The 54,912-nt window shown below is 62.2% G+C and carries 58 protein-coding genes (2 of these 58 only partly in view); 32 read left to right on the top strand and 26 right to left on the bottom strand.

What is annotated here, in order from left to right; all coding sequences use genetic code 11:
- Positions 1–668, top strand: the final stretch of a protein-coding gene (locus BLU37_RS07230; RefSeq protein ID WP_090203586.1) for an MFS transporter. It extends 955 nt beyond the left edge of the window; only the last 668 of its 1,623 coding nucleotides appear in the window; its start codon lies off the left edge, out of view; it ends in the stop codon at positions 666–668.
- 171 nt (positions 669–839) lie between these two features.
- On the opposite strand, the gene BLU37_RS07225 is transcribed toward BLU37_RS07230, so the two are convergent.
- The 4 genes from BLU37_RS07225 to glyQ form a co-directional block, all read right to left on the bottom strand.
- Entirely contained in the window at positions 840–1,610 is a 771-nt protein-coding gene (locus tag BLU37_RS07225) for a lysophospholipid acyltransferase family protein (protein WP_090203583.1), read from the bottom strand.
- 83 nt (positions 1,611–1,693) lie between these two features.
- Positions 1,694–2,227 carry a D-glycero-beta-D-manno-heptose 1,7-bisphosphate 7-phosphatase gene (gene gmhB, locus BLU37_RS07220; protein WP_090203580.1) on the bottom strand — a complete coding sequence of 178 codons (534 nt, stop codon included), beginning with the start codon at positions 2,225–2,227 and terminating at the stop codon, positions 1,694–1,696.
- A 9-nt stretch (positions 2,228–2,236) separates the two neighbouring features.
- Positions 2,237–4,294 (bottom strand): glycine--tRNA ligase subunit beta, encoded by a 2,058-nt coding sequence (glyS, locus tag BLU37_RS07215; protein ID WP_010447554.1) that lies wholly within the window; start codon positions 4,292–4,294, stop codon positions 2,237–2,239.
- Positions 4,291–5,244, bottom strand: a complete 954-nt coding sequence (gene glyQ, locus BLU37_RS07210) for a glycine--tRNA ligase subunit alpha (protein WP_019361116.1) — start codon at positions 5,242–5,244, stop codon at positions 4,291–4,293. The genes glyS and glyQ overlap by 4 nt, the downstream gene beginning before the upstream one ends.
- An 82-nt stretch (positions 5,245–5,326) precedes the next feature.
- Here glyQ and BLU37_RS07205 point away from each other — a divergent pair, with 82 nt between their 5' ends.
- The 3 genes from BLU37_RS07205 to BLU37_RS07195 all read left to right on the top strand — a co-directional run bounded on the left by BLU37_RS07205 (position 5,327) and on the right by BLU37_RS07195 (position 7,132).
- Positions 5,327–5,890 (top strand): DNA-3-methyladenine glycosylase I, encoded by a 564-nt coding sequence (locus BLU37_RS07205; protein WP_090203578.1) that lies wholly within the window; start codon positions 5,327–5,329, stop codon positions 5,888–5,890.
- A gap of 37 nt (positions 5,891–5,927) precedes the next feature.
- Positions 5,928–6,815, top strand: a complete 888-nt coding sequence (locus BLU37_RS07200) for a lysophospholipid acyltransferase (RefSeq protein WP_010447549.1) — start codon at positions 5,928–5,930, stop codon at positions 6,813–6,815.
- A 71-nt stretch (positions 6,816–6,886) separates the two neighbouring features.
- On the top strand, positions 6,887–7,132 hold the full coding sequence (locus tag BLU37_RS07195; protein ID WP_010447547.1) for a PilZ domain-containing protein: 246 nt from the start codon (positions 6,887–6,889) through the stop codon (positions 7,130–7,132).
- On the opposite strand, the gene BLU37_RS07190 is transcribed toward BLU37_RS07195, so the two are convergent.
- From BLU37_RS07190 to def, 5 genes are all read right to left on the bottom strand, one after another.
- The gene (locus BLU37_RS07190) at positions 7,119–7,442 is read right to left on the bottom strand and encodes a tetratricopeptide repeat protein (RefSeq protein ID WP_090203575.1); all 324 of its coding nucleotides are present in this window, start codon (positions 7,440–7,442) and stop codon (positions 7,119–7,121) included. The genes BLU37_RS07195 and BLU37_RS07190 overlap by 14 nt on opposite strands.
- Before the next feature lie 44 nt (positions 7,443–7,486).
- The gene (gene trkA / locus BLU37_RS07185; protein WP_090203572.1) at positions 7,487–8,860 is read right to left on the bottom strand and encodes a Trk system potassium transporter TrkA; all 1,374 of its coding nucleotides are present in this window, start codon (positions 8,858–8,860) and stop codon (positions 7,487–7,489) included.
- A gap of 38 nt (positions 8,861–8,898) precedes the next feature.
- Positions 8,899–10,209 carry a 16S rRNA (cytosine(967)-C(5))-methyltransferase RsmB gene (rsmB, locus tag BLU37_RS07180; RefSeq protein ID WP_090203569.1) on the bottom strand — a complete coding sequence of 437 codons (1,311 nt, stop codon included), beginning with the start codon at positions 10,207–10,209 and terminating at the stop codon, positions 8,899–8,901.
- A complete protein-coding gene (fmt, locus tag BLU37_RS07175) occupies positions 10,206–11,150 on the bottom strand; it encodes a methionyl-tRNA formyltransferase (RefSeq protein WP_090203567.1) in 945 nt (314 codons plus the stop codon). The genes rsmB and fmt overlap by 4 nt, the downstream gene beginning before the upstream one ends.
- 152 nt (positions 11,151–11,302) lie before the next feature.
- Entirely contained in the window at positions 11,303–11,809 is a 507-nt protein-coding gene (gene def, locus BLU37_RS07170; RefSeq protein WP_010447538.1) for a peptide deformylase, read from the bottom strand.
- A gap of 152 nt (positions 11,810–11,961) precedes the next feature.
- Between def and BLU37_RS07165 the strand changes: the two genes are divergently transcribed.
- The 3 genes from BLU37_RS07165 (at position 11,962) to BLU37_RS07155 (ending at position 14,780) form a co-directional block, all read left to right on the top strand.
- The gene (locus BLU37_RS07165) at positions 11,962–12,984 is read left to right on the top strand and encodes a LysM peptidoglycan-binding domain-containing protein (RefSeq protein WP_090203564.1); all 1,023 of its coding nucleotides are present in this window, start codon (positions 11,962–11,964) and stop codon (positions 12,982–12,984) included.
- 103 nt (positions 12,985–13,087) lie between these two features.
- Positions 13,088–14,188, top strand: coding sequence for a DNA-processing protein DprA (gene dprA, locus BLU37_RS07160; protein WP_010447536.1), 1,101 nt, complete (start codon positions 13,088–13,090; stop codon positions 14,186–14,188).
- A gap of 34 nt (positions 14,189–14,222) precedes the next feature.
- The gene (locus BLU37_RS07155; protein ID WP_010447535.1) at positions 14,223–14,780 is read left to right on the top strand and encodes an L-threonylcarbamoyladenylate synthase; all 558 of its coding nucleotides are present in this window, start codon (positions 14,223–14,225) and stop codon (positions 14,778–14,780) included.
- Positions 14,781–14,824: 44 nt separating this feature from the next.
- Here BLU37_RS07155 and BLU37_RS07150 read toward each other — a convergent pair whose 3' ends face one another.
- Positions 14,825–15,802 (bottom strand): NADPH:quinone reductase, encoded by a 978-nt coding sequence (locus BLU37_RS07150; RefSeq protein WP_090203561.1) that lies wholly within the window; start codon positions 15,800–15,802, stop codon positions 14,825–14,827.
- Between the two features lie 168 nt (positions 15,803–15,970).
- Here BLU37_RS07150 and hemF point away from each other — a divergent pair, with 168 nt between their 5' ends.
- Together hemF and aroE are read left to right on the top strand one after the other, a co-directional pair.
- The gene (hemF, locus tag BLU37_RS07145; RefSeq protein WP_090203558.1) at positions 15,971–16,882 is read left to right on the top strand and encodes an oxygen-dependent coproporphyrinogen oxidase; all 912 of its coding nucleotides are present in this window, start codon (positions 15,971–15,973) and stop codon (positions 16,880–16,882) included.
- Between the two features lie 76 nt (positions 16,883–16,958).
- Positions 16,959–17,780 (top strand): shikimate dehydrogenase, encoded by an 822-nt coding sequence (gene aroE, locus BLU37_RS07140; protein ID WP_090203556.1) that lies wholly within the window; start codon positions 16,959–16,961, stop codon positions 17,778–17,780.
- 197 nt (positions 17,781–17,977) lie between these two features.
- Here the strand turns inward: aroE and BLU37_RS07135 are convergent, their stop codons facing one another.
- The 3 genes from BLU37_RS07135 to betC all read right to left on the bottom strand — a co-directional run bounded on the left by BLU37_RS07135 (position 17,978) and on the right by betC (position 22,171).
- Complete coding sequence (locus BLU37_RS07135) at positions 17,978–19,546, bottom strand: SulP family inorganic anion transporter (RefSeq protein ID WP_090203554.1); 1,569 nt, start codon at positions 19,544–19,546, stop codon at positions 17,978–17,980.
- A 171-nt stretch (positions 19,547–19,717) separates the two neighbouring features.
- The gene (gene choX / locus BLU37_RS07130) at positions 19,718–20,638 is read right to left on the bottom strand and encodes a choline ABC transporter substrate-binding protein (RefSeq protein WP_090203551.1); all 921 of its coding nucleotides are present in this window, start codon (positions 20,636–20,638) and stop codon (positions 19,718–19,720) included.
- A gap of 18 nt (positions 20,639–20,656) precedes the next feature.
- Positions 20,657–22,171 (bottom strand): choline-sulfatase, encoded by a 1,515-nt coding sequence (betC, locus tag BLU37_RS07125; RefSeq protein ID WP_090203549.1) that lies wholly within the window; start codon positions 22,169–22,171, stop codon positions 20,657–20,659.
- Positions 22,172–22,286: 115 nt separating this feature from the next.
- Here betC and BLU37_RS07120 point away from each other — a divergent pair, with 115 nt between their 5' ends.
- Both BLU37_RS07120 and BLU37_RS07115 read left to right on the top strand, forming a co-directional pair.
- On the top strand, positions 22,287–23,237 hold the full coding sequence (locus BLU37_RS07120; protein WP_010447528.1) for a choline sulfate utilization transcriptional regulator: 951 nt from the start codon (positions 22,287–22,289) through the stop codon (positions 23,235–23,237).
- Between the two features lie 40 nt (positions 23,238–23,277).
- Entirely contained in the window at positions 23,278–23,637 is a 360-nt protein-coding gene (locus BLU37_RS07115) for a DOPA 4,5-dioxygenase family protein (RefSeq protein WP_090203546.1), read from the top strand.
- Positions 23,638–23,648: 11 nt separating this feature from the next.
- Here the strand turns inward: BLU37_RS07115 and BLU37_RS07110 are convergent, their stop codons facing one another.
- The 5 genes from BLU37_RS07110 to trpB form a co-directional block, all read right to left on the bottom strand.
- On the bottom strand, positions 23,649–24,095 hold the full coding sequence (locus tag BLU37_RS07110; protein ID WP_090203544.1) for an anti-virulence regulator CigR family protein: 447 nt from the start codon (positions 24,093–24,095) through the stop codon (positions 23,649–23,651).
- Positions 24,096–24,234: 139 nt separating this feature from the next.
- Positions 24,235–25,338 carry a hypothetical protein gene (locus BLU37_RS07105; RefSeq protein ID WP_090203542.1) on the bottom strand — a complete coding sequence of 368 codons (1,104 nt, stop codon included), beginning with the start codon at positions 25,336–25,338 and terminating at the stop codon, positions 24,235–24,237.
- Positions 25,339–25,442: 104 nt separating this feature from the next.
- A complete protein-coding gene (locus BLU37_RS28970; RefSeq protein WP_157696367.1) occupies positions 25,443–26,717 on the bottom strand; it encodes a DNA topoisomerase 2-like domain-containing protein in 1,275 nt (424 codons plus the stop codon).
- Between the two features lie 246 nt (positions 26,718–26,963).
- Complete coding sequence (trpA, locus tag BLU37_RS07100; protein ID WP_090203540.1) at positions 26,964–27,773, bottom strand: tryptophan synthase subunit alpha; 810 nt, start codon at positions 27,771–27,773, stop codon at positions 26,964–26,966.
- Positions 27,773–28,993, bottom strand: coding sequence for a tryptophan synthase subunit beta (gene trpB / locus BLU37_RS07095; RefSeq protein ID WP_090203537.1), 1,221 nt, complete (start codon positions 28,991–28,993; stop codon positions 27,773–27,775). Before trpB ends, trpA begins: the two co-directional genes overlap by 1 nt.
- A 111-nt stretch (positions 28,994–29,104) precedes the next feature.
- Here trpB and BLU37_RS07090 point away from each other — a divergent pair, with 111 nt between their 5' ends.
- Positions 29,105–29,998 (top strand): LysR family transcriptional regulator, encoded by an 894-nt coding sequence (locus BLU37_RS07090; protein ID WP_090203534.1) that lies wholly within the window; start codon positions 29,105–29,107, stop codon positions 29,996–29,998.
- 33 nt (positions 29,999–30,031) lie between these two features.
- Here the strand turns inward: BLU37_RS07090 and BLU37_RS07085 are convergent, their stop codons facing one another.
- The gene (locus tag BLU37_RS07085; RefSeq protein WP_010447521.1) at positions 30,032–30,358 is read right to left on the bottom strand and encodes a DUF883 family protein; all 327 of its coding nucleotides are present in this window, start codon (positions 30,356–30,358) and stop codon (positions 30,032–30,034) included.
- Between the two features lie 163 nt (positions 30,359–30,521).
- Here BLU37_RS07085 and BLU37_RS07080 point away from each other — a divergent pair, with 163 nt between their 5' ends.
- Both BLU37_RS07080 and BLU37_RS07075 read left to right on the top strand, forming a co-directional pair.
- Positions 30,522–30,737 carry a dodecin gene (locus BLU37_RS07080; RefSeq protein ID WP_010447520.1) on the top strand — a complete coding sequence of 72 codons (216 nt, stop codon included), beginning with the start codon at positions 30,522–30,524 and terminating at the stop codon, positions 30,735–30,737.
- Positions 30,738–30,867: 130 nt separating this feature from the next.
- Positions 30,868–31,101 carry a DUF1161 domain-containing protein gene (locus tag BLU37_RS07075; RefSeq protein ID WP_010447519.1) on the top strand — a complete coding sequence of 78 codons (234 nt, stop codon included), beginning with the start codon at positions 30,868–30,870 and terminating at the stop codon, positions 31,099–31,101.
- A gap of 60 nt (positions 31,102–31,161) precedes the next feature.
- On the opposite strand, the gene BLU37_RS07070 is transcribed toward BLU37_RS07075, so the two are convergent.
- Positions 31,162–32,163 (bottom strand): LLM class flavin-dependent oxidoreductase, encoded by a 1,002-nt coding sequence (locus BLU37_RS07070; RefSeq protein ID WP_090203531.1) that lies wholly within the window; start codon positions 32,161–32,163, stop codon positions 31,162–31,164.
- 217 nt (positions 32,164–32,380) lie between these two features.
- Here BLU37_RS07070 and BLU37_RS07065 point away from each other — a divergent pair, with 217 nt between their 5' ends.
- Entirely contained in the window at positions 32,381–32,812 is a 432-nt protein-coding gene (locus tag BLU37_RS07065) for an OsmC family protein (protein WP_090203529.1), read from the top strand.
- Positions 32,813–33,057: 245 nt separating this feature from the next.
- Positions 33,058–33,297 (top strand): DUF1161 domain-containing protein, encoded by a 240-nt coding sequence (locus tag BLU37_RS07060; protein WP_010447513.1) that lies wholly within the window; start codon positions 33,058–33,060, stop codon positions 33,295–33,297.
- Positions 33,298–33,312: 15 nt separating this feature from the next.
- On the opposite strand, the gene BLU37_RS07055 is transcribed toward BLU37_RS07060, so the two are convergent.
- Positions 33,313–33,726, bottom strand: coding sequence for a PA0061/PA0062 family lipoprotein (locus BLU37_RS07055; protein WP_090203527.1), 414 nt, complete (start codon positions 33,724–33,726; stop codon positions 33,313–33,315).
- Between the two features lie 135 nt (positions 33,727–33,861).
- On the opposite strand from BLU37_RS07055, the gene BLU37_RS07050 reads away from it, so the two are divergent.
- Positions 33,862–34,923, top strand: coding sequence for an aminopeptidase (locus tag BLU37_RS07050; protein WP_090203524.1), 1,062 nt, complete (start codon positions 33,862–33,864; stop codon positions 34,921–34,923).
- Positions 34,924–35,049: 126 nt separating this feature from the next.
- Here the strand turns inward: BLU37_RS07050 and BLU37_RS07045 are convergent, their stop codons facing one another.
- Positions 35,050–35,694 (bottom strand): HAD family hydrolase, encoded by a 645-nt coding sequence (locus tag BLU37_RS07045; RefSeq protein ID WP_090203522.1) that lies wholly within the window; start codon positions 35,692–35,694, stop codon positions 35,050–35,052.
- A 28-nt stretch (positions 35,695–35,722) separates the two neighbouring features.
- Positions 35,723–36,271, bottom strand: a complete 549-nt coding sequence (locus BLU37_RS07040) for a gamma carbonic anhydrase family protein (RefSeq protein ID WP_029533927.1) — start codon at positions 36,269–36,271, stop codon at positions 35,723–35,725.
- Positions 36,272–36,373: 102 nt separating this feature from the next.
- On the opposite strand from BLU37_RS07040, the gene prlC reads away from it, so the two are divergent.
- The 3 genes from prlC to BLU37_RS07025 all read left to right on the top strand — a co-directional run bounded on the left by prlC (position 36,374) and on the right by BLU37_RS07025 (position 40,899).
- On the top strand, positions 36,374–38,425 hold the full coding sequence (prlC, locus tag BLU37_RS07035; RefSeq protein WP_090203519.1) for an oligopeptidase A: 2,052 nt from the start codon (positions 36,374–36,376) through the stop codon (positions 38,423–38,425).
- A complete protein-coding gene (locus BLU37_RS07030) occupies positions 38,422–38,703 on the top strand; it encodes a YheV family putative zinc ribbon protein (RefSeq protein ID WP_029533925.1) in 282 nt (93 codons plus the stop codon). The genes prlC and BLU37_RS07030 overlap by 4 nt, the downstream gene beginning before the upstream one ends.
- A 114-nt stretch (positions 38,704–38,817) precedes the next feature.
- Positions 38,818–40,899: a M3 family metallopeptidase gene (locus BLU37_RS07025; protein ID WP_090203516.1), complete on the top strand. Its 2,082-nt coding sequence runs from the start codon at positions 38,818–38,820 to the stop codon at positions 40,897–40,899.
- Here the strand turns inward: BLU37_RS07025 and BLU37_RS07020 are convergent.
- Complete coding sequence (locus BLU37_RS07020; RefSeq protein WP_090203514.1) at positions 40,876–41,523, bottom strand: phosphatase domain-containing protein; 648 nt, start codon at positions 41,521–41,523, stop codon at positions 40,876–40,878. The genes BLU37_RS07025 and BLU37_RS07020 overlap by 24 nt on opposite strands.
- 179 nt (positions 41,524–41,702) lie before the next feature.
- Between BLU37_RS07020 and BLU37_RS07015 the strand changes: the two genes are divergently transcribed.
- The 3 genes from BLU37_RS07015 to BLU37_RS07005 all read left to right on the top strand — a co-directional run bounded on the left by BLU37_RS07015 (position 41,703) and on the right by BLU37_RS07005 (position 45,454).
- On the top strand, positions 41,703–42,761 hold the full coding sequence (locus tag BLU37_RS07015) for a PA0069 family radical SAM protein (RefSeq protein WP_090203511.1): 1,059 nt from the start codon (positions 41,703–41,705) through the stop codon (positions 42,759–42,761).
- 255 nt (positions 42,762–43,016) lie between these two features.
- Entirely contained in the window at positions 43,017–43,748 is a 732-nt protein-coding gene (locus tag BLU37_RS07010) for a carbonic anhydrase (protein ID WP_010447496.1), read from the top strand.
- A gap of 167 nt (positions 43,749–43,915) precedes the next feature.
- On the top strand, positions 43,916–45,454 hold the full coding sequence (locus tag BLU37_RS07005; protein ID WP_090203509.1) for a SulP family inorganic anion transporter: 1,539 nt from the start codon (positions 43,916–43,918) through the stop codon (positions 45,452–45,454).
- Between the two features lie 15 nt (positions 45,455–45,469).
- On the opposite strand, the gene BLU37_RS07000 is transcribed toward BLU37_RS07005, so the two are convergent.
- On the bottom strand, positions 45,470–46,120 hold the full coding sequence (locus BLU37_RS07000) for a hypothetical protein (protein WP_090203504.1): 651 nt from the start codon (positions 46,118–46,120) through the stop codon (positions 45,470–45,472).
- Positions 46,121–46,479: 359 nt separating this feature from the next.
- Between BLU37_RS07000 and coxB the strand changes: the two genes are divergently transcribed.
- From coxB to BLU37_RS06980, 4 genes are read left to right on the top strand one after another with little or no spacing between them, the layout of a single operon-like run.
- Complete coding sequence (gene coxB / locus BLU37_RS06995) at positions 46,480–47,607, top strand: cytochrome c oxidase subunit II (protein ID WP_090203501.1); 1,128 nt, start codon at positions 46,480–46,482, stop codon at positions 47,605–47,607.
- A 55-nt stretch (positions 47,608–47,662) separates the two neighbouring features.
- Positions 47,663–49,252 (top strand): cytochrome c oxidase subunit I, encoded by a 1,590-nt coding sequence (ctaD, locus tag BLU37_RS06990; protein WP_019362637.1) that lies wholly within the window; start codon positions 47,663–47,665, stop codon positions 49,250–49,252.
- A 16-nt stretch (positions 49,253–49,268) separates the two neighbouring features.
- Positions 49,269–49,817, top strand: a complete 549-nt coding sequence (locus BLU37_RS06985; protein ID WP_090203498.1) for a cytochrome c oxidase assembly protein — start codon at positions 49,269–49,271, stop codon at positions 49,815–49,817.
- Positions 49,818–49,851: 34 nt separating this feature from the next.
- Positions 49,852–50,748, top strand: a complete 897-nt coding sequence (locus BLU37_RS06980; RefSeq protein ID WP_090203496.1) for a cytochrome c oxidase subunit 3 — start codon at positions 49,852–49,854, stop codon at positions 50,746–50,748.
- A 13-nt stretch (positions 50,749–50,761) separates the two neighbouring features.
- On the opposite strand, the gene BLU37_RS06975 is transcribed toward BLU37_RS06980, so the two are convergent.
- Positions 50,762–50,965 carry a twin transmembrane helix small protein gene (locus tag BLU37_RS06975; RefSeq protein ID WP_010447483.1) on the bottom strand — a complete coding sequence of 68 codons (204 nt, stop codon included), beginning with the start codon at positions 50,963–50,965 and terminating at the stop codon, positions 50,762–50,764.
- A gap of 71 nt (positions 50,966–51,036) precedes the next feature.
- Here BLU37_RS06975 and BLU37_RS06970 point away from each other — a divergent pair, with 71 nt between their 5' ends.
- The 5 genes in view from BLU37_RS06970 to BLU37_RS06950 are tightly spaced (at most 10 nt apart) and all read left to right on the top strand, a layout consistent with a single transcriptional unit that may run on beyond the window.
- Positions 51,037–51,783, top strand: coding sequence for an SURF1 family protein (locus BLU37_RS06970; protein ID WP_090203493.1), 747 nt, complete (start codon positions 51,037–51,039; stop codon positions 51,781–51,783).
- The gene (locus tag BLU37_RS06965) at positions 51,749–52,336 is read left to right on the top strand and encodes a hypothetical protein (protein WP_090203490.1); all 588 of its coding nucleotides are present in this window, start codon (positions 51,749–51,751) and stop codon (positions 52,334–52,336) included. Before BLU37_RS06970 ends, BLU37_RS06965 begins: the two co-directional genes overlap by 35 nt.
- A gap of 10 nt (positions 52,337–52,346) precedes the next feature.
- On the top strand, positions 52,347–53,426 hold the full coding sequence (locus tag BLU37_RS06960; protein ID WP_090203487.1) for a COX15/CtaA family protein: 1,080 nt from the start codon (positions 52,347–52,349) through the stop codon (positions 53,424–53,426).
- Positions 53,414–54,313 carry a heme o synthase gene (gene cyoE, locus BLU37_RS06955; RefSeq protein WP_090203484.1) on the top strand — a complete coding sequence of 300 codons (900 nt, stop codon included), beginning with the start codon at positions 53,414–53,416 and terminating at the stop codon, positions 54,311–54,313. The genes BLU37_RS06960 and cyoE overlap by 13 nt, the downstream gene beginning before the upstream one ends.
- On the top strand, positions 54,310–54,912 hold the 5' portion of the coding sequence (locus tag BLU37_RS06950; RefSeq protein WP_090203482.1) for an SCO family protein. The gene runs 33 nt beyond the window's last position; the window shows 603 of its 636 coding nt (coding positions 1–603); the start codon lies at positions 54,310–54,312; the stop codon falls past the right edge of the window. The genes cyoE and BLU37_RS06950 overlap by 4 nt, the downstream gene beginning before the upstream one ends.

Below are 54,912 nucleotides of genomic sequence, written 5' to 3'. Positions count from 1 at the left end.
TGATCGGCCTGCTGCTGGCGACGGTCTGCTACTTTCCGTTGTTCAAGGCCCTGAGCCACTACGCCAACCCGCAGATCGATGCGGCCAGCCGCCAGGCACCGATCGTGGTAACGGCCGATCCGGCCGGCTGCACCTTCCAGTTCGACCCGGTGGGCAAGGCACGTTTCGACAGCCCTTGCGACAAGGTCAAGACCTTCCTGGTCAAGCAGGGCCTGCCCTATAGTTCCCAATCCGCTGCGCCTGGTACTGAAGTGGTGGTCACGGTGGGCGCGCAAAAGATCAGCGGTTTTGACGAAGCGGCCATGCGCTCGGCGATCACCCAGGCCGGTTATCCTGCCAAGGCTGACGCCGGTTCGGTGAACGAACCGATGGTGGTATTGCTGATCGTATTGATGATCCTGATCGCCACCATGACCTATGGTCCGCTGGCGGCGGTGATGGTCGAACTGTTCCCGACCCGCATTCGCTACACTTCCATGTCGCTGCCCTATCACATCGGCAACGGCTGGTTCGGTGGCTTCCTGCCGACCGTGTCTTTCGCGCTGGTGGTCTATACCGGGGATATCTTCTACGGCCTCTGGTACCCAGTGCTTATCACCGGGGTGAGTCTGGTCGTCGGGCTGTTCTGCCTGAAAGAAACCCGGGATGTGGATATCGACAAGGTCTGAGATATTCGTAGGCATGAAAAACCGGCATTAACGCCGGTTTTTTATCACTCGAAAAACTTATGCACGATCTTCATAAGAAAGTCATACAAGAAAATAAGTATTTAAATCATCTACTTACATGACTTTTTTGAGAAAAAATAAAATCTTGTGCACAAGTTATCCACAGATTGGTCAGGCGGTGCTGGGAGCCTCGGCAGCCGCAGCCGGCGGCAGTGAGCCCATCTCCCGCTGGGTATTCTCGTTCCAGGCCTGGGCCCTTTCGTTCAGGTCGGCAATTGCCCGGGGGCCAGTGCCTTCGGCGAACATCGGGGCACCGATCACGACGGTGATAGTGCCAGGGTTCTTCGCCCAGCCGGACTTGGGCCAGAACCTGCCTGCGTTGTGGGCAATCGGCAAAACCGGTAGCCCGGCGTTCACCGCCAGGGCCGTACCACCACGGGAAAACTTGCCGACCGTGCCGTAGGGCACACGGGTACCTTCCGGGAAGATCAGCACCCAGGTGTTGTCCTTGAGCAATTCATCGCCCTTTTTCGCCACGTGCTTGAGCGCTTCCTTCGGGTTGTCCCGGTTGATGGCGATCGGTCGCAGCATGGCCATGGCCCAACCGAAGAACGGCACATAGAGCAATTCACGCTTGAGCACCTGGCTCAGGGGCGAGAAATAGGCCGACAGGAAAAACGTCTCCCAGGTGCTCTGGTGGTTCGACAGAATCACACAGGGCCGCTCGGGAACGTTCTCCGCGCCTTTCACCTCGACGTGGATGTTCAGGAACACCTTGGTCAGCCACAAGGCGCAGCGGCACCAGTACACGTTGATGAAACGATAGCGCGCCTTGAACGGCAGGAACGGCGCGATGAAAAAGCTCAGTGAGCACCACAGCAGGGAACTGGTGCCCAGCAGCAGGTAAAAGAAAAAGGTTCTGATGGCCTGCAGAATCGACATGGCGACATTTACCGTTGCGGGCATTGCCCGCCTGTTAATAAGTTAACCCCTGCACAATCCTTGGTCAGGAAGTCAGAAAGGCGCTAATTGTGGATAAGTTCAGCGGCGATGGCAGCCAGATCATCAAAGATCAGCGTGCCCACTGGCAGGTTTTTCCCCACAGTCTTCTCGCCCTTGCCGGTCTTTACCAGAACAGGTTGGCAATCGACGGCGCTGGCGGCTTCCAGGTCACTCAGGCTGTCGCCGACAAACCATAGCCCAGACAGCTCGACAGCGTAATGCGCAGCAATGGTCCTGAGCATGCCGGGCTTGGGCTTGCGGCAATCGCAGCCTTCGTCCGGTCCATGGGGGCAATACACCACCAGGCCGAGTTCGCCACCCTGTTGCGCCACCAGCGAGCGCAGGCGCTCGTGCATGGCGTCCAGCGTGGCCAGATCGTAGTAGCCGCGGGCGATGCCGGACTGGTTGGTAGCCACGGCTACCGTCCAGCCCGCCCTGCTCAACTGCGCGATGGCTTCGATCGATCCGGGGAGCGGAATCCACTCCTCCACCGACTTGATGTAGGCGTCGGAGTCATGATTTATCACACCGTCGCGATCGAGTATCAGCAGCTTCAAGTCGCGTCCTCAGCCCAGCAGCGAAATGTCGGCGACGCCCAGGAACAGGCCACGCAGGCGTGCCAGCAGCGCGTAGCGATTGGCCCGCACGTTGGCATCTTCGGCGTTGACCATCACCGCTTCGAAGAACGCATCGACCGGCTCGCGCAGGGCGGCCAGGCGTGCCAGCGTTTCGTTGTACTGACGGGCGGCGGCCATCGGCTGGACAGCCTGGTCCGCCTGCTGGATCGCCGAGTACAGCGAGAACTCGTTGGCGTTGTCGAAGTACTTCGCTTCGACCGTGGCCGCGATACCGCCCTCGGCCTTGCTCAGCAGGTTCGAGACGCGCTTGTTCACCGCCGCCAGGGCAGCCGCTTCCGGCAACTGGCGGAACTTCTGCACCGCCTGCACACGCTGGTCGAAGTCCAGGGCGGAACCCGGCTTCAGGGCGCGCACCGACAGGTAGGTCGCGACGTCGACGCCTTCGTCTTCATAGCGGGCACGCAGACGATCGAAGATGAACTCCAGCACCTGTTCGGCGAGGCCGGCGGCCTTGACCTTGGCACCGAATGCGTTGACCGCGAAGGCCACGGTCTCGATCAGGTCGAGGTCGAGCTGCTTGTCGATCAGGATGCGCAGCACGCCCAGGGCGGCACGGCGCAGGGCATACGGGTCCTTGCTGCCGGTCGGCAGCATGCCGATACCGAAGATACCGACCAGGGTGTCGAGCTTGTCGGCGATCGCCACGGCGGCACCGGTCAGGGTGCTTGGCAGTTCGGCGGCGCCGGCACCACGCGGCATGTACTGCTCGTTCAGGGCCAGGGCGACGTCTTCCGGCTCTCCATCATTGAGCGCGTAGTAGTAACCGGCGATGCCTTGCATCTCCGGGAACTCGCCGACCATCTCGGTCGCCAGGTCGCACTTGGACAAGAGGCCTGCCCGGGCCGCGCGCTGGGCGTCGGCGCCGATACGCGGGGCGATGAACGCAGCCAGTTTCGACACGCGCTCGGCCTTGTCGTAGACGCTGCCCAGCTTCTCCTGGAACACCACGTTCTGCAGGCGCAGGTTGAAGTCGGCGAGCTTCTGCTTCTTGTCCTGCTTGAAGAAGAACTCGGCGTCGGTCAGGCGCGGGCGCACTACCTTCTCGTTACCGGCGATGATCTGCTTGGGATCCTTGCTCTCGATGTTGGCCACGGTGATGAAGCGCGGCAGCAGCTTGCCATCGACGTCCAGCAGGCAGAAATACTTCTGGTTGTCCTGCATGGTGGTGATCAGCGCTTCCTGAGGCACGTCGAGGAAACGTTCCTCGAACGAGCAAACCAGCGGCACGGGCCATTCGACCAGGGCGGTCACTTCGTCGAGCAGGGCCGGCGGCATGATCGCGGTGCCTTCCTGCAGGGTCGCCAGTTCGGTGGTGCGCTTGCTGATCAGCTCGCGACGCTCGTTGGCATCGGCCAGCACATAGGCGGCACGCAAGTCCTCGAGGTAGCTGGCTGGCGAGCCGATGCGGACGTTTTCCGGGTGGTGGAAACGGTGACCACGGGATTCGCGACCGGCTTTCTGGGCGAGGATGGTGCAATCGATGACCTGGTCACCGAGCAGCATCACCAGCCACTGGGTTGGACGCACGAACTCTTCCTTGCGCGCGGCCCAGCGCATGCGCTTGGGAATCGGCAGGTCGTTCAGCGAGTCTTCGACGATGGTCGGCAGCAGGCTGGCGGTCGGCTTGCCCGGGATGTTCTGGCTATAGCGCAGCTTCGGCCCGCTCTGGTCGATCTCGCTCAACTCGACGCCGCACTTCTTGGCGAAGCCTAGCGCGGCCTGGGTCGGATTACCCTCGGCATCGAAGGCGGCCTGGCGTGGCGGGCCATCGAGGTTGATGCTGCGGTCCGGTTGCTGGGTCTGCAGTTGCTTGAGCACGACGGCCAGGCGGCGCGGCGCGGCATAGACCTGCTTGGCTTCAAAGCTCAGGCCGGCGGTTTGCAGGCCTTTCTCGATACCGGCGAGGAACGCTTCGGCCAGGGTATTGAGGGCCTTGGGTGGCAGTTCTTCAGTGCCCAGTTCTACCAGAAAATCTTGCGCACTCATTGTGCCGCCTCCAACTTAGCCAACACTTCATCACGCAGGTCCGGGGTTGCCATCGGGAAGCCCAGCTTGGCACGGGCCATCAGGTAGGCTTGAGCGACGGAACGCGCCAGGGTGCGCACACGCAGGATGTACTGTTGGCGCGCGGTCACCGAGATGGCCCGGCGAGCGTCCAGCAGGTTGAAGGTGTGCGAGGCCTTGAGGACCATTTCATAGCTCGGCAACGGCAGCGGCTGATCCAGTTCGATCAGGCGCTTGGCTTCGCTTTCATAGAAGTCGAACAGTTCGAACAGCTTCTCGACGTTGGCATGTTCGAAGTTGTAGGTCGATTGCTCCACTTCGTTCTGGTGGAACACATCGCCATAGGTCACCTTGCCGAACGGACCGTCGGCCCAGACCAGGTCGTAGACCGAATCCACGCCCTGCAGGTACATCGCCAGGCGCTCGAGGCCGTAGGTGATTTCGCCAGTGACCGGGTAGCACTCGATGCCACCGGCCTGCTGGAAGTAGGTGAACTGGGTGACTTCCATGCCGTTGAGCCAGACTTCCCAGCCCAGGCCCCAGGCACCGAGGGTCGGCGATTCCCAGTTGTCTTCGACGAAACGGATGTCGTGTACCAGCGGGTCGAGGCCGACGGCCTTGAGCGAGCCCAGGTACAGTTCCTGGAAGTTTTCCGGATTGGGCTTGAGCACGACCTGAAACTGATAGTAGTGCTGCAGACGGTTCGGGTTTTCGCCATAGCGGCCGTCAGTCGGACGACGGCTCGGTTGCACGTAGGCGGCGTTCCAGGTTTCCGGGCCGATGGCGCGCAGGAACGTGGCGGTATGAAAAGTCCCGGCGCCTACTTCCATATCGTAGGGCTGAAGTACCACACAACCTTGCTCGGCCCAGTACTGCTGGAGGGCGAGAATCAAGTCTTGGAAGGTACGCACGGCTGGCGTAGGCTGGCTCACGAAATTCACCTGTTACTTGGGCTGCGATTCAAAAGGCGGGAGTATACCCGATTCGGTCGCCCCTCCACCTCCCCGGAGCCTTATGCCACGCTGCGTTTGGTGCAACGACGATCCCCTGTACAAGGACTATCACGATCAGGAGTGGGGCGTACCGCTGCGCGATGGGCAGCGATTGTTCGAGTTGCTTTTGCTCGAAGGGTTCCAGGCCGGGCTTTCGTGGATCACGATCCTGAAAAAACGTGAGCACTATCGCCAGGTGCTGTTCGGTTTCGATGTGCAGAAAATCGCCGCCATGAGCGACGAATACCTGGAAAACCTGCTGCTCGATCCCGGTATCGTGCGCAACCGCCTGAAGCTCGAAGCGGCCCGGCGCAACGCCCGCGTCTGGTTGACGCTGGAGGATCCGGTGAGCCTGCTCTGGTCCTTCGTCGGTGGTGCGCCGCAGGTCCATCACTTCAAGAACCGCAGCGAGGTCCCGGCGGTCACCGCCGAGGCCGAGGCCATGAGCAAGGCGCTGAAGAAGCTCGGCTTCGGCTTCGTCGGTCCGACCATCTGCTACGCCTTCATGCAGGCCTCGGGCATGGTCATGGACCACACCACCGATTGTGATAGCTATGCCGCGCTGGCCGCACCGCGGCTACAATAGCCGGCTGACGATTAGCCAAGCACACCGGGAGTGACCTGTGGAAAAGTTTAAAGGCGCCATGCTGGTGGGGGCATTGCGTTTGTTTGCGATGCTGCCCTGGCGTGCCGTGCAGCGTGTCGGCTCGGCCATCGGCTGGGTGATGTGGAAGCTGCCCAACCGTTCCCGCGAGGTCGTGCGGATCAACCTGGCCAAGTGCTTTCCCGAACTCGATCCGGTGGCGCGTGAGCAGTTGGTTGGAGAGAGTCTCAAGGATATCGGCAAATCCCTGACCGAAAGCGCCTGTGCCTGGATCTGGCCGGCCCAGCGCTCCATTGACCTGGTGCGCGAAGTCGAAGGCCTCGACGTGCTCAAAGAGGCCCTGGCCTCGGGCAAGGGTGTGGTTGGTATCACCAGCCACCTGGGCAACTGGGAAGTGCTCAATCACTTCTACTGCAGCCAATGCAAACCGATCATTTTCTACCGTCCGCCCAAGCTCAAGGCGGTCGACGAATTGCTGCGCAAGCAACGGGTGCAATTGGGCAACCGGGTAGCGGCTTCGACCAAGGAAGGTATCCTCAGCGTCATCAAGGAAGTGCGCAAGGGTGGTTCGGTGGGCATCCCCGCCGACCCGGAACCGGCCGAATCCGCCGGGATCTTCGTGCCGTTCCTCGGTACCACGGCCCTGACCAGCAAGTTCGTGCCGAACATGCTCGCGGGCGGCAAGGCGGTCGGGGTGTTCCTGCATGCGCTGCGCCTGCCCGACGGGTCGGGGTTCAAGGTGATCCTCGAAGCGGCGCCGCAAGAGATGTACAGCACCGATACCGAAGTGTCGGCGGCGGCCATGAGTCGGGTGGTCGAGCGTTATGTGCGGGCTTATCCGAGCCAGTACATGTGGAGCATGAAGCGCTTCAAGAAGCGGCCGGCGGGTGAACAGCGCTGGTACTGAATCCATTTATTGGCGATCTGTGGATAAGATCTTCGAAGATTTATCCACAGCGATTTTCCCAGGGCGCAAAGATGTCCGAAAACAAGAATTATCTGCGCATCAAGATCCAGCACCCGAGCATTGGTGAATGCCTGGGACGCACGCGCAATCTCTCCAGCCAGGGCGTGTATGTGCAACACCCCGGGCTGTCGCAGTTGGCGACCGGGGCGGTGGTCTACGGCCAGGTGCAGGACCTGCCGGTCGCCGCGCCGCGTATCCGCATGGAAGTGGTCCGGGTCGACGCCGAAGGCATCGGCCTGCGGTTCATTGATCTCTGAGTGCGGTCTTTTCCAGCTTCTTCAGAAATACCGTCATTTCCTTTTCCGCCTGCTTGTCGCCATGGACGCGGGCGGCCTCCAGGCCCTGTTCCCACGCCTGCTTCGCTGCGGCGAGGTCACCGGCGCCCTGATGGGCCTTGCCCAGCAGTTTCCAGGCGGCCGAGTACTTGGGGTCGAGGGTCACGCAGCGTTGCAGATGCTCGGCGGCACGAGCCTGGTCGCCGAGGTCCAGGTAACCCTTGCCCAGGCCGAAGCGCAGCAGCGGGTTATCCACACCCTTGGCGAGCATCTTTTCCAGTGATTCGAGCATTGCGATCCTCCTGTTAACGATGATCAAGGGCGAAAGCAGGGTGGTCAGAAAAAGCTCAGGCCCACATGGAACAGCTTCTCCACATCGCGGATATGCTTTTTATCCACAAGGAACAGAATCACATGGTCGCCGGCCTGGATCACCGTGTCGTCGTGGGCGATCAGCACTTCCTCGTCGCGGATGATCGCACCAATGGTGGTCCCTGGCGGCAGGGCGATGTTTTCGATGGCCCGGCCGATGACCTTGCTCGAGTTCATGTCGCCGTGGGCGATCGCCTCGATGGCTTCCGCCGCACCCCGGCGCAGCGAATGCACGCTGACGATATCGCCGCGGCGCACGTGAGTGAGCAGGGTGCCGATGGTCGCCAGTTGCGGGCTGATGGCGATATCGATGTCGCCGCCCTGGATCAGGTCGACGTAGGCCGGGTTGTTGATGATGGTCATGACCTTCTTCGCGCCCATGCGCTTGGCCAGCAGCGAGGACATGATGTTGGCCTCGTCGTCGTTGGTCAGTGCGAGGAACAGGTCGGCATCATTGATGTTCTCTTCCATCAGCAGGTCGCGGTCCGAAGCACTGCCCTGCAGCACCACGGTGCTGTCGAGGGTGTCGGACAGCTGCCGGCAACGGGCCGCGTTCATCTCGATGATCTTTACCTGGTAGCGGCTTTCGATCGCTTCGGCCAGACGTTCGCCGATCTGCCCGCCGCCAGCAATGACGATGCGCTTGTTGCTCTCGTCGAGCCGACGCATTTCACTCATCACCGCACGAATATGCGCCTTGGCGGCGATGAAAAATACCTCGTCATCGGCCTCGATCACCGTATCGCCACGGGGCATGATCGGCCGGTCGCGGCGGAAGATCGCCGCCACTCGGGTGTCGCCATTGGGCATGTGTTCGCGCAGCTGACGCAGTTGCTGGCCCACCAGCGGCCCGCCGTAGTAGGCCTTGATCGCCACCAATTGGGCCTTGCCCTCGGCGAAGTCGATCACCTGCAAGGCGCCGGGGGTTTCGATCAGACGCTTGATGTAGTTGGTGACCACCTGTTCGGGGCTGATCAGCACGTCCACCGGGATCGCGTCGTTGTCGAACAACTCGTTGCGGGTCAGGTAGGCCGACTCGCGCACCCGGGCGATCTTGGTCGGGGTGTGGAACAGGGTATGGGCGACCTGGCAGGCGACCATGTTGGTCTCATCGCTGTTGGTCACCGCCACCAGCATGTCGGCATCGTCCGCGCCGGCTTGGCGCAGGATGGTCGGGAACGAGGCGCGGCCCTGTACGGTGCGGATGTCCAGGCGGTCGCCGAGATTGCGCAGGCGTTCGCCATCGGTGTCGACCACGGTGATGTCGTTGGCTTCGCTGGCCAGGTGTTCGGCCAGCGTTCCGCCGACCTGGCCTGCGCCGAGAATGATGATTTTCATCGGGTAGCTTTCATCCCTGTCGCTCCGTTTCGAGCCGATCAGCCGCGAGCGGCGGCGATCTTGATCAGTTTGGCGTAGTAGAAACCATCGTGGCCGCCTTCCTGCGCCAGCAGTTGCCGGCCATGGGGCTGCTTGATGCCGAAGCTGCCGGCAATATCCAGCTCGCGGGCCCCGGAGGTGCGGGCCAGGAAGGCCTCGATCACTTCGGTGTTTTCCGTTGGCAGGGTCGAGCAGGTGGCGTAGAGCAGGATGCCGCCGACTTCCAGGGTGGTCCACATCGCATCCAGCAGTTCACCTTGCAGGCTGGCCAGGGCGGCGATGTCGTCGGGTTGGCGGGTCAGCTTGATGTCTGGATGGCGACGGATGACGCCGGTGGCCGAGCAAGGCGCGTCGAGCAGGATCCGCTGGAACGGCTTGCCGTCCCACCAAGTGGCGGTGTCGCGGCCATCGGCGGCGATCAGTTCGGCTTCAAGCCCGAGGCGCTCGAGGTTCTCGCGCACGCGCAGCAGACGCTTGGCCTCCAGGTCGACGGCGACCACCCCGGCCAGTTGCGGCTGGGCTTCGAGGATATGGCAGGTCTTGCCGCCTGGCGCACAGCAGGCATCCAGCACCCGTTGGCCGGGGGCCAGGTCGAGCAGGTCGGCAGCCAGTTGTGCGGCTTCGTCCTGGACGCTGATCCAGCCTTCGGCAAAGCCTGGCAGGTCGCGCACGTCGCAGGCTGCGTCGAGCACGATGCCGTCACGGCTGTAATTGCACGGCTGGGCCGCGACCGTGGCATCGGCCAGCAGCTTGAGGTAGGCGTCGCGACTGTGATGGCGGCGGTTTACCCGCAGGATCATCGGCGGGTGGGCATTGTTTGCCGCGCAGATGGCTTCCCACTGCTCTGGCCAAAAGGCTTTCAGCGACTTCTGCAGCCAACGCGGGTGGGCGGTACGTACCACCGGATCACGCTCCAGCTCGGCCAGCAGCTCGCTGCTTTCGCGTTGGGCGCGGCGCAGCACGGCATTGAGCAGGCCCTTGGCCCAGGGTTTCTTCAGCTTGTCGGCGCAACCGACGGTCTCGCCGATGGCGGCGTGGGCCGGGATGCGGGTGTAGAGCAACTGGTAGAGGCCCACCAGCAGCAGCGCCTCGACATCGGCGTCAGCGGCCTTGAAGGGTTTCTGCAGCAGCTTGGCCGCCAGCGCCGCCAGCCGTGGCTGCCAGCGGGCGGCGCCGAACGCCAGGTCCTGGGTCAGGCCGCGATCGCGGGCCTCGACCTTGTCCAGTTGCGTCGGCAGCGAGCTGTTGAGCGAGGCCTTGCCGCTGAGTACGGCGGCCAGTGCCTTGGCGGCGGCCAGACGTGGATTCATTGGCCGAGCACCGTACCGAGGGCGAATTTCTCCCGGCGGCTGTTGAACAGGTCGCTGAAGTTCAGCGCCTTGCCACCGGGCAGCTGCAGGCGTGTCAGGCACAGCGCGCCGTGGCCGGTGGCGACGATCAGGCCGTCCTTGCTCGCGGCGAGGATTTCACCGGGCTGGCCTTGGCCTTCTGCGGTGCTGGCAGCCAGCACTTTCAGGGCTTCGCCGTTGAGGCTGCTGTGGCAGATCGGCCACGGATTGAATGCGCGGATCAGCCGCTCCAGTTCGACGGCCGGTCGCTGCCAGTCAAGGCGCGCCTCGTCCTTGTTCAGCTTGTGGGCGTAGGTGGCCAGGCTGTCGTCCTGTACCTCGCCGACCAGGGTGCCATCGGCCAGGCCGGCGATGGCCTGGAGCACGGCGGGCGGGCCGAGTTCGGCCAGGCGGTCATGCAGGCTGCCGCCGGTGTCTTCGGCGCTGATCGGGGTGACGGTCTTGAGCAGCATCGGCCCGGTGTCCAGGCCGGCTTCCATGCGCATCACGGTGACGCCGCTTTCTGCGTCGCCGGCTTCCACTGCACGCTGGATCGGCGCCGCACCGCGCCAGCGCGGCAACAGCGAGGCGTGGCTGTTGATGCAGCCCAGGCGCGGGATATCCAGCACTACCTGCGGCAGGATCAGGCCGTAGGCGACCACCACCATCAGGTCCGGCTTGAGCGCCGCCAGTTCGGCCTGGGCCTCTGTGTTGCGCAGGGTCGGCGGTTGCAGAACGGCGATGCCGTGCTCCAGCGCCAGTTGCTTGACCGGACTGGGCATCAGCTTCTGCCCACGCCCTGCCGGACGGTCCGGCTGGGTGTAGACCGCAACGATCTCATGGGGGCTGCCGAGCAGGGCCTTGAGGTGTTCGGCGGCGAATTCTGGAGTGCCGGCAAAGACGATGCGCAGTGGCTCAGTCATGGATAGGGCTCGCTTGAGAGAGGACAGGACATTGTCGTAATGCCGTTTTCTGTAGGGGCGTGCGGTGCGGCGATCCGACTTGTCCGCGAATGGGCCTTTGAGACCGCTAAAAGCTTCGCGGGCGAGCCCTGCTCCTACAGGATGTGGTGGGATCAGGCGTTCTGGCGGTGCTGCTTTTCCAGCTTCTTCTTGATCCGGTCGCGCTTGAGCGTGGACAGGTAATCGACGAACAGCTTGCCGTTGAGGTGATCGCATTCATGTTGGATGCACACCGCCAGCAGGCCATCGGCTTCCAGTTCGAACGGCTTGCCGTCGCGGTCCAGCGCCTTGATACGCACGCGGGTCGGGCGATCGACGTTTTCGTAGAAACCCGGCACCGACAGGCAGCCTTCCTGGTACTGGTCCTTCTCTTCGGTCAACGCCTCGAACTCGGGGTTGATGAACACCCGTGGTTCGCTGCGATCTTCGCTCAGGTCCATGACCACGATACGCTGGTGCACGTTGACCTGGGTCGCGGCGAGGCCGATGCCTGGGGCTTCGTACATGGTTTCAAACATGTCATCGATCAGTTGCCGCACCTTGTCGTCCACCTCGGCCACGGGTTTGGCGAGGGTGCGCAGGCGCGGGTCTGGAAATTCGAGGATGTTTAAAATGGCCATAGGCGTATTTGCTGCACATGTGAGGTAAAGTCAGAGACGGCTGCCGAAACATCCCGGCGGGATCGGCTACCGTTGTAAAACGTTCTCCCTGGGAGCGAGCCGCGGGGGCTCTGGCGTTTCACGCGAAGACACATGATAAAGGGATTCACTGCATGAGGAAAACACTACTCGCCCTGCTGCTGGCCTTTACCGGTGTCGTGCAGGCGCAAGTGCAACTCAAGGATGGTTATCCACAACGCTACACCGTGGTGCGCGGCGACACGCTGTGGGACATTTCCGGAAAGTTTCTTCGCGAGCCCTGGAAGTGGCCGCAGATCTGGCATGCCAACCCGCAGATCGCCAACCCCGACCTGATCTACCCCGGCGATACCCTGACCCTGCAGTTCGTCGACGGCCAGCCGCGGCTGGTGGTTGAACGTGGTGCCTCGCGAGGCACCATCAAGCTGTCACCGCAGGTGCGCCGCTCGCCGGTGGCCGATGCGATTCCCAGTATCCCGCTGGAGAAGATCAACGCCTTTCTGCTGAGCAACCGCATCGTCGACAGCGTCGAGGCGTTCAAGCGTGCGCCGTATATCCTGGCCGGTAGCAACGAGCGGGTGCTCAGTGGCATGGGCGACCGCATCTATGCGCGCGGTGCGTTCGATCCGGCGCACAACGTGTATGGCCTGTTCCGCCAGGGCAAGGTCTATACCGATCCGCAGACCAAGGAATTCCTCGGCATCAACGCCGACGACATCGGCACCGGTGAACTGGTGGCCACCGAAGGCGATGTCGGCACTCTGACGCTACGGCGGACCACCGAGGAAGTTCGGCTCGGTGACCGGCTGTTCGTCAGCGAGGAACGGCCGATCACCTCGACTTTCATGCCGAGCGCGCCCCTGGCTCCGGTCAACGGCGTGATCATAGATGTGCCACGAGGTGTTACACAGATCGGCGTCATGGACGTGGTGACGATCGACAAGGGACGCCGCGACGGATTGGCCGAAGGCAATGTTCTCGCGGTGTTCAAGACCGGTGAGACGGTTCGCGACCGGGTCACCGGGCAACAGGTGAAGATTCCCGACGAGCGTTCTGGCCTGTTGATGGTGTTCCGCACCTACGAAAAGCTCAGCTATGGTTTGGTACTCAATGCCACGCGGTCGCTGGCGGTGCAGGACAAGGTACGCAATCCGTAACGGCTTTCGCAGCGGCTGCGGCCGCTTGCTGAACAGGTTACTCACAGAGTTATCCACAGCTTGTCCGCTTTGATCACGACTGCCACGGATCAAGGATGAGCTGATGTCGCTGTCTGTTTGTACCTCCCTGTCGCCGGCGGAGCTGGAAGCCCGCCTGCGTCTGCATCGCCTGCCGGAGATCGGCCCCAGGCGTTTCCACCAACTGCTCGAAGCCTTTGGTTCGGCCTCCTCCGCCCTGAGTGCCCCGGCTGCCGCCTGGCGCTCGCTGGGGCTGCCCGCAAGCAGCGCCGAGGCGCGCCGCAGCCCTGCCGTACGCGATGGCGCCAGTGCTGGATTGGCCTGGCTAGAGCGTTCGGACCAGCATTTGCTGATGTGGGACCAGGTTGGCTACCCGGCGCTGCTGGCCGAACTGAACGATGCCCCGCCGTTGCTGTTCGTCGCTGGCGATCCGACGATTCTCGACAAACCGCAACTGGCGCTGGTCGGTAGCCGGCGCGCTTCACGACCGGGCATGGACACCGCTGCGGCCTTTTCCCGTAGCCTGGCCGCCGCCGGTTTTGTCATCACCAGCGGCTTGGCCCTGGGCATCGATGGCGCGGCCCATCAGGCAGCTCTGGACGTGGGCGGGTTGACGGTGGGCGTGCTCGGCACCGGCCTCGAGAATTTTTATCCACAGCGCCATCGTGCCCTGGCCCGGGCCATGATTGCCCAGGGCAGCGCCGTGGTTTCCGAGTTTCCCCTGGACTGCGCGCCGCATCCGGGCAACTTTCCCCGGCGCAACCGGATCATCAGCGGCCTGTCCCTGGGTGTACTGGTGGTCGAGGCCAGCGTGGCCAGCGGCTCGCTGATCACCGCGCGGCTGGCGGCGGAACAGGGGCGCGAGGTGTATGCCATACCCGGCTCGATCCATCATCCCGGTGCTCGCGGCTGTCACCAGTTGATCCGCGATGGCGCGGTGCTGGTGGAGACGGTCGACGATATCCTGCAGAACCTGCGGGGCTGGCAGCGCATGCCGGCCAGCGTGCAGCCCGAAAGCCCCACTCACCCGCTGTTGGCCTTGTTGCAGGTGGCCCCGCATAGCAGCGAGGCGCTGGCCCGCGCCTGCGGCTGGAGCCTGGCGCGGGTGCTGGCGAGCCTGACCGAGCTGGAACTGGAAGGCCGGGTTGCCAACGACGGCGGTCGCTGGTTGGCTCGCTTGGGGTAAACTGCCGGCAGCGTAAAAAACCGGAGAGCAAGCAATGGTCAAGAGTTGGCGTGTGCAAGAAGCCGCACGAGAAATTCGCGCAGGAGCGGTGATTGCCTATCCAACCGAAGCGGTCTGGGGGCTGGGGTGCGATCCCTGGAACGAAGAGGCGGTGGATCGGTTGCTGGCCCTCAAGAATCGTTCGGTGGACAAGGGCCTGATCCTGGTGGCCGACAATATTCGCCAGTTCGATTTCCTCTTCGAGGACTTCCCCGAGGATTGGATCGATCGCATGGCCAGCACCTGGCCGGGGCCCAATACCTGGTTGGTGCCGCATCAGGACCTGCTGCCCGAGTGGATCACCGGCCGACACGACACCGTGGCCTTGCGCGTCAGCGATCATCCGCTGGTGCGGGACCTGTGTTCGCTGGTGGGGCCATTGATCTCCACCTCGGCCAACCCGCAGGGTCGGCCGTCGGCCAGGACCCGCTTGCGGGTGGAGCAGTATTTCCGTGGGCAGCTGGACCTGGTGCTGGGTGGTCATCTGGGTGGGCGCAAGAACCCGAGCCTGATTCGCGATCTGGCGACGGGCAAGGTGGTGCGCCCGTCGTAGTGCTCACTGGCCGCTGCCACAGGGCAGCGGCCATCCCCACTACCTCAGGGCAACAACACCGTCGACCCGGTCGTCCGCCGCCCTGCCAGTTCGATCTGCGCCTTGGCCGCCTCGGCCAGCCCATAACGCGCGCCGATCTCGATCTTCAACTGCCCACCGATCACCAGCCCGAACAACTCGTCAGCCATGGCCTGCAACTGCTGTGGATTACTGGCATAGGTGCCCAGCGTCGGCCGGGTCACGTACAGCGAACCCTTGGCCGAGAGAATCCCCAGGTTGACCCCTTCCACCGCCCCCGAGGCATTGCCGAAGCTCACCAGCAGACCACGCGGCGCCAGGCAGTCGAGGGACGTCAGCCAGGTGTCCTTGCCGACACCGTCGTAGACCACCGGGACTTTCTTGCCATCGGTCAGCTCCAGCACCCGCTTCGCCACGTCTTCATGGCTGTAGTCGATGGTTTCCCAGGCGCCCAGTGACTTGGCATAGGCGGCTTTTTGCGCCGAACTCACGGTGCCGATCAGCTTCGCACCGATGGCCTTGGCCCACTGGCAGGCCAGCGAACCGATGCCACCCGCTGCGGCGTGGAACAGCACCGTCTCACCGGCCTTCAGTTCGTGGGTCTGGCGCAGCAGGTATTGCACGGTCAGGCCCTTGAGCATCACCGCAGCGCCCTGCTCGAAGCTGATCTGCTCCGGCAGCTTCACCAGATGGGCTTCGGGCAGCAGGTGAAACTCGCTGTAGGCGCCCAGCGGCCCGGTGCCATAGGCGACCCGGTCACCGACCTTGAAACGGGTGACCTCGCTGCCCACCGCGTCGACGATCCCGGCGCCCTCGCCGCCCAGTCCGGACGGCAGGCTCGGCGGTGCATACAGGCCGCTGCGCCAGTAGGTGTCGATGAAGTTCAGGCCGATGGCCTTGTTCTGTACCCTTACCTGCTGTGGTCCCGGCTCGGCGGGGGTGTAGTCCACGTACTCGAGGACTTCGGGGCCGCCATGGGCACGGAACTGGATTCGCTTGGCCATCGATACGCTCCTTGAACAGATTTCTTGGAAAGCCTGTAGACCCCCTATCGGACTCCTTCGTTTGACCTTCGTCAACTGCGACGGTCATGGGTGCGGTGTTATGCTACGGGCCCTTTGCCGCCGGCCGTCAGACGTGCCGCGTAGCTTTGCCCGATTCAAGGTGATGCCATGACTACCCGCACCGAAGCCGTTAAAGCCTACCTGCTCGACCTGCAAGACCGTATCTGCGCTGCGCTGGAAACCGAGGACGGTGGTGCGCGCTTCGTCGAAGACGCCTGGACCCGTCCGGCCGGCGGTGGCGGCAGGACCCGGGTGATCGCCGAGGGCCAGGTCATCGAGAAAGGCGGCGTGAACTTCTCCCACGTCTTTGGTGCCGGCCTGCCGCCTTCGGCCAGTGCCCATCGGCCGGAACTGGCCGGGCGCGGTTTCGAGGCGCTGGGGGTGTCGCTGGTGATTCACCCGCACAACCCCCACGTGCCGACTTCCCACGCCAACGTGCGTTTCTTCATCGCCGAGAAGGAAGGTGAAGAGCCGGTCTGGTGGTTCGGTGGTGGCTTCGACCTGACGCCCTACTACGGCAACGAGGAAGACTGCGTGCACTGGCACCGCGTCGCCGAGCAGGCCTGCGCGCCGTTCGGGGCGGACGTCTACCCGCGCTACAAGGCCTGGTGCGACAGCTACTTCCACATCAAGCATCGCAACGAACCACGGGGCATTGGCGGCCTGTTCTTCGACGACCTGAACGAGTGGGACTTTGACGCCTGCTTCGCCTTCATGCGGGCGATTGGCGATGCCTACATCGAGGCCTATCTGCCGATCATCCAGCGGCGCAAGGCGCAGGCCTGGACCGAACAGCAGCGCGAATTCCAGGAATTCCGTCGCGGCCGCTACGTGGAGTTCAACCTGGTGTATGACCGTGGCACCCTGTTCGGCCTGCAATCGGGCGGGCGTACCGAGTCGATCCTGATGTCGCTGCCGCCGCAAGTGCGCTGGGGTTATGACTGGAAGGCGGCGCCGGGCAGCGAAGAGGCGCGGTTGACCGAGTATTTCCTGCAGGATCGGGATTGGCTGGCGGTGTAGGCAAGGTTCATATCGCTGGAATCTGCGCCCTATTGATCTGACGGCTGGCTCCCCAGCCCACACAGGACCTTGTTTGATGGATCGTTACGTTGTCTTCGGCAATCCCATCGGCCACAGCAAGTCGCCGCTGATTCACCGCCTGTTCGCCGAGCAGACCGGTCAGCAGTTGGACTACAGCACGCTGCTGGCGCCGCTGGATGCTTTTTCCGGTTGTGCCCGGGCGTTTTTTCAGGAAGGCCGTGGTGCCAACGTCACAGTGCCGTTCAAGGAAGAAGCGTTCCGCCTGGCCGACAGCCTGACCGATCGGGCGCGGCGGGCCGGGGCGGTGAATACCTTGAGCAAGCTGGCCGATGGCAGCCTGCAGGGCGACAACACCGATGGTGCCGGGTTGGTGCGCGATCTGGAGGTCAACGCCGGTTTCAGCCTGCGGGGCAAGCGCATCCTGCTGTTGGGTGCGGGCGGTGCGGTCCGTGGCGCCCTGGAGCCGCTGCTGGCGCAACGACCGGCCTCGGTAGTGATCGCCAACCGCACCGTTGAGAAAGCCGAGTTGCTGGCTGAGCTGTTCGCCGATCTGGGCCCGGTGGCCGCCAGCGGTTTCGACTGGCTGCGCGAGCCGGTGGACCTGATCATCAATGCCACGTCGGCCAGCCTGTCCGATGAGGTACCGCCGATTGCGCCGAGCCTGGTGGAGTCGGGCAAGACGGTCTGCTACGACATGATGTACAGCAAGGAACCGACCGCGTTCTGTCGTTGGGCCAGCGAACACTCGGCGGCCGTGGCGCTGGATGGCCTGGGCATGCTGGCCGAGCAGGCGGCGGAGGCCTTCGAGCTGTGGCGTGGCGTACGCCCAGATACGGCACCGGTGCTGGCGGAGTTGCGGCGCCTGCTGGCCATCTGAATGCTAGCCAATCATTTGGTACCACCGCGCCCCCTGTAGGAGCGTGGCTTGCCCGCGAACCGCCAAAGGCGGCCATCATCCCGAGGCTGTGTGGCGCCGGTGAAATCGCATTCGCGGCGGTTCGGCGCCCCGACGAGCCCGGCTCCTACAAGGGGTGGCGTTGTACAGGGAAACAGCGGTGTATCAGGAGAGAGTGCTCAATCCTCGAAGCGGATCGGGCACTTATCCACACCCTCGAGTTTCACCAACTCCTCGACCACCTGCGCCCGTGCCTTGCGCAACGTCAGGCTGCGTCCCTCGCGGGCCAGCCGGCGCGCCTCCTGGTGCAGCATTTCCACCCCGGAATAGTCGATGAAGTTGATCTGCTGCGCCTCGATCACCACCCGTGGTCCCTGTAGCCGTTGCAGGCGCACCTGCAGGTAATGGCTGGCGCCGAAGAAAATCGAGCCGCCGACCCGCAGCACCTCCTCCTCGCCATCGCGCCAATGCTGTACCCGTGGCTGCGAGGTACGCTTGAGGTAGAAAAACAGCGAGGCCAATACCCCGGCATAGATCGCCGTCTGCAACTCCAGCAGCAGGGTTGCCACGCAGGTCAGGGTCATCACCACGAACTCGGCGTGGCTGACCCGCCACAGAGCCCGGATGCCACGATGATCCACCAATCCCCAACTGATCAGCAGGATGCTGCCGGCCATGGCCGGAATCGGGATATGGGCGATCAGCGCCGAGCCGCAGACCGCGAACAGCGCCACCCAGAGGGCCGAGAACACCCCGGCCAGCGGCGAGTGCGCGCCGGCTTCGTAGCTGAGAGCGGCACGGGTGAACGAACCGGCGGACAGGTAGCCGGAGAACAGGCTGCCGACGATATTCGACAGGCCCTGGGCACTGACTTCCTGGTTGGCATCGAGCAGTTGTTGCGAGCGGGTGGATAACGAGCGGGCAATCGACAGGCTGGTCACCAAACCGAGCATGCCCACGGCGACGGCGCTGGGCAGCAACCGCAGCACGGTTTCCAGGTCCAGCGGCAGCGGGCTGAACGGCGGCAGTTGTCCGACGAAGCCCTTGACCCGTTGCACATGGCCGAACAGCCCCGGCCACAACCAGACCAGCAGGCTGGCGAGCACCAGGGTGAACAGCAAGGTCGGCCAGCGCGGCAGCAGCGATTTGAGCAGCAGGCCGACCACCAGCGTCCCGAACCCGAGGGCCAGCGAAGGCCGGTCGAGCTCGCCGATATGCTGGATGAGCGCCAGCAGGCTGTTGAGTGCGGTGGCCTGGTTCGCCACATCGAGACCGAGCAGGTTCGGCAGTTGCCCGAGGGCGATGACCACGGCCGCGCCGAGGGTGAAGCCGAGCACCACCGAATGCGAGACGAAGTTCACCAGGGCGCCGAACCGCAACATGCCCAGCAGCCACTGGAAGATGCCGGCAATGAAGGTCAGCAGCAGGATCAGGGTGATGTAGTCCTGGCTGCCGGGAACGGCCAGCGGACTGACGCTGGCGAACAGGACAATGGAGATCGCCGCAGTAGGACCGCAGATCAGGTGCCAGGACGAGCCCCAGAGACAGGCGATCAGCACCGGGACGATCGCCGCATAGAGCCCGTACTCCGGCGGTAGGCCGGCGATCAGGGCATAGGCGACCGACTGCGGCAACGCGAGGATGGCACCGCTCAGGCCGACGATCAGGTCACGGCTGACACTGGCGCGGGTCTGCCGGGGCAGCCAGCTGAGAAATGGCAGGAGTGCGTGGCGGTTGGTCCAGCCCATGGCTCTCTCGGTTGGATAAGTCGGTGTCGGGGTGAGGAACAGTGTGTCAGCAGGCCTGGCATATGGGGCATGGGGTTTATTCCATACGCGAACTACAGGCCATACGTTGTCTTCTTGTGGGAGCCGGCCGGCTCCCACAAGAGCCCCGTAGGTGAGGCCGGACTCCCAGGCTCAGAGCTTGGCCTTCACCGCCGCCAGCCCATCCTGGCCATCTTCGGTTTTCACGCCGTCCAGCCACTTGTCCAGCACCGCCGGGTTGGCCTTGATCCAGGCCTTGGCCGCCTCGGTATTGCTGAGCTTCTTGTTCGTCACTTCGGCCATGATGCTGTTTTCCATGTCCAGGGTGAAGCTCAGGTTGGAAAACAGCTTGCCGACGTTCGGACAGGCCTGTGCATAATCCTTGCGGGTCACGGTATAGACGCTGCCGCTATCGCCGAAATACTTCTCGCCGCCCTTGAGGTAGTGCATCTTGATCTGCACGTTCATCGGGTGCGGGGTCCAGCCGAGGAACACCACGAACTTCTGCTTCTTGATCGACCGGCCGACCTCGGCCAGCATCGCCTGCTCGCTGGACTCCACCAGTTTCCACTGGCCCAGATCGAACTCGTTGTTCTTGATGATCTGTGCCAGCGAGGCGTTGGCCGGTGCGCCGGAGCCGATGCCGTAGAGCTTCTTGTCGAACTGGTCGGCGAATTTATGCAGGTCGGCGAAGTCATGCACGCCGGCGTTCCACACATAGTCCGGGACCGCCAGGGTGAACTCGGTCCCTTCGAGGTTCTTCGCCAGTTGCGTGACATCGCCATTGGCGATGAATTTGTCGTAGAAGCCCTGTTGCGCCGGCATCCAGTTGCCGAGGAACACGTCCACCTGGCCGTCCTTGAGGCCGCCATAGGTGATCGGTACCGCCAGGGTATCGACCTTGGACTTGTAGCCCAGGCTGTCGAGCAACAGGCCGGCGATGGCGTTGGTCGCGGCGATATCGCTCCAGCCCGGATCGGCCATTTTCACCGTCGCGCAACTCTGGTCGGCATGGGCGCCCAGGCTGCTCACGGTCAGCAGCCCGGCGCAGAGCATTGTGGATAACTTCTTCATGGCTTCCCCTTGTGTTCGTTATTGGTTTTGGCAGGGTTGTGGATAACGGGCCTTGCGCTCCAGATCGTCGAGGTCGATATGGTTGCGCATGTATTGCTGACTGGCGTCTACCATCGGCTGGTGGTCCCAGCTCTTCAGCGTTCCGAGGGCCAGGGCATCGGCGACGAAGCGCCGGCGCCGCTGGCTGGCGAGTACCTGTTGGTGGATCGCCGGGATATTCCATTTCGCCCGGGCTTCGGCCAGGAAGTCGTTGAACAATTGCTGGTGGTCCGGTGACTGGCTGAGTTCTTCCTCTTCGCGCGGATCGTTGTGGATATCGTAGAGCAGGCACGGATCGTCTTCGCTGTAGACGAACTTGTAGGCACCACGGCGGATCATCATCAACGGGCTGACGGTGCCCTCGGCCATGTACTCGCCGAACACTTCGTCATGCCCGCCCTCGCCCTTGAGGTGCGGCAGCAGCGAGCGGCCATCCAGCGGCAGGTCGGCCTGCAGGCTGCCGCCGGCCAGTTCCACCAGGGTCGGCAGCAGGTCGGCGGTGGACACGGCGGCGCTGACGCGCCTGGCGGCGAACTGTCCCGGCGCGCTGATCAGCAGCGGCACCCGGGCGGACATCTCGAACCAGTGCATCTTGTACCAGAGCCCGCGCTCGCCGAGCATGTCGCCGTGGTCGCCGGAGAACACGATGATCGTGTCATCGGCCAGGCCGATGTCTTCCAGGGTCTGCAGCAGCTTGCCGACGTTGCTGTCGATGTAGCTGCAGGCGCCGAAGTAGGCGCGGCGGGCATCACGGATCTTATCCACAGGCAGCGGCTTGCCCCACAGGTCGTAGACCTTGAGCAGGCGTTGCGAGTGCGGGTCGAGGCTGTCCTGGGGCGGGGTGTGCGGCAGCGGGATGTCCTCGTCGCGGTACAGGTCCCAGAACGCCTTGGGAATGGTGTACGGGTCGTGGGGATGGGTCATCGACACGGTCAGGCAGAACGGTCGGTCGCCGTCTTCGCGCACGTGGTCGTACAGATACTGTTGGGCCTTGAACACCACCTCTTCATCGAAATCCAGCTGGTTGGTCCGCACGCACGGGCCGGCCTGCAGCACCGAGGACATGTTGTGGTACCAGCTGGGGCGCACGTCCGGTTCGTCCCAGTTCACCGCCCAGCCGTAGTCCGCCGGGTAGATGTCGCTGGTCAGGCGTTCCTCGTAGCCATGCAGCTGGTCGGGGCCGCAGAAATGCATCTTGCCCGACAGCGCGGTGCGGTAGCCCAGGCGGCGCAGGTAGTGGGCATAGGTCGGTACGTCGGCGGGGAAATCGGCGGCGTTGTCATAGGCGCCGATGTTGCTCGGCAACTGGCCGCTGACCAGGGTGAAGCGTGAAGGCGCACACAGCGGGCTGTTGCAATAGGCCGCGTCGAAGACCACGCCTGCGGCGGCCAGGCGGCTCAGGTTCGGCAGCTTGATCGGCGACGGGCCGTAGAGGGGCAACAGCGGGGCGGCCATCTGGTCGGCCATGATGAAGAGAATGTTCTTGCGCTTCATGGTATCGCGGCGTTCCATAGTCGAATGTTATGCGATAGTGCTGCGATTGAGCATGTGGCCGTTGCCTATTGACGGTAAAGCCCACGCCACACAATGACTAGGATAAGTACAGCTTATGTTTGATGCGCTGGGTGAGTTGTCTCTCGACTTGCTGCGGGTGTTCGAAGCGGCGGCCCGTCATCGCAGTTTCACGGCGGCGGCAGTGGAACTGGGCACCACCCAGCCGGCGATCAGCCAGCAGATCAAGCGCCTGGAGGAACAGTTGGCGACGCGGCTGTTCGATCGCATCTACCGTGGCATCGAGCTGACCGAAGCCGGTTCGCTACTGTTCGAGCAGGTTCAGGTGGGGTTGCAGAGTATTGAAAGCGGCCTGAGCGCGGTGACTGCCCATAGCCGGCATGAGGTGCTGCAGGTGGCCACCGACTTTGCCTTTGCCGCGTACTGGCTGATGCCGCGCCTGCATCGCTTCCACGCGGCCAACCCGCAGGTCGACGTCAGCCTGGTGACCAGCGAGCGCAGTCACAACATGCTGCGTACCGATATCGACGTGGCCGTGCTGTTTGGTCAGGGCCGTTTCAAGCAGGGTGAGAGCCACTGGCTGTTCAGCGAGGAAGTGTTCCCGGTGTGCAGCCCGCAATTGCTGCAGGGACGCGAGCGGCCGCTGGCGACCGATGTGCTGCTGGAGTATCCCCTGCTGCACCTCAAGGGCGAGAGCAGCAGCCACTGGTTCGACTGGGCCGGGGTATTTCGCGAACTGGGCCTTTCCACCGCGCCGGCACCGGGACAGTTGCGCTTCGACAACTACACTCTACTGATCCAGGCGGCGATTGGCGGCCAGGGTTTTGCCATTGGCTGGCGGCACCTTGTGGATAACTTGCTGGAGCAGGGTTTGTTGTGCCGACCGATCAACCAGACGGTGCTGTCGACCTTCGGTTACTACGTGGTGCTGCCGCCGCGCAAACGACGCGGGCTGTTGATCCAGCGCTTCTTCGACTGGTTGATGGCCGAGCAGGCCAGCAGCGCGCAGTCACTGGTGGGACTGGGCTTGCCGTCGATTGCGGTGTAGCGTTGAATCTTTCCCCCTGGGGCCAATGGAAGAGAGCGGTATGCAACGTATCAAGGGCTATCACGCCCACGTCTATTTTGACGCCTCGACCTTGGAGCAGGCGCGCGAACTCTGTGAGTTGGCGGCGACGACGTTTGCGTTGCAGATGGGGCGCATGCATCAGCGCCCGGTGGGGCCGCATCCGGACTGGAGCTGCCAGCTGGCTTTCGAGGCCCAGTATATCGGCGTCGTGCTGCCGTGGTTGGCGCTCCACCGCAAGGGGCTGGTGGTGTTCCTGCATCCGCTGACCGGCGATGATCTGGCCGATCATCGCGACCATGGGGTCTGGATGGGGGCTGTCAGGCCGTTGGACCTGTCGATCTTCCAGGCGCGGAGTGAGGGGCCAGCGGCGAGTCAGTGACCATGGGGCGATCAGTACAGGACGTCGTTCAGCACTTCATAGACGATCCCGGTACCGATCGCGACCAGCGCGACATCGCCGCCGACCCGGCGCCATTCGTAGCCGTGGTAGGCCGGTAGGCGCGCTACGGCACGCGGATCGAGGCGTTCGCCATAGTAGCCGGGTGGCAACGGTTGGCCGCGAACGATACGGATGCCGGGCGGCGGTGGCGCGCCACGGGTGAAGTGCTCGCGGTCGTCATGGATGATCTGGCGAACCGGGCCGAAATCCTGTGGCGGGCGACGCCAGTTCGGCTCGCCTGGGCCCCGGTCGGGTCCCCTGCCGTGGTCTTGCTGACCATAGCCGCCGCGATCCTGGTCCGGACCGCGGCCATCGAATTGCGGCGCCGCCTGCAACAGTGAACTGGCGCCGAGCATGAACACGCCAAGACCGGCAATCAGGCGTTTGGACATTTTCATTGGGGTCTTCCTCACACACAGCCAATACAGCAAAAAAGGAGGTTTGAAGACGCGGCTTCAAACCTCCTGGGTCTTGCTGTTTAGTCTGTCGGGAAACCTATAGATTCCTTTGTATCAGGAACTTTACCCTTGGCCGGATTCAGTCCCTGGACATCGAACTCCTTACCTGCCGCAGATGAATGTGAGTCTTGCCATCGTCCGCGACGTTCACCGACTCCGGAATGTACCTGCCGCCATGCCTGAAGACCTTGTAGCGGTTGCCATCGGCCTCTGCTTCACTGGGCGTCCCCTCGATCATGAACACGACATTGCTATCCTTGCTGGCTGAAGGGGCTGGATCTACCGGCATGAATTTGTCGATGAGAACGGAGCCCTTGTCGTTTATCCGGTTCTTGTACAGATTGATTTCTTTTTTGGATAAACAGGTTTCGTAGCGGTAGGTGCTGGTCGAGTCCGAGGGATGATTGGCAAAGCCATCATTCAATAGCTGGATGATATCGCTGCGGGAGACATTTTTTAACGTATCTGCCAGCTTCGGTTTCTTGTCTGTTTCCCTGTTCAGATAGTCGACGGTGCCCGGTTCGATAAAAAGAGCGAAAGCGGCTTTGGTCATCTCCTGTTTGATGGCTTCCCGCTCCTGGTATTTTTGTTGTTTGGCGTACTGCTTGCCTAGAGCCTTTTGATGTTTGCTCATGGAAACTTCATTTCTGTCCAATGCCTTGTGCTGTATGTTGACGTTGGATATTTCTTCAAGCAGTTCGAGGGGTGTCCGCTTGTTGACGCCATCGATTCTTTCTCCAATGTAGTCATTAAGCTGGCTTATCTTGGCGGATGCCTGGTTATATCCCCCATCATACTTTGAAGGCGCAACCGTGAGCGCTGTGTTGAAAATCCGATCACATTTTTCCGCCCAGTATATTTTTACCCCCTTGCGTGGGGTTATATGTATCTGATCGTTTTTTTGACGAACAAAGGGACGTGGGTTTTCGCTCAGTCTCCAGGGTGATGTATATTTTCGGTAGGCTTTGCAGCGAGGCCTGGCATCGGCTGTGGCACTCTTCAGTTCACTGGCAATTGCCCTGTGTTCAAGGATGCGTTTTTCCTGTTCAAGGAAACTTTTTTCACGGTTATGAACATTTTCCAGGCCGGCCACCAGTTTGCTGATCTCGCCCTCGCATTTCTTGAGATCCTGAGGGGCACTCAATATGTTTTGAATATTACGACTTCCGATCTTGAATGGCATATTCAATCCTGTTCACGGGAAGTGAAAGTCAGGCGGGAAGAGATTATTATCGCCGATAATGATCTCTTCCCTGTGGTTTTTCGAGTTATTGCATAGCCGATGGCTTAAACCGAGCCGGACTTGCTCTGTACCTCCCAGTAAGCTCTGATATCGTTGAACGTATTCTCTGTTGTTCCTGTTGTACTGCTTGCAGGATCGCTCTGGGTCCTATTCAGAGTTTTCAGTAGATCTATTTTTCGTGGTGGTCGAATTGGCGCGGAACGTGTACCTGCTTCCGACTCGCTACGCTTGACCTGTGACGATGGCAGCACACCCCGATCATCAGGTGTTTTTTGTTCGCTGTTGAAGAGTTTCTCGAACGCTCTTTCTGTAGCCTTTGCAAGCACTGGTTGCGCCGGGTTGGCTTGGATGTTTTTGTCAGGAGCGCTTGTGCGTTCTTTATACGGAGACGTTCGTGGTGGTACTGGGGGGCGGAACGCTCCAGATTTATTATCTTTTTTCTCGGTGGATATCTGGTCAATTGACTCTATTGATTGTTGCGAAATTATTTGCGCGGTAGGGTTGCCAGTTGTATCGAAATTTGATTGTGAGTCTTGTTTTTCAGGGTTTTTCCGGTCGTTTAAAATAGATTCGAGGTACTCAATCTGATCGTCAGTCAACTCTGCTTTATCGCATTTTAAGTGATTTGAAATTAACGAGTGAACAAATTGATTTTGTGGTTTTTCCTTGGGCCATGGGCTCAGCACATCGTTCATGTCCTCATGTTGGTCGCTTTTTATTTCGTCGGGCGTATTTGAATCTGCGTCATTTGTTGTGGGCCGCTCGGCAGATAATTTTCCTTCTTGAAGTTTTATTCTATCCCCAAGGGTATTGATATATTTATCCTGATCAGCCAGTTTTTCATCTATTTTAGAAATTATGTTTTCCTTGCTCGTTTTTTTTCCAAACTCGAGTTCGAGTCCATCAAATTTTTTCTCGAATTTCGCAGCGCCGGCATCACGTAAGCCGACGGTTTCAAGTATTTTGAAATGGTTGCTCAAATAAAGATCTTTTGTTTCGGAATAACGAAGAAAACCCTTGTCGGGTTGGTTCGTGACGCTATCGATTTTTTCTTTCAGGCTTATCAAGCTATTTTTAAACGCCTGCGCGTTGTTCTGTGCAGTCCGTAGTGTATCTATGGCGCGGTTGACTCGGGTCACTGCGTCTTCGGTTTCATTCACGCAAGCGCTTATTTCGATGGGGGTTCCTTTCTCATTGGGGACGTTTTTGACAACTTGAACTTCCTGGTGTGCTCTGGAATTTTTTTCCGAGTGCTGGCCCGGGAATAGGCTGGAGGGAAGTTTCGTGAAACTTACAAGGGGGGTAAAGGGAAGAAACATGGGGGCTCGTTCTTGAAATTGAAACGACCCAGTACGTCGGTACTGGCGCGATCCGCCGTTATAACGGCGGTACGCGCGTTAAATGGTTGGCGCTCAAGGGCGGGTACACTTCCAATAAACGCCCATCGCTGGCGAATCGGTTCGCAGGTCTGAACACCGGGTAGGGAAAGGATTATTGCGACCATGAAAAAGGGCCTCAGCGCTGTAGCGCTGAGGCCCTTCGGGTGTTGCCTGTGACTCGGTGAATCAGTTGCGCGCCGCGCGCACCCCTTGCGCCAGTGCCGCGCACAGGCTCAGTACGCCATCGACGGCTTGTGCGTCGTTTTCGGCCTTGGCGATCTGGTCGATCAGCGCCGAGCCGACCACCACGCCATCCGCCAGGCGGGCGATGGCGGCAGCCTGCTCCGGTGTGCGGATGCCGAAGCCGATGCTGATCGGCAGGTCGGTGTGGCGACGCAGGCGGCTCACCGCCTCCTCGACGTGTTCCAGGGTGGCCGAGCCGGCGCCGGTCACGCCGGCCACCGACACGTAGTAGACGAAGCCCGAGCTGCCATTGAGCACGGTCGGCAGGCGAGCATCGTCGGTGGTCGGTGTGGTCAGGCGGATGAAGTCCAGCCCCGCGGCCTGGGCCGGGTCGCACAGTTCATTGTTATGTTCCGGCGGCAGGTCGACCACGATCAGGCCATCGACACCGGCGGCCTTGGCATCGGCGATGAAGCGCGGTACGCCGTAGTAGTGAATCGGGTTGAAGTAACCCATCAGTACCAATGGCGTCTCGTTGTTCTCGGCGCGGAACTCGCGAACCATCTGCAGGGTTTTCGCCAGGTTCTGCTGGGCGGCCAGCGCGCGGATGTTCGCCAGCTGGATCGCCGGGCCATCGGCCATCGGATCGGTGAAGGGCATGCCCAGCTCGATCACGTCGGCACCGGCCTTGGGCAGACCCTTGAGGATCGCCAGGGACGTGTCGTAGCCCGGATCGCCGGCGGTGACGAAGGTCACCAGGGCGGCGCGGTTCTGTTGTTTCAGCTCGGCAAAGCGGGCTTGCAGGCGGCTCATCAGTGTTTCTCCTGCTGGGACTGTTGCATGTGGTGCATGACGGTTTGCATGTCCTTGTCGCCACGACCGGACAGGTTGACCACCATCAGGTGATCCTTGGGCAGGGTCGGTGCGCGCTTGAAGACTTCAGCCAGGGCGTGGGCGCTTTCCAGGGCCGGGATGATGCCTTCGAGGCGGCAGCACTGGTGGAACGCGGTCAGGGCTTCGTCATCGGTCACCGAGGTGTACTGGACACGGCCGATGTCGTGCAACCAGGCGTGTTCCGGGCCGATGCCGGGGTAATCCAGGCCGGCGGAGATCGAGTGGGCGTCGATGATCTGGCCGTCGTTGTCCTGCAGCAGGAAGGTCCGGTTGCCGTGCAGCACACCCGGTACGCCGCCGTTCAGGCTGGCGGCGTGCTTGCCGGTCTCGATGCCGTGGCCGGCCGCCTCGACGCCGATGATCTCGACGCTGGTGTCATCGAGGAACGGATGGAACAGGCCCATGGCGTTGGAACCACCACCGATGCACGCCACCAGGCTGTCGGGCAGGCGCCCTTCCTGGGCTTGCATCTGGTCGCGGGTTTCCTTGCCGATGACCGCCTGGAAATCGCGGACCATGGCTGGATACGGATGCGGACCGGCGACGGTGCCGATCAGGTAGAAGGTGCTGTCGACGTTGGTCACCCAGTCACGCAGGGCTTCGTTCATGGCGTCCTTGAGCGTGCCGGTGCCGGCGACCACCGGGATCACCTCGGCGCCCAGCAGTTTCATGCGGAACACGTTGGCCTGCTGGCGCTCGATGTCGGTGGTGCCCATGTAGATCACACATTGCAGGCCGAAGCGTGCGGCCACGGTGGCGGTGGCCACGCCATGCATGCCGGCGCCGGTCTCGGCGATGATGCGTTGCTTGCCCATGCGCCGCGCCAGCAGGATCTGGCCGATGCAGTTGTTGATCTTGTGCGCGCCGGTGTGGTTCAGCTCTTCGCGCTTGAGGTAGATCTTCGCGCCGCCGCAGTGTTCGGTCAGGCGTTCGGCGAAATACAGCGGGCTGGGACGGCCGACGTAGTCGCGCTGGAAATAGGCCAGCTCCTCGATGAATGCCGGATCGACCTTGGCGGTCTCGTACTCGCGGTTCAGGTCGAGGATCAGCGGCATCAGGGTTTCAGCCACATAGCGGCCGCCGAATGCGCCGAACAGACCATTGGCATCGGGGCCGTTGCGCAGGAGGGACTGGGTCATGGGAGGCTCCAGGTGGATGATGGAAAGATCGATGGCTTCACTCTAACCATGACAGACGCAGATGAAAACCGATAAGATCGCTGAAACCTGTCAGGAAAACTCACAGATATCATGAGCCGTGACCTGCCCCCGCTCAACGCCTTGCGCGCCTTTGAGGCCACTGCCCGTCTGAACAGCGTCAGTCAGGCCGCCGAACAGCTGCATGTGACCCACGGTGCGGTCAGCCGGCAATTGAAAGTGCTCGAGGAACACCTGGGGTTGAGTGTGTTCATCAAGGATGGACGCGGCCTTAAACTCACAGATGCCGGCATCCGCCTGCGCGATGCCAGCACCGAAGCCTTCGAACGGCTGCGCACGGTGTGTGCCGAGCTGACTCGGGATGCCGAAGATGCGCCATTTGTCCTCGGTTGTTCCGGTAGCCTGCTGGCGCGCTGGTTTATTCCGCGTCTGGGGCGGCTGAACGCCGACCTGCCCGATCTGCGCCTGCACCTGTCGGCCGGTGAAGGTGACCTGGATCCGCGCAAGCCGGGGCTGGATGCCCTGCTGCTGTTCGCCGAGCCGCCCTGGCCGACGGACATGCAGGTGCACGAGCTGGCCTGCGAACGCATCGGGCCGGTGATGAGTCCGCATTTCGCCCGTTACGAGGCGCTGCGCACGGCGTCGACCCACGGGCTGGTCGGCGAGCCCCTGCTGCATACCCGTTCACGGCCGCAAGCGTGGCCGAGTTGGGCGCAGAGTAACGGCATCGAGGCAAACGAGTTGAAGTATGGGCAGGGCTTCGAACATCTGTACTACCTGCTGGAAGCGGCAGTCGCCGGGCTCGGGGTGGCGATTGCGCCACAGGCGCTGGTGGCGGATGACCTGCGGGCCGGACGGCTGGTCGCACCGTGGGGTTTCAAGGAAACCCCCGGGCGACTGGCCTTGTGGTTACCAGGGCGCGCCGTCGATGGGCGCGCCCTGCAACTGGCGCAGTGGCTCAAGGCCGAGTTGGCAAACGGCGCCTGAGCTGCACAAAAAGGGTGGGCTGGGCTTGCCCGCTCAATCCCCGCGTTTGCACAGCAGGTAAGCCGCCAGCAGTCCCAGTGCCCCCACCGCCACACCTGCCGTGGTCCACGGATGTTCCTGGGCGTAGTCACGGGTGGCGATCCCGGTTTCGCGGGTCTTGACCTTGACTTCCTCGTAGGCGTCGGTGAGCAGATGACGCGATTGTTTCAGGGCATTTTCGGCGTTGCTCCGCAGGGCCTTGAGGGTCTTGCGCGATTCATCCGAAGCGTCGTCCTTCAGACTTTCCAGGGATTTGAGCAGGCTCTCGATTTCCGCTTCCATGCTTTGCAGTGCAGCTTTACGCAACGATGAACTGGCCATGTCGGCTCTCCTCTCAGTGATGAATGGTGCATGTAAAGTCCGACTGCACCCGTTGGCGAAAGTGCAGAAAATCTGCGGTCCAATGTGCAGGAACAGATCCCGGCCCCGTGAATATTCACTGCTAGGCTGTCCGTAAAGTCCCCACAAGCCCAAGGAGAGCACCATGACCGATCATCACACCTACAAGAAAATCGAACTGGTAGGTTCGTCGCCCAACAGCATCGAGGAAGCGATCAACAACGCCCTGGCGGAGGCCGGCAAGAGCCTCAAGCACCTGGAATGGTTCGAGGTGGTCGACACCCGTGGACACATCCGCGACAACAAGGCGGCGCATTTCCAGGTGACCCTCAAGGTCGGGTTCAAGATCGCCAATAGTTGAGAAGATGCTGGCCTTGTGAACTGCAGCACTGGCCGATTGCCATAGAGCTTGCTATACAGAAGGCTCTATCAAGCCCCGTGCGCCCGCCAAAAGCCGGCGCACTTTTTTGATTCGACCAGGGAATGTACCGATGAAGAAGTTGATGTTGGCGCTGGGTTTGCTGAGTATCGCGGGAACGACCCTTGCGGCAGGCAAGCCATGTGAGGAGCTGGAAAAGGAGATCAGGGATAAGCTGGAGTCCAAGGGCGTGCACGGCTATGCGTTGCAGATCCTGGACAAGGCTACTGGTGAGAAAGGCGCTGACGGTAAGGTAGTGGCTTCTTGCGAAGGCGGTACCAAGGTCATCACCTACAAGCGCAAATAAGCGTACGCAGGATCAGGGCCGGCGCAGTGCGCCGGCTTTTTCATGGGCGTCGATCAGCTTTCAGCCCTTCATCACCTGGGACAACAGCTCGTAGGAGTGCAGGCGGTCGGCGTGTTCGTACAGGTCGCAGGTAAAGATCAGCTCGTCGGCCTGGGTCTGTTCGATCAGCACCTCCAGCTTGGCGCGGATTTTCTGCGGGCTGCCGACCATCGCCAGGCCGAGGAAGCTGGCCACCGCTTCTTTTTCGTGAGGCAACCACAGGCCGTCCATGCTCGGCACCGGGGCCCGCTGCATCAGGCTCTGGCCGCGCATCAGGGCGAGAATGCGCTGGTACACCGAAGTCGCCAGGTAGTCGGCCTGCTCGTCGGTGTCGGCGGCCACCAGCGGCACGCCGAGCATCACGTAGGGCTTGTCGAGTACTTCGGAAGGTTTGAAGTGGTTGCGATAGACGCGGATCGCCTCATGCACGTAGCGCGGTGCGAAGTGCGAGGCAAAGGCGTAGGGCAGGCCGCGCTCGCCGGCCAGTTGAGCACTGAACAGGCTTGAACCGAGCAGCCAGATTGGTACCTGGGTGCCGGTGCCGGGGACAGCGATCACCCGTTGGTCGGAGGTTCGCGGGCCGAGGTATTTCATCAGTTCGGCGACATCCTCAGGGAAGTCGTCGGAACTGCCTGAACGCTCGCGGCGCAGAGCGTGGGCGGTCATCTGGTCGGAGCCGGGCGCGCGGCCCAGGCCGAGGTCGATCCGGCCTGGGTAGAGGCTTTCCAGGGTGCCGAACTGTTCGGCGATCACCAGCGGAGCATGATTGGGCAACATCACGCCACCGGAGCCGACCCGGATGCTGGACGTGCCGCCAGCCAGGTAGGCCAGCAACACCGAGGTGGCCGAGCTGGCGATGCCGTCCATGTTGTGGTGCTCGGCGACCCAGAAGCGGGTGTAGCCGAGTTTTTCCACATGCCGGGCCAGGTCCAGCGAGTTGCGCAGCGATTGCGCCGGGCCGCCGTCCGGGCGCACGGGCACCAGGTCGAGGGTGGAGAATTTGACGTCGGACAAGCGCTTCATAAGCCTGTTACTCCTGTTTGAGGGACAGGCTTGCAAGGCGCAGCGAAGAACCTGTCTATGTTCTGGCAATATGGGCATATACCCGAGTTTCAAGAGCAGTCTGAGTTTTTAGCCTTCAGAAATCAAAGGCAACTCCTACAAGATGAACTTTGAGAGGCCGACTATTCTCAAAATTTTCGTCAGGCGCGAACCCGCGTCGGCTAATTAGGAGGCTGTCATGAGTATCAAGAAGAAAGCATCGGCCCACTGGGAAGGCGACCTGAAAAACGGCATCGGCTCCATCTCCACCGAAACCGGCGTACTGCGCGAGGCGCCCTACGGCTTCAAGGCGCGTTTTGAAGGTGGCCCGGGCACCAACCCCGAAGAACTGATCGGCGCGGCCCATGCCGGCTGCTTTTCCATGGCCTTTTCGATGATTCTCGGCGAAGCCGGGCTCAAGGCCGACAGCATCGACACCCACGCCGAAGTGACCCTGGATCAGGTGGACGATGGCTTTGCCATTACTGCGGTACACCTGACGCTCAAGGCAAAAATCCCCGGCGCCAGCCAGCAGCAGTTCGATGAACTGAGCAAAAAGGCCAAGGAAGGTTGTCCGGTGTCCAAGGTGCTGAATGCGAAGATCAGCCTGGAGGCGACGCTGCTGGGTTGATCCGGTGGCAGCCGGCTTGCTGGCGATCCGCCGCAGGCGGCCATTCAATCCGATCCATGGAGATAGAAAGATTGCTGTCGCCAGCCAGCCGAGCACCGTCCTGCCGTCCGGCACAATGAATGGCGGTGCTCGTTTCAGGTTGTGAAACGGGTCAGAACTTGATTCTTTCGGTTGTGGTCGAATCAGCATGTGGCAACTGATTGCGTACGCCCTTGCGACGCGTTGCCACCAGAAGGAGTCTGAATATGAAACGCATTGCCCTGGGAATTTTCTGTTGTGCGCTGACGGCGCAGGCCCTTGCGGACCCGAAGGACTGTCAGGAGTTGAAGAGTGAGATCGAGGTGAAGATCCAGGCCAACGCCGTGCCCTCCTACACCCTGGAGATTGTTTCCAAGGAAGAAGCCGAGAAGCACGACGTCGCCATGGTGGTCGGCAGCTGCGAAAACGGCACCAAGGCGATCATCTACCAGAAGAACGACACCTGAGGCCTGCCTGCGGGCCTATGGGATGCAGATGATCCGCTGATCCGAGGCGATCTGCACGCCCTTGTCGTCATAGAGCCTTGCACTGGCCTGAAAGCCCAGGGCAACGCCCTCCAGGTGATAACGCCGCCCGGCCTCGAAGTTCGGATAGGCGATGCTGATGTAGCAGATCCGTTCCAGCGGGTCGGTGTTCATCGCCATGCCGCCCACGTAGACCTCATAGTCGAAGCGCACGGTCAACTCGTGGGGCCCTGGCGTGATCTGGAAAAAGCGCCCGTCGTTCAGGCGTTTCTTGTCCACGCTTTCGGCCATGACCAGCTTGCCGGTGCGGGTGCCCATGTCGATCCAGGCCATGTTCGGGTCGACCGCCGGCAAGGGTCCGGCGCAGCCGCCGAGGCTGGCGAGGGCGAGAAAGGAAAGTAGCTTGCGCATGATCGATTTCGCTCGGTGAGAGGGGGGCAGCATACCCGCCCCGATTGGGCGCTTGTACCGGGTGTGGAGAATCTTCATGGAACCTGTGTCGCTCCACGCGATAGGCTGGGTGCAAACCTCGACTGGATGATCCCCATGCCGCACAGGCCGTTCGTTTGCATTCTACGCCTTGGGTGGGCGGTCCTGCTGCTGTTGCTGGTTGGCGGCTGCAGCAGCGTTGACTATTACCGCCAACTGGCGACCGGGCAACTGAGCCTGCTGCGCGCCCGCGAACCGGTGGCGGAGGTGATCGCCGACCCGAGTCGCCCCCAGGCGTTGCGCGAGCACCTGATCCGCTCCCAGGCAGCGCGGGCTTTCGCCAGCCAGCACCTGCACTTGCCGGATAATCGCAGTTATCGGTTGTATGCCGACATCAAGCGGCCCTATGTGGTGTGGAATGTGTTTGCCACCCCGGAGTTTTCTCTGGCGCCGCAAAGCCACTGTTTTCCTATCGCCGGTTGTGTTGCCTATCGTGGTTACTACAGTCAGGGCGCGGCCCGTGGCGAGGCCGCCGTGCAGCGTCAGCAGGGCCTGGATGTGTACATCGGCGGGGTCGAGGCCTACTCGACGCTGGGCTGGTTCGATGATCCGATTCTCAGTTCGATGATGAACTGGGGTGATGAGCGCCTGGCGACGTTGATCTTCCATGAGCTGGCGCACCAGCGCTTTTATGTGAAGGACGACACCGAGTTCAACGAGTCCTACGCCAACTTCGTCGAACAGGAAGGTACCCGCCAATGGCGCGCGGCGCGTGGCCTGCCGGCGACCCAAGGCAACGAATCGCGGCAGAAAGACCAGTTCATCGAGTTGGTGCTGGAAACCCGCAAACGCTTGCAGGCGCTGTATGCGCTGCCATTGCCGGTCGAGCAGATGCGCCAGCGCAAGGCTGCCGAGTTCGAGCGGCTACGCCAGGAATACCGGCGGATGCAGGCGACGCAGTGGGCCGGTGACAAGCGCTACGACGGCTGGATCAACACGCCGCTGAACAATGCCAAGTTGCTGCCGTTCGGGCTGTATGACCAGTGGGTGCCGGCGTTTGCGGCGCTGTTCCGGCAGGTCAACGGTGATTGGCCGGCGTTTTTCCAGGCGGTCGAGAAGCTGGGCGGCTTGCCGGTGGACGAGCGGCGGGCGGCGTTGCGTCGATTGATGCCTGGCTGACGGGCCCTTTCGCGGGCAAGCCCGCTCCCAAACGGACCGCGTAGGGCGTCAGACCGAGCCGGCCTCTTCGCGGGCAAGTCACGCTCCTACGGTGGGAACGGGCTTGCCCGCGAAAAGGGCGACGCCTTACACAAACGCCCGGTGCAACTCATCCAGCGTCTGGAAGTGATACTCCGGCTGCTCGGCATTCAGCTCTTCGAAGCTGCCAAACCCATAACCTACCGCTGCCGCCGCCAGACCGTTGCGACGGGCGCCGATCAGGTCGTGCTTGCGGTCGCCGATCATCAGCGTATTGCCCGGCTCCAGGCCTTCCTCGGCGACCAGATGGGCGATCAGCTCGACCTTGTCGGTCCGTGTGCCATCGAGTTCGCTGCCGTAAATCACCTTGAAATGCCGGGCAAAGTCGAAATGCCGGGCGATCTCGTGGGCGAAGACCCACGGCTTGGACGTCGCGATATACAACGTGCGCCCCTGCCCACCGAGGGTTTCCAGCAGCGGCATGACCCCATCGAACACGCGGTTCTCATAAAGACCGGTGACCTTGAAGCGCTCGCGATAGAAGTTCACCGCGTCCCAGGCCTTGGCTTCGTCGAAACCGTAGAACTGCATGAACGCCTGTAGCAACGGCGGGCCGATGAAGTGTTCCAGCTTGCCCAGGTCCGGCTCATCGATACCCAGTTTGGCCAGGGCGAACTGGATCGAGCGGGTGATGCCTTCGCGCGGGTCGGTCAGGGTGCCGTCGAGGTCGAACAGAATCGTCTGGTAGTGCATGAAATATCCCAATTCGTACAAAAAACGATCAGTCGGCGCGGTCGTAACCTTCGGCGATGTGCTGATCCTTGAGCCTCACATAGTTCGACGCGCTGTAGGTGAAGAACGCCCTTTCCTTGTCCGTCAGTGGCCGTACCTGCTTCACCGGGCTGCCAACGTAGAGAAAGCCGCTGGCCAAATGCTTGCCCGGCGGTACCAGGCTGCCGGCGCCGACGATCACCTCGTCCTCGATCACCGCGCCATCCATGACGATGCTGCCCATGCCGATCAGGATCCGGCTACCGACGCTGCAGCCGTGCAGCATGACCTTGTGGGCGATGGTCACGTCATCGCCGATCAGCAGCGGGAAGCCATCGGGGTTGAAGGGACCTGCATGGGTGATGTGCAGCACACAGCCATCCTGCACGCTGGTGCGCTCACCGATGCGGATGCGGTGCATGTCGCCACGGATCACGGTCAACGGCCAGATCGAACTGTCGGCGCCGATTTCGACATCGCCGATCACCACCGCCGACTTGTCGACAAAAGCCCTGGAACCCAGGGACGGCGTGTGATTCTGGTAGGTACGAAGGGTCACGATAGGCTCTCTCTCTGTCGCTGATAGCTGCGGTGGGCATTGATTGTAATTAAGATGGCCCCATCTTTGTTCCTACATGTTTTTTCAGCCAAGGTGTCCACCGTGAGCGCGAACAACCCGCTTCTGCAGTCCTACGACCTGCCGCCGTTCTCGGCGATCCGTGCCGAGCACGTGCAACCGGCGATCGAACAGATCCTCGCCGACAACCGCAAGGCCATCGAAGGCATCCTGCAAAGCCAGGGGAAAAATCCGAGCTGGGCCGGCCTGGTACTGGCCATGGACGAGCTCAACGACCGCCTGGGTGCGGCCTGGAGCCCGGTCAGTCACCTCAATGCGGTGTGCAACAGCCAGGCACTGCGCGAGGCCTATGAGGCCTGCCTGCCGGCGCTGAGCGCCTATTCCACCGAGCTGGGCCAGAACCGCGAACTGTTCCAGGCCTTCGAAGCCCTGGCCAACAGCCCCGAGGCCGCCGGCTTCGACGTGGCGCAGAAAACCATTCTCGAACACTCGCTGCGGGATTTCCGCCTGTCGGGTATCGACCTGCCCGAGGCCGAGCAGAAGCGTTATGCCGAAGTGCAGAGCAAGCTGTCGGAACTGGGCAGCCGCTTCTCCAACCAGTTGCTCGATGCCACCCAGGCCTGGACCAAGCACATCACCGACGAAGCCGCCCTCGCCGGCCTGAGCGCCTCGGCCAAGGCGCAAATGGCCGCCGCGGCCCAGGCCAAGGGGCTGGAAGGCTGGCTGATCACCCTGGAGTTCCCCAGCTACTACGCCGTGATGACCTACGCCGAAGACCGCGCCCTGCGCGAGGAGGTCTACGCCGCCTACTGCACCCGTGCCTCGGACCAGGGACCGAATGCCGGCCAGTTCGACAACGGTCCGGTGATGGCCCAGATTCTCGACCTGCGCCAGGAACTGGCCAGACTGCTGGGCTTCGCCAGCTTCTCCGAGCTGAGCCTGGCGACCAAGATGGCCGACTCCAGCGACCAGGTACTGACCTTCCTGCGCGACCTGGCCAAGCGCAGCAAGCCGTTCGCCGCCCAGGACCTGCAACAGCTCAAGGCCTACGCCGCCGAACAGGGTTGCGCCGAGCTGCAGAGCTGGGACAGCGGTTTCTACGGCGAGAAACTCCGTGAGCAGCGCTATAGCGTTTCCCAGGAAGCCCTGCGCGCCTACTTCCCGATCGACAAGGTGCTGGGCGGCCTGTTCGCCATTGTGCAAAAACTGTACGGCATCGAGATTGCCGAGCAGACCGGTTTCGATACCTGGCACCCGGATGTCCGCCTGTTCGAGATCAAGGAAAACGGCCAGCACGTCGGCCGCTTCTTCTTCGACCTGTATGCCCGCGCCAACAAGCGTGGTGGCGCCTGGATGGACGGCGCCCGCGACCGTCGGCGCACCGCCGATGGCGTACTGCAGAGCCCGGTGGCCAACCTGGTGTGCAACTTCGCCCCGGCCGACAGCGGCAAGCCGGCGTTGCTGACCCATGATGAAGTGACCACCCTGTTCCACGAATTCGGCCATGGCCTGCACCACCTGCTGACCCGCGTCGAGCATGCCGGCGTATCCGGTATCAACGGCGTGGCCTGGGATGCGGTGGAGCTGCCGAGCCAGTTCATGGAGAACTGGTGCTGGGAGCCGGAAGGCCTGGCGCTGATCTCTGGTCATTACGAAAGCGGCGAGCCGCTGCCCCAGGATCTGCTGGAGAAAATGCTCGCGGCGAAGAACTTCCAGTCCGGCCTGATGATGGTCCGTCAGTTGGAATTCTCGCTGTTCGACTTCGAACTGCACGCCACCCATGGCGATGGCCGCAGCGTCGCGCAGGTACTCGAAGGCGTGCGCAACGAGGTCTCGGTGATGCGTCCACCGGCCTACAACCGTTTCCCCAACAGCTTCGCGCACATCTTCGCCGGCGGTTATGCGGCCGGCTACTACAGTTACAAGTGGGCCGAAGTGCTGTCGGCGGATGCCTTCTCGAAGTTCGAGGAAGAAGGCGTGCTCAATGCCCAGACCGGCCGTGCATTCCGTGAAGCGATCCTGGCCCGTGGTGGTTCCCAGGCACCGATGGTGCTGTTCGTCGATTTTCGTGGCCGCGAGCCTTCGATTGACGCACTGTTGCGCCATAGCGGCCTGAGCGAGGACGCGGCGGCATGAGTGAGGTAGCTGTGACCAAGACCAAGAAACGCTTTATCGCCGGGGCAGTCTGCCCGGCGTGCAGCGAGCAGGACAAGCTGATGATGTGGAGCGAGGATGACGTTCCACACCGTGAGTGCGTGGCCTGTGGTTATGCCGACACGCTCAACGCGCAAGGCCTGTCGGTACCCAAGGAACTGAGCACGCGGGTCACCGCGCCGGTGGTCAAGGTCGCCGACAAGACCGTGCAGACCGTTCAGTTCTTCCCCAATCCCAAACTGAAAAAACCGAGCGAATAACCCTCCGCGCTATCCGTCGGGCCTATCTATATAGGTCCCTGGAACAGCGTGTGCCACATAGGCTCGCTGCTTGAGTGGTCCCGTCGCGGGGCCGCGCTTCTCAAGGAGTGAGCCATGGGTACCTACAACCCGCTGCTGCATCATTGCGGCGAACTGCCGCCCTATTCTTCGGTGCAGGCCCATCATCTGGTACCTGCCCTGCTGCAGGTTCGCAACGAGGCCCGCAGCACGATCAAGACCCTCCTCGTCAGCCAGCACGACGCCCCCACCTGGGACGATTTCGTCGTGCCGCTCGACGTGCTCGGCGCCCGCATGTCCTGGTGCGTGGGCACGCTCATGGTGCTGGCCCGGGCGCGTTCCGGTCCCGACTGGAATCGGGCGTTCATGCGCTCTGCCCGGCTCAAGGCGCAATTCGATCGTCTGCTCTGGGGCAATGCGTCCTTGTATGCCTTGTACCAGAAGCTGGCGGCCAGCCCGCAGGCACGGTTGTTCGACCGACCGCGCCAGGTGCTGCTCGAAAGGGTTCTGCAGCGCTTTCGGCTGGCAGGTATGGAACTGCCTGTGGACCAGCGTCGGCGGTTCAAAATGCTGGGCGATACGATCGATGAGCTGCGTCTGCGTTTTCTGGCGAATGTCGCCGGGGCCGCCCGTTGTACCAGCCTGCAGATCGGCGTGGAGCAGGAGGCGCAACTGGAAGGGCTGTCCCTGCAGGACAAGGCCGCCATGGCGCGTTATCAGGACAGGCAACTGCTGGGCTGGCAGATCGACATGGGTGATCCCCAGCTCATCCGGACGATCATGACCGATGCCCGAAACCGCAGTGTGCGTCAGCACATCTATCAGTTGGCCGGCACGCAGGCGTCCGACCACGGGTTGCAGGTGTGCAGTACCTTCGATAACAGCGCGGTGCTCGAGCAGTTGCTCAAGCTGCGGCTGGAACAGGCGCAGATGCTGGGTTTCACCAGTTCCGCCGAGCTGGCGCTGCAAACCCTTTCGGTACACGATCCGGCCCAGGTGCTGTGGTTTCTCGGCCAGCAAGTCAAACAGAAAAATCCCCACTGGATCCGGCAGCGAGAGGAACTGGTCACGGCGGCTGCCGAGGTGCAGCCACTGGAACCGTGGGACCATCTGTTCTACGGGCAACGGGCACGCATCGACAGCGGTGCCTTGGAGGAAGACGAGTTCCGTAGCCATTTCGAACTCGAACGGGTGCTCGAGAAGATGCTGGATCTGCCCAGGCGGCTGTTCGGTATCGAGTTCATCGAGCGCCAGGAGCTGGATACATGGCACGCCAGTATTCGCTCCTTCGAGGTTCGCGAGTCAGGGCAGACGACCGGCTATCTGTTCCTCGACCTGTTTGCCCGCGAGGAAAAACTGTTCAAGTCGGGCGCCATGTTTTCGCTCGGACATCGTCTGCTTTCGGTCGAGGGACGGGAAATGCAGAGGCCGATGGTGGTGCTCTCCTGTGCCCTGCCCGCCTCGCCGACCGGCACCCCCGTGCTGTTGAAGCACGAGCAGTTGCGCACGCTGTTCCATGAGTTCGGGCATTGCCTGCATCAACTGCTCGACGACTCGCAAACCTGGCAACTGTCGTGTATCGAGCATTCGGGGCTGGATGTCCGGGAGTTCTTTTCCAGGCTGCTGGAGCGCTGGTGCTACAGCGTCGACTTCCTGGTCGACATGAGCCGTCATCACCGGACGGGGGCCGGCCTGTCCGGCGAGCAGGCTCGACGCTTGCGCATTGCCCTGCACAGCCAGACCTGGCTGCAGGAAAGTGCCCAACTGATGTATGCCAGCGTGGACCTGCTGCTGCATCTGCACCAGCCTGTCGATACCGCGCAGATCAGGCAACTGGTGAAATCGAGCCTGGTCGATTGGCCCAGGCCCGTGCATGAGCGTTTCATCTACGCATTCAAGCATCTGGTGACAGGCTATGAAGCCCGCTACTTCACGTATGTGTGGGCGCTGGAGCTGGCGACGCAAGTGTTTGCCCGCTTCGAGGACAAGGGGCTGTTCGATGCCGTGGAGGGCCGTCGGCTACGCGCCGAACTGTTCACCCCGTCGGCCACCCGGAGCCTGCCAGACTCCATCGAGGCCTTCCTGGGGCAGCCGCCGAAAGCCGCCATGCCCGCCACCGACGCTGCGGCTCCTGGCACGGCGGTGGAACCGATCTCAGTGCCCGTCGATGGAAGCTGACTTGAACCAGTTCTGCACGTTGCAGGTAGCGAAGGGACTGGTGCTGCAATCGCCATTGGCCAGGGCGGTGCGCAACTTCTCGATATCGGCCTTCATCATGTAGCGGATGCCGTCCTTGTGGTGCGAGCTTTCACCGAAGCCGCCCTGGGTCATTTCGGCCAGAGCGTCCTCCTTGCTCCAGCCTTCGACGACCACCCGGTACATCGCGGCCATCAGGCCGGTGCGGTCGGAGCCGTGCTTGCAGTGCATCAGGACCGGGCCGTTGGCTTGTGCTTCCTTGATGGCCCGCAGGGCGGCCAGCACGTCGGCATCGTCGACATGGTTGCTGCGGTAGGGCAACTGCACTTTCTTGATGTTCGGCGTTGCCAGCCAGCTGGAATCCGACTCCGGCAGGAAGTTGATCACCGTGCCGATTTTCAAGTGTTCCAGCAGCGGCAAGGCGTCCGCGTCCGGCAGGGCACTGCGATAGAGCGTCGGGCTCATCTGGTTCAGGTTGTACTTGTCGCCGACCGGCTGGGCCCATTGGGGCGGGCGGACGTCGCGGCTGTCGGCGTGTGCCTGGGCCAGCATGAACAGGCTGTTCACGGCCAGGCACAGGAGCGAGAGGACTCGAAGGATGGACATGTCAAGGTGACCCGAGAGAGGAGTGGGAGACTGACACGCAGCTTGCTGTGCACAGGGTTAAAAGCCTGTGAGGCCGACGTCAAAGATTTGTAGCTCGGGCTTCCACAGGTCGGTTGGGGGCTGGTCAGATCCCGAACGCTCCATTACTGTATATAAATACAGTTATGGAGCGTTCTCCAATGTCAGTCCCTCTCCCGCCGCGCGGCCGTGGCACCGCGAGCAATCCGCACAACCGCTTCGCGCCGAACCGCTCGGTGGTCGAGGATGACGGCTGGTACCAGGAGGTGCCCGCGACCCAAAGCACCGAGGTGCGTATCGAAAGGGCGAAGACCGTCATCAGCCGCAATACTTCGCCCGACCTGCCCTTCGACCGTGCGATCAATCCCTATCGCGGTTGCGAGCACGGTTGTATCTACTGCTACGCCCGGCCCAGCCATGCCTACTGGGACATGTCGCCGGGCTTGGATTTCGAAACCCGCCTGATCGCCAAGAGCAACGTGGCCGAGGTGCTGGAGCAGCAGTTGTCGAAGCCGGGTTACCGCTGTGCAGCGATCAACCTGGGCTCCAATACCGATCCCTATCAGCCGATCGAGCGCGAGCACCGGCTGACCCGGCAGACCCTTGAAGTGCTGCTGCGCTATCGGCACCCGGTGACGATCGTGACCAAGGGGTCGTTGATCCTGCGCGACCTCGACCTGTTGGTGGAACTGGCCCGGCAGCGGCTGGTGGCGGTGATGATCAGCCTGACCACGCTGGACGATGAACTCAAGCGCATCCTCGAGCCCCGTGCGGCGGCACCCAAGGCGCGTCTGCGGGCGATCCGGGTCATGCGCGAGGCGGGCATTCCGGTGGGGGTGCTGTGTTCGCCGATGATTCCGATGATCAACGACTGCGAGTTGGAAAACCTGCTCGCCGAGGCCCATGCCGCCGGTGCGCAAAGTGCCGCCTACATGATGCTGCGCCTGCCGCTGGAGGTGGCGCCGCTGTTCGAGGAGTGGCTGGCGGCGCACTATCCGCAGCGCGCGGCCCATGTGCTGAGCCTGGTTCGCCAGAGCCGTGGCGGTGAGCTGTATGACAGCCGCTTTGGCGCGCGAATGCGCGGTGAGGGCCCGTTCGCCGACCTGTTGGCCCAGCGTTTTGCCAAGACGCTCAAGCGCCTGGGCCTGGACTGGCGTGAAGGATTCAACCTCGACTGCAGTCTTTTCTGTCCGCCGGGTGCGCAAATGACCTTGCTCTGACGTAAGCTTTGGACGAGCGAAGCCGTAAGACTTTTTCTTTGTATCGCGGCCAGCGGCCTTACCCTTGAGGTCATGTGGAACGCCCGTTCTAGAGCCCCTGATTCAGTTTGAGTTAAGTTTCCAGGGTTATGCTGACCCGGCCTGTTTTCGACAGGTAGTGTTCAAGGAATCGGGCGTGCTGACCCGAAGAACGCTGGCTCTGAGCAAGCCAAATCAGGAAAATCCCCTTAAATCCGTCAGAAAAGAGGATGAATCATGAGTGACAAGGATAAACAGCCGTTGGCTGCGTCGGCTTCAGTGCTCCCCGAGACCGAAAGCGCCGATGCAGCACTGCAACATATCGTCGATGGTTTTCTGCGTTTTCACCATGAAGTCTTTCCGCAGCAGGAAGAACTTTTCAAGAAACTCGCCACGGCCCAGGCTCCCCGGGCCATGTTCATCACCTGCGCCGACTCGCGCATCGTTCCCGAACTGATCACCCAGACTGCCCCCGGCGACCTGTTCGTCACCCGTAACGTCGGCAACGTGGTGCCGCCCTACGGCCAGATGAACGGCGGTGTGTCCACGGCCATCGAATACGCCGTGCTGGCCCTGGGTGTACAGCACATCATCATCTGCGGGCATTCGGACTGCGGCGCCATGCGGGCGGTGTTGAATCCCGACAGCCTGGACAAGATGCCCACAGTCAAGGCCTGGCTGCGCCATGCCGAGGTGGCACGGACCATGGTCCACGACAACTGCAATTGCGCGGACGAGCGCGAAAGCATGCACGTGGTCACCGAAGAGAACGTGATCGCCCAGTTGCAGCACCTGCGTACCCACCCTTCGGTGGCTTCGCGCATCGCCAGCGGGCATTTGTTCATCCATGGTTGGGTGTACAACATCGAAACCAGTGAAATCAAAGCCTATGACGCGGATCGGAGCGATTTCCTGCCTCTGGATGGCACCTCTCCCATCCCCTGCGCGACGCCCAAGGCACGCTTCTAGCGCTGACTCGCCAATATTCACCCTTTTGACGGTCATCGACGCCGTCAGAAGGGATCGGTATTGCCGAGCACGCCAACCTCACTTTTCCTAATCGATAAGGTTTTGTCATGACTGCCGTAGAGCGGTCTGGCTTTGCCATGCCTGAAGAAATCCTCAGGAGATTCGTCATGCGTGCTGCGCAACTGAAAGCTGTTTTACCCAGGGAGCTGCTGGCTTCCGTGGTGGTGTTCCTGGTCGCCCTGCCGCTGTGCATGGGGATCGCCATTGCTTCCGGCGTGCCGCCGGCCAAAGGCTTGTTGACCGGTATCATCGGTGGCCTGGTGGTCGGCTGGTTCGCCGGCTCGCCGTTGCAGGTCAGCGGCCCTGCTGCGGGTCTTGCGGTGCTGGTGTTCGAATTGGTGCGCCAGCATGGCCTGGCCATGCTCGGGCCGATCCTGCTGTTGGCGGGCCTGCTGCAATTGCTGGCCGGGCGTTTACGCCTGGGCTGCTGGTTCCGGGTCACGGCGCCCGCCGTGGTGTACGGGATGCTGGCCGGTATCGGCGTGCTGATCGTGCTCTCGCAGATCCATGTGATGTTCGATGCCTCGCCGTTGCCGTCGGGTCTGGACAATCTGCTGGGCTTTCCCCAGGCGCTGGGCAAGGCCCTGCCGATGGTCGGTGCCGGCCTGGGCTGGCAGGCCGGATTGCTCGGGCTGATGACCATTCTGGTGATGTGGCTCTGGGAGAAATTCAAGCCGCAGCGTCTGCGTTTTGTGCCGGGGGCCTTGCTGGGTGTCGGCCTGGCAACCCTGGTGAGCCTTGTGCTGGCGTTGCCGGTTCGGCGCGTGGAGGTGCCGGACAACCTGGCCGACGCCATCGACTGGTTGCGCCCGGCCGACCTGCTCAACCTGGCCGATCCGGCGATTCTGATCGCGGCCTTCGCCGTGGCTTTCATCGCCAGTGCCGAAACCCTGCTCTCGGCGGCGGCGGTTGACCGCATGCATGACGGCCAGCGCTCCGATTTCGACCGCGAACTGTCGGCGCAAGGGGTCGGCAACATGCTCTGCGGCCTGCTCGGCGCATTGCCGATGACCGGGGTGATCGTGCGCAGTTCGGCCAATGTCCAGGCCGGCGCGCGCACTCGGTTGTCGACCATGTTGCATGGTCTGTGGCTGCTGGCCTTCGTACTCTTGCTGGCGAGTGTGCTGCAGAGCATTCCAGTGTCGAGTCTGGCCGGCGTGCTGGTGTTCACCGGCTTGAAGCTGGTCGACCTCAAGGTCTTCCGGGGGCTTGGGCGCTATGGGCGGATGCCGATGTTCACCTACGCGGCGACGGCTCTGGCGATCGTCTTCACCGACCTGCTGACCGGGGTGCTGATCGGCTTCGGCATGACCCTGGCGAAACTGGCCTGGAAAGCCTCGCGACTGAAAGTCAGCCTGGTGGACCTGCCCGAGAAGGGAGAGATGGAACTGCGCCTGATCGGCGCGGCGACCTTTCTCAAGGTACCGGCGCTGACCCAGGTGCTGTCGACGATACCGCCGGGGACCACGGTGCATGTGCCGCTGAACAATCTGAGTTACATCGACCATTCCTGCCTGGAACTGCTTGAGGAATGGGGACGTGCCAACGCGGCCAAGGGCTCGCGCCTGGTGATCGAATCCCGTGGATTGAAACGGCGGTTGGAAGGTCGCCTGCGCACTACGACCGGTGTCGGGTCGACTGCTTAGTGCGCAGTGGCAAGGTCAGGCGGCGGGCTGTTCCAGTTCCAGCTCCACGCCCAGTTGGCGGGACAGGCAAGGCCAGCGTTTCCACGCCGCTTCGGTGTCCGGGCTGTTGAGGCGGTCGCGGTAGGCTTCCACCGACTCCAGGGCAAAGCTCTCCTCGTCGAGCATGGCATCGACCGCATGATGCACGGCTTCATCCAGTTGGTTGGCGAACGCTTCGCCGATCAACTGGTGGGCGATCAGGTTGGCCACGGTGGTGTTCAGCGGGATCAGCGTCTGGCCGAAATGCACGATGTAGAGGTCGTTGACCTCCTCCACCAGACGGTGCGCCAGATACGCCTCGTCCAGCAGGCTGTCGAGGCCGACATGCCCTTCGAGGAGGCTGGGCGGTTGCAGGAAAAACTGCTCGGCGATTTTCAGCACCGGTTTGATCTGCGACTCGATACCGGCTTCGCGGGCAACCGCATTGGCGGCATCCAGCAGTTCGGGGACCAGATCGATGTAGGCCGTAACAAAGCGGGTCATGACACCCGTGGTATCTATTTCCGGTAGTTGGATGGATGGATGGAGGTGCGGCAACTGAACTTCAAGGTGTCGCGTCAATTGGCCAGTTTCGGCCTCGTGTTGATGTGCACGTTGTATTTGCTCGCGCAATGCGGCGGTGTTCATGAATGCTCCAGTCGGTATTACAAAGGGAAAAAGGGAGACCATAAGGTAGCTGGGTTATAAAAGCTGTTAAGACGTATTTGTAATAATTATTTCATGGTTATATGTCTGCGTTATATCGAATTGCCATGATTTTGCTGAAAGCCACGTCATTCATGGTCTGTAGCCTGATCGCAGGCTGATTTTTCTATGGCGTTGCGTGGACCCGGTCACTGTCTATACTCGATTTTGTACAGCGTCAGTTGATGACGTTCGGCTTTATGTTTCGGCAAGACCGAATGGTCCGCGTGCGTAGTCCGACCATTCCCCTTTGCCCCAGGTGAAAGCCGACGGGATAACAAGAACGTTAAGGGGAACGCGCAATGATGCGACATCCACGGGTCTGGATGGGCCTTCTGTTGTGGTCGGTATTCAGCCAGGTGCAAGCCGCCTGGACCACGAATATGACGCAAGGGGCTACCGATGTAAGTCACGCGGTCTTCGATCTGCACATGACCATTTTCTGGATCTGTGTGGTGATCGGCATCATCGTCTTCGGCGCGATGTTCTGGTCGATGATCGTTCATCGCCGCTCCACCGGGCAGGTCGCCGCCAAGTTTCATGAAAGCACCACGGTGGAGATCCTCTGGACTGTCGTGCCGTTGCTGATCCTGGTGGCCATGGCGATCCCGGCCACTGCCACACTGATCAAGATGTACGACACCAGTGAGTCGGATGTGGATATCCAGATCACCGGCTACCAGTGGAAGTGGCACTACAAGTACCTGGGCCAGGACGTCGAATTCTTCAGCAACCTCGCCACCCCCGCCGAACAGATCCACAACCAGGCCGCCAAGGGCGAGCACTACCTGCTCGAAGTCGACCAGCCGCTGGTGCTGCCGGCGGGGGTCAAGGTGCGTTTCCTGGTGACCGCCGCCGACGTGATCCATTCCTGGTGGGTGCCGGCCTTTGCGGTCAAGCGCGACGCCATCCCCGGTTTCGTCAACGAGGCCTGGACCAAGGTCGACAAACCCGGCCTCTACCGCGGCCAGTGCGCCGAGCTGTGCGGCAAGGACCATGGCTTCATGCCCATTGTCGTCGACGTCAGGTCCCCGGCCGATTACGCCAGTTGGCTGGCCGAGCGCAAGGCCGAGGCGGCCAAGCTCAAGGAATTGACCAGCAAGGAATGGACCCTCGATGAACTGGTGGCCCGTGGCGACAAGATCTACCACACCACCTGCGTCGCCTGTCACCAGGCCGAGGGCCAGGGCCTGCCGCCGATGTTCCCAGCGCTCAAGGGCTCGCCGATCGCCACCGGGCCGAAGGAGGACCACCTGCACCGCGTCTACTTCGGCAAGCCCGGCACGGCCATGGCGGCCTTCGGCAAGCAGCTGTCGGAAGTCGATATCGCCGCAGTCGTCACCTACGAGCGCAACGCCTGGGGCAACAACAAGGGCGACATGGTCACGCCGAAAGACGTGCTGGCGCTGAAACAGGCAGAAAGCCAATGACCGGGCCTATCGCGTTCCCGGGCCGTCCGGTTCAAACCGCTGCAGGAGACAGGACATGAGTGCTGTGATCGATGACCAGGGTCATGCCGGTGACCACGCCCACGGCCCCGCCAAGGGCCTGATGCGCTGGGTGCTGACCACCAACCACAAGGATATCGGCACGCTGTACCTGTGGTTCAGCTTCGCCATGTTCCTGCTCGGCGGTTCCTTCGCCATGGTGATCCGCGCCGAGCTGTTCCAGCCCGGCCTGCAGATCGTGCAACCGGCGTTCTTCAACCAGATGACCACCATGCACGGCCTGGTGATGGTCTTCGGCGCGGTGATGCCGGCCTTCGTCGGCCTGGCCAACTGGATGATCCCGCTGATGATCGGCGCGCCGGACATGGCCCTGCCACGGATGAACAACTTCAGCTTCTGGCTGCTGCCGGCGGCGTTCGGCCTGCTGGTCTCGACCCTGTTCACCGCCGGCGGCGGGCCGAACTTCGGCTGGACCTTCTATGCACCGCTGTCGACCACCTATGCGCCGGAAAGCGTCACCTATTTCATCTTCGCCATCCACCTGATGGGTATCAGTTCGATCATGGGCGCGATCAACGTGGTCTCGACTATCCTCAATCTGCGTGCCCCGGGCATGACGCTGATGAAGATGCCGCTGTTCGTCTGGACCTGGCTGATCACCGCCTTCCTGCTGATCGCGGTGATGCCGGTGCTGGCCGGGTGCGTGACCATGATGCTGATGGATATCCACTTCGGCACCAGCTTCTTCAGTGCTGCCGGTGGCGGTGACCCGGTGCTGTTCCAGCATGTGTTCTGGTTCTTCGGCCACCCCGAGGTGTACATCATGATCCTGCCGGCCTTCGGCGCTGTCAGTGCGATCATTCCGACCTTCTCGCGCAAGCCGCTGTTCGGCTACACCTCGATGGTCTATGCCACGGCGAGCATCGCCTTCCTGTCGTTCATCGTCTGGGCGCACCACATGTTCGTGGTCGGCATCCCGCTGGTGGGCGAGCTGTTCTTCATGTACGCGACGATGCTGATCGCGGTGCCGACCGGGGTGAAGGTATTCAACTGGGTCAGCACCATGTGGCAGGGCTCGCTGACCTTCGAGACGCCGATGCTGTTCGCCGTGGCGTTCGTCATCCTGTTTTCCATCGGCGGGTTCTCCGGGTTGATGCTGGCGATCGCCCCGGCGGACTTCCAGTACCAGGACACCTACTTCGTGGTGGCGCACTTCCACTACGTGCTGGTGCCGGGGGCGATCTTCGGCATCTTCGCCTCGGCCTACTACTGGCTGCCGAAATGGACCGGCCACATGTACGACGAAACCCTGGGCAAGCTGCATTTCTGGCTGTCGTTCGTCGGCATGAACCTGACCTTCTTCCCGATGCACTTCGTCGGCCTTGCCGGCATGCCGCGGCGGATCCCCGACTACAACCTGCAGTTCGCCGACTTCAACATGGTTTCGTCGATCGGCGGCTTCATGTTCGGCACCACCCAGTTGCTGTTCCTGTTCATCGTGATCAAGTGCATCCGGGGCGGTCCGGCGGCGCCGGCCAAGCCGTGGGATGGCGCGGAAGGCCTGGAGTGGAGCATTCCGTCACCGGCGCCGTACCACACCTTCACTACGCCACCGCAAGTGAAATGACCGCGAGGACCGTCCGATGAGCGATTCGGTGTCACTCAAGCGCCTGGTCACCCGACTGCTGCTGGTGGTGGTGGCGATGTTCGCCTTCGGCTTCGCTCTGGTGCCGCTCTATGACGTGATGTGCAAGGCGTTCGGCATCAACGGCAAGACGGCCGGCCAGTATGAGGGCGAGCAGGTGGTGGACGCGTCACGCCAGGTCGGCGTGCAGTTCCTCTCGACCAATGCGGTGGACATGGTCTGGGAGTTCTACCCCAAGGCCGAGCGGATCGATGTCCACCCGGGCGCGGTGAACGAGATGATCTTCGTCGCCTACAACCCCACCGACAAAGTGATGAAGGCCCAGGCCATCCCGAGCATTTCCCCCGGAAATGCGGCGGTGTATTTCCACAAGACCGAGTGCTTCTGCTTCACCCAGCAGACGCTCAAGCCCGGCGAACGGATCGAGATGCCCGTGCGTTTCATCGTTGACCGTGACATGCCCAAGGACGTGAAGCACCTGACGTTGGCCTACACGCTGTTCGACATCACCGCCCACAACCCACCCGTGGCCCACTCGGGCGGGTAGGCCATTCGGCGTGCCCGACAAGGAGAACAATAAAATGGCAACTCCCACCCACGCGCACTATTACGTTCCGGCCCAAAGCAAGTGGCCGATCATCGCCACCCTCGGCCTGCTGGTGACGGTCTACGGCCTGGCGACCTGGTTCAACGATTTGAAGGCGGCGCGTCCTGAGTCCCATGGCCCGCTGATCTTCTTCGTCGGCGGCCTGCTGCTGGCCTACATGCTGTTCGGCTGGTTCGGCTCGGTGATCCGCGAAAGCCGCGCCGGCCTCTACAGCCCGCAGATGGACCGCTCGTTCCGCTGGGGCATGAGCTGGTTCATCTTTTCCGAAGTGATGTTCTTCGTCGCCTTCTTCGGTGCGCTGTTTTATGTGCGGCACATGTCGGTACCCTGGCTGGCCGGTGAAGGCGGCGCCAAGGGCCTGGCGCACCTGCTCTGGCCGCAGTTCCAGAACACCTGGCCATTACTGAACAATCCCGACCCGAAACTGTTCCCGGCGCCCAGGGGCACGATCAGTCCGTGGGGCCTGCCGTTGATCAATACCGTGCTGCTGGTCAGTTCCAGCGTGACGGTGACCTTGGCCCACCATGCCTTGCAGAAGGGCCATCGCCGTGCACTGAAAGCCTGGTTGGCGCTGACGGTGCTGCTCGGGCTGGCGTTCCTCGGCTTCCAGGCCAAGGAATACCTGCACGCCTACCACGAGCTGGGCCTGACCCTTGGTTCGGGCATCTACGGCGCGACGTTCTTCATGCTCACCGGCTTCCACGGTGCCCACGTGACCATCGGCACGTTGATCCTGTTCGTGATGCTGGTGCGCATCCTGCGCGGGCACTTCGATGCCGAGCATCAGTTCGGCTTCGAGGCGGCGAGCTGGTACTGGCACTTCGTCGATGTGGTCTGGATCGGTCTGTTCGTTTTCGTCTACGTGCTGTGAACGCGGCGCCTGCTTACCAGGGGGCACTGGAGACCAACTGGCCGCTGTAGAAACCCCAGGTGATCAACGCCAGGGTAATGGCGGCCAGGCTGACGCGAATCGTCAGCGCGGTGAGCAGGCGATGAGACGGTCCCTCGTCCCTGACCAGAAAAACCAGACCGCTGAACAAGCTGACCAGCGTGGCGATCAGCATCAGGACAATCGCCGCTTTGAGCATGGTGAGACTCCGGGGGAGATGCACGTGTATTTCAGTATAGCGAGTCCGATTCCTGCCCACGGGGCGCCGTCATGAGGCGCTTTCGCCCCGGTGTCGCGCCGACCCTGGTGGTGCTGCTGTTGCTGCCGCTGCTGGTGTCGCTGGGCTTCTGGCAACTGCACCGCAGCGAGCAGAAGCGCCTGCTGCTCGACAGCTATGCCCAGCGGCGCACGGCCGAGCCGTTGAGTGTCGAACAGCTCCATGGCAATCCCGATCCGGCCTTTCGCCGGGTACGGCTGCGCGGCCAGTTCGACACTGAACACAGTTACCTGCTGGACAACCGCATGCGCAATGGCCGGATCGGTGTCGAGCTGCTCCAGCCGTTTCACGACCAGGCCAGCGGGCTCTGGTTGCTGGTCAATCGCGGCTGGTTGCCGTGGCCGCAACGGCGCACGCCCGTCCTCTTCAACACGCCTGGGCAGGCGCTGAATATCGATGCCTGGGTCTACGTGGCGCCTGGCGCGACCTTCCAGTTGCAGGCCGACCCGGCCGGTGCCGCCTGGCCACGCCTGGTGACGGCCATCGAACCCGACAAACTCTGGACCGAACTGGGTCGTGAAGGCTTCGCTTACGAGTTGCGTCAGGCCCCCGGCCCCGGCAGCTATGAAACCGACTGGCCGGTGGTGGCCGAAGGCATGGGGCCGGAAAAACACCTCGGCTACGCCGTGCAGTGGTTCGCCATGGGCCTGGCCCTGTTCGGCCTCTATCTCTACCTCGGATGGCACAACGCAAGGGAGAAACGGCATGGGAGCGGCCATGAATCGATTCGACACCACTGAGCCACGACCGGCGCAGGCCCGTGGCCGCTGGCAACTGATCCTTATCGTGCTGATGGTCATCGGCCCGATGATCCTCGCCACCGGCATGTACAAGCTGCAGTTCTGGGTACCGGAAAGCCGCAGCTATCACGGCGAACTGATCGGCAATGGCCAGGGCCGTGCCGACCTCGGCGTACAGGCCGACGAGAGCCGCTGGCAGATGCTGGTGACGGCCCCGCAGGAGTGCTCGGTGGACTGTCAGCAACTGGTCTACCTGGCGCGGCAGATCCATATCGGCCTGGGCCGCGATGCGCCCCGCGCCAGCCATGCGCTGGCGACCGCGCAGCCGCTGGACGATGACTACGCGGCCAAGCTGCAACGCGAGTACCCACAACTGCAGCGTTATTCACTCGATCTTCCGGCCTATACCCGGGAAACCAAGGGCAGCGGCATGCCGCAACTATGGATCATCGATCCCCACGGCAACCTGGTGCTGCGCTATGACGCCCGGGTCAAGGGCAAGGACCTGCTCAACGACCTGCGGCAGCTACTGAAGCTGTCGAACATCGGCTAAGGAGGTCGGCATGGCCAGGCCAGGATTTCGTCTTGCACTGTTCGCCACCCTGCTGGCACTGATCGTCGTGCTGCTCGGTGCCTACACGCGCCTGACCCATGCCGGCCTCGGCTGTCCCGACTGGCCGGGCTGCTACGGTTTTATCAGCGTGCCCAGGAGCGAAGCCCAACTGGCCCATGCCGAGCTGCATTTTCCCGATGCGCCGGTCGAGGCCCACAAGGGCTGGAACGAAATGATCCACCGTTATTCTGCCGGCACCCTGGGGTTGTTGATCCTGGTGCTGGCGGTCCGTTCCTGGAGGGAGCGGCGTCGTGAAGGGCAGCCGCTGAAGCTGCCGTTGTTCCTCCTGGCGCTGGTGTTGGCCCAGGCCGCGTTCGGCATGTGGACGGTGACCCTCAAGCTCTGGCCACAGGTCGTGACCGGCCATCTGCTGGGCGGCTTCGCCACCTTGAGCCTGCTGTTCCTGCTGACCCTGCGTCTGTCCGGTGTGCTGCCGGCGCTGGCGGTGCCACGCCGCCTGCAACGTTGGGCGACGGCCGGGCTGCTGCTGGTGATCCTGCAGATCGCCCTCGGGGGCTGGGTCAGTTCCAACTATGCCGCCGTGGCCTGCATCGACCTGCCGACCTGCCACGGCCAATGGTGGCCAGCGGCGGATTTCGCCAACGGTTTCCACCTGACCCAGCACATCGGCCCCAATTACCTGGGCGGCCAGCTCGACAGCGACGCGCGCACGGCGATTCATCTGACTCATCGCCTCGGCGCCCTGTTGGTCACTTTGGTGCTGCTGGGGCTGGCCTGGCAGTTGCGGCTGGTTGGCATGAGCCGTCTGTCCGGGTTGCTGCTGTGTGCCCTAGCGGCGCAGATCGGCCTGGGCCTGAGCAACGTCTACTTCCACCTGCCACTGCCGGTGGCCGTGGCCCACAACGCCGGTGGCGCGTTGCTGCTGCTGACCGTGGTGCTGATCAACTATCACGTGCGAACCGCCCTGGTGCGGGTGCGCAAACAGGCGCCCGCGCGTTGGCGGCTCAGCCCACGCGGGACGGTACATGGGCCTGTCACCCTCAAGGGAGAACTGCCATGGCGATTTTAGCCGGCGACCGTCACCGCCAGGCGATCTGGCGCGACTACCTGGAACTGACCAAGCCCAAGGTGGTGGTGCTGATGCTGATCACCTCGTTGGTCGGCATGTTTCTCGCCACCCGCGCCGGCGTACCGTGGACGGTGCTGGTATTCGGCAACCTCGGCATTGGTCTGTGTGCGGGCGGTGCGGCGGTGGTCAACCATGTGGTGGATCGGCGGATCGATGCCGTGATGGCCCGGACCCACAAGCGGCCGCTCGCCGAGGGCCGTATCTCGCCCTCGGCGGCACTGGCCTTTGCGCTGTTGCTGGCAGTGCTCGGTCAGGCGCTGCTGCTGGCCTTCACCAACCCGCTGACGGCCTGGCTGACCCTCGCCTCGCTGCTCGGCTATGCGGTGATCTACACCGGTTTTCTCAAGCGCGCCACGCCGCAGAACATCGTTATCGGCGGCCTGGCCGGCGCGGCTCCGCCGCTATTGGGCTGGGTCGCGGCCACCGGGCACCTGAGCGCCGAGCCGCTGCTGCTGGTGCTGATCATCTTCGCCTGGACCCCGCCGCACTTCTGGGCGCTGGCGATCCATCGCAAGGACGAGTACGCCAAGGCCGATATCCCGATGCTGCCGGTGACCCATGGCGAGCACTACACCAAGGTGCATATCCTGCTCTACACCTTCGTCCTGCTGGCGGCCAGCCTGCTGCCGTTCGTCATCCACATGAGCGGCGTGCTCTACCTGCTCTGTGCCCTGGGCCTGGGCGCGCGTTTCCTGCACTGGGCCTGGGTGCTGTACCGTGGCAGCCGGCCGCAGGCGGCGATCGCCACCTTCAAGTACTCTATCTACTACTTGTTCCTGCTGTTCATCGCGCTGCTCGTCGATCACTACCTATTGTTGAATCTATGACTCGAAATCAAAAAACCGTCTTCATCCTCGTCGCCGTGGTGGCCCTGATCCTGGGGCTGACGGTCAACAAGGTCCTCAACGGCAAGGGCCAGGGCGATAGCACGGCGCTGATCGATGCCGGGATCATCCTGCTGCCGCAGAGCCGCACGCTGCCGGACGTGAAAATGACCGACCAGGACGGCCAGCCGGTGCAGATCGACCAGCTCAAGGACAAGTGGACCCTGCTGTTCTTTGGCTACACCTTCTGCCCGGACATCTGCCCGACCACCCTCGCGCAGTTGCGACAGATCAAGAGCGAGTTGCCCAAGGACGTCGTGGGCAGGTTGCAGATCATCCTGGTGAGTGTCGACCCCCATCGCGACACCCCCCAGCAGCTCAAGCAGTACCTGGGGTATTTCGATCCGCAGTTTCGTGGGCTGACGGCCGGTTCCATCGAGGACCTGCAAAAGCTGGCCAATGCGGTGAGCATCCCGTTCATTCCGGCCGATACCAGCAAACCGAACTACACTGTCGATCATAGTGGCAACTTGGCCATTGTCGGCCCCGATGGCCGTCAGCGTGGGTTTGTTCGGGCACCGCTGAACAACCAGAAATTGGTG

The organism is Pseudomonas asplenii, assembly GCF_900105475.1.
Classification (GTDB): Bacteria; Pseudomonadota; Gammaproteobacteria; order Pseudomonadales; family Pseudomonadaceae; genus Aquipseudomonas; species Aquipseudomonas asplenii.
This window is presented reverse-complemented; position numbering and strand designations above follow the sequence as displayed.

Coding starts and splice junctions, on each gene's coding strand:
- BLU37_RS07085 (WP_010447521.1), bottom strand. CDS start 30,358: ATGGCCAGTTCATCGTTGCGTAAAGCTGCACTGCAAAGCATGGAAGCG.
- trpB (WP_090203537.1), bottom strand. CDS start 28,993: ATGACCCAGTCCCTCCTGCGCAACGGCCCCGATGCCAATGGTCTGTTC.
- betC (WP_090203549.1), bottom strand. CDS start 22,171: ATGAAGCGCAAGAACATTCTCTTCATCATGGCCGACCAGATGGCCGCC.
- BLU37_RS07070 (WP_090203531.1), bottom strand. CDS start 32,163: ATGAAGCGCTTGTCCGACGTCAAATTCTCCACCCTCGACCTGGTGCCC.
- aroE (WP_090203556.1), top strand. CDS start 16,959: ATGGATCGTTACGTTGTCTTCGGCAATCCCATCGGCCACAGCAAGTCG.
- hemF (WP_090203558.1), top strand. CDS start 15,971: ATGACTACCCGCACCGAAGCCGTTAAAGCCTACCTGCTCGACCTGCAA.
- BLU37_RS06970 (WP_090203493.1), top strand. CDS start 51,037: ATGAGGCGCTTTCGCCCCGGTGTCGCGCCGACCCTGGTGGTGCTGCTG.
- BLU37_RS07155 (WP_010447535.1), top strand. CDS start 14,223: ATGGTCAAGAGTTGGCGTGTGCAAGAAGCCGCACGAGAAATTCGCGCA.
- dprA (WP_010447536.1), top strand. CDS start 13,088: ATGTCGCTGTCTGTTTGTACCTCCCTGTCGCCGGCGGAGCTGGAAGCC.
- BLU37_RS07165 (WP_090203564.1), top strand. CDS start 11,962: ATGAGGAAAACACTACTCGCCCTGCTGCTGGCCTTTACCGGTGTCGTG.
- BLU37_RS28970 (WP_157696367.1), bottom strand. CDS start 26,717: ATGTTTCTTCCCTTTACCCCCCTTGTAAGTTTCACGAAACTTCCCTCC.
- fmt (WP_090203567.1), bottom strand. CDS start 11,150: ATGACTGAGCCACTGCGCATCGTCTTTGCCGGCACTCCAGAATTCGCC.
- BLU37_RS07080 (WP_010447520.1), top strand. CDS start 30,522: ATGACCGATCATCACACCTACAAGAAAATCGAACTGGTAGGTTCGTCG.
- BLU37_RS07010 (WP_010447496.1), top strand. CDS start 43,017: ATGAGTGACAAGGATAAACAGCCGTTGGCTGCGTCGGCTTCAGTGCTC.
- BLU37_RS06985 (WP_090203498.1), top strand. CDS start 49,269: ATGAGCGATTCGGTGTCACTCAAGCGCCTGGTCACCCGACTGCTGCTG.
- coxB (WP_090203501.1), top strand. CDS start 46,480: ATGATGCGACATCCACGGGTCTGGATGGGCCTTCTGTTGTGGTCGGTA.
- BLU37_RS07050 (WP_090203524.1), top strand. CDS start 33,862: ATGCCGCACAGGCCGTTCGTTTGCATTCTACGCCTTGGGTGGGCGGTC.
- BLU37_RS07195 (WP_010447547.1), top strand. CDS start 6,887: ATGTCCGAAAACAAGAATTATCTGCGCATCAAGATCCAGCACCCGAGC.
- glyS (WP_010447554.1), bottom strand. CDS start 4,294: ATGAGTGCGCAAGATTTTCTGGTAGAACTGGGCACTGAAGAACTGCCA.
- BLU37_RS07015 (WP_090203511.1), top strand. CDS start 41,703: ATGTCAGTCCCTCTCCCGCCGCGCGGCCGTGGCACCGCGAGCAATCCG.
- BLU37_RS07090 (WP_090203534.1), top strand. CDS start 29,105: ATGAGCCGTGACCTGCCCCCGCTCAACGCCTTGCGCGCCTTTGAGGCC.
- choX (WP_090203551.1), bottom strand. CDS start 20,638: ATGAAGAAGTTATCCACAATGCTCTGCGCCGGGCTGCTGACCGTGAGC.
- BLU37_RS07065 (WP_090203529.1), top strand. CDS start 32,381: ATGAGTATCAAGAAGAAAGCATCGGCCCACTGGGAAGGCGACCTGAAA.
- BLU37_RS07135 (WP_090203554.1), bottom strand. CDS start 19,546: ATGGGCTGGACCAACCGCCACGCACTCCTGCCATTTCTCAGCTGGCTG.
- ctaD (WP_019362637.1), top strand. CDS start 47,663: ATGAGTGCTGTGATCGATGACCAGGGTCATGCCGGTGACCACGCCCAC.
- rsmB (WP_090203569.1), bottom strand. CDS start 10,209: ATGAATCCACGTCTGGCCGCCGCCAAGGCACTGGCCGCCGTACTCAGC.
- BLU37_RS06965 (WP_090203490.1), top strand. CDS start 51,749: ATGGGAGCGGCCATGAATCGATTCGACACCACTGAGCCACGACCGGCG.
- BLU37_RS07120 (WP_010447528.1), top strand. CDS start 22,287: ATGTTTGATGCGCTGGGTGAGTTGTCTCTCGACTTGCTGCGGGTGTTC.
- BLU37_RS06960 (WP_090203487.1), top strand. CDS start 52,347: ATGGCCAGGCCAGGATTTCGTCTTGCACTGTTCGCCACCCTGCTGGCA.
- trkA (WP_090203572.1), bottom strand. CDS start 8,860: ATGAAAATCATCATTCTCGGCGCAGGCCAGGTCGGCGGAACGCTGGCC.
- BLU37_RS06980 (WP_090203496.1), top strand. CDS start 49,852: ATGGCAACTCCCACCCACGCGCACTATTACGTTCCGGCCCAAAGCAAG.
- BLU37_RS07075 (WP_010447519.1), top strand. CDS start 30,868: ATGAAGAAGTTGATGTTGGCGCTGGGTTTGCTGAGTATCGCGGGAACG.
- BLU37_RS07005 (WP_090203509.1), top strand. CDS start 43,916: ATGCGTGCTGCGCAACTGAAAGCTGTTTTACCCAGGGAGCTGCTGGCT.
- BLU37_RS07055 (WP_090203527.1), bottom strand. CDS start 33,726: ATGCGCAAGCTACTTTCCTTTCTCGCCCTCGCCAGCCTCGGCGGCTGC.
- cyoE (WP_090203484.1), top strand. CDS start 53,414: ATGGCGATTTTAGCCGGCGACCGTCACCGCCAGGCGATCTGGCGCGAC.
- BLU37_RS07110 (WP_090203544.1), bottom strand. CDS start 24,095: ATGAAAATGTCCAAACGCCTGATTGCCGGTCTTGGCGTGTTCATGCTC.
- BLU37_RS07030 (WP_029533925.1), top strand. CDS start 38,422: ATGAGTGAGGTAGCTGTGACCAAGACCAAGAAACGCTTTATCGCCGGG.
- BLU37_RS07115 (WP_090203546.1), top strand. CDS start 23,278: ATGCAACGTATCAAGGGCTATCACGCCCACGTCTATTTTGACGCCTCG.
- BLU37_RS06975 (WP_010447483.1), bottom strand. CDS start 50,965: ATGCTCAAAGCGGCGATTGTCCTGATGCTGATCGCCACGCTGGTCAGC.
- BLU37_RS07025 (WP_090203516.1), top strand. CDS start 38,818: ATGGGTACCTACAACCCGCTGCTGCATCATTGCGGCGAACTGCCGCCC.
- BLU37_RS07190 (WP_090203575.1), bottom strand. CDS start 7,442: ATGCTCGAATCACTGGAAAAGATGCTCGCCAAGGGTGTGGATAACCCG.
- BLU37_RS07060 (WP_010447513.1), top strand. CDS start 33,058: ATGAAACGCATTGCCCTGGGAATTTTCTGTTGTGCGCTGACGGCGCAG.
- BLU37_RS07000 (WP_090203504.1), bottom strand. CDS start 46,120: ATGAACACCGCCGCATTGCGCGAGCAAATACAACGTGCACATCAACAC.
- BLU37_RS07020 (WP_090203514.1), bottom strand. CDS start 41,523: ATGTCCATCCTTCGAGTCCTCTCGCTCCTGTGCCTGGCCGTGAACAGC.
- trpA (WP_090203540.1), bottom strand. CDS start 27,773: ATGAGCCGCCTGCAAGCCCGCTTTGCCGAGCTGAAACAACAGAACCGC.
- BLU37_RS07045 (WP_090203522.1), bottom strand. CDS start 35,694: ATGCACTACCAGACGATTCTGTTCGACCTCGACGGCACCCTGACCGAC.
- BLU37_RS07205 (WP_090203578.1), top strand. CDS start 5,327: ATGCCACGCTGCGTTTGGTGCAACGACGATCCCCTGTACAAGGACTAT.
- BLU37_RS07105 (WP_090203542.1), bottom strand. CDS start 25,338: ATGCCATTCAAGATCGGAAGTCGTAATATTCAAAACATATTGAGTGCC.
- BLU37_RS07225 (WP_090203583.1), bottom strand. CDS start 1,610: ATGTCGATTCTGCAGGCCATCAGAACCTTTTTCTTTTACCTGCTGCTG.
- BLU37_RS07150 (WP_090203561.1), bottom strand. CDS start 15,802: ATGGCCAAGCGAATCCAGTTCCGTGCCCATGGCGGCCCCGAAGTCCTC.
- def (WP_010447538.1), bottom strand. CDS start 11,809: ATGGCCATTTTAAACATCCTCGAATTTCCAGACCCGCGCCTGCGCACC.